Annotated in this window: 62 protein-coding genes and 2 pseudogenes (2 of these 64 only partly in view); 30 read left to right on the top strand and 34 right to left on the bottom strand. The window is 67.5% G+C overall.

All coding sequences use genetic code 11. The features are described 5' to 3' along the window. The 4 genes in view from C8D87_RS24755 to C8D87_RS24770 are tightly spaced (at most 48 nt apart) and all read right to left on the bottom strand, a layout consistent with a single transcriptional unit that may run on beyond the window. Nucleotides 1–252 carry the 5' end (the start) of a VOC family protein gene (locus C8D87_RS24755; RefSeq protein ID WP_112228543.1) on the bottom strand. The gene continues 360 nt to the left of window position 1, outside the view, so the window shows 252 of its 612 coding nt (coding positions 1–252); its start codon is at nt 250–252; its stop codon lies off the left edge, out of view. Between the two features lie 48 nt (nt 253–300). Further along, nucleotides 301–600: a hypothetical protein gene (locus C8D87_RS24760; protein ID WP_146771855.1), complete on the bottom strand. Its 300-nt coding sequence runs from the start codon at nt 598–600 to the stop codon at nt 301–303. Beyond that, nucleotides 597–902, bottom strand: coding sequence for a helix-turn-helix transcriptional regulator (locus C8D87_RS24765; protein ID WP_112228545.1), 306 nt, complete (start codon nt 900–902; stop codon nt 597–599). The genes C8D87_RS24760 and C8D87_RS24765 overlap by 4 nt, the downstream gene beginning before the upstream one ends. 23 nt (nt 903–925) lie before the next feature. Next, nucleotides 926–1288, bottom strand: coding sequence for a winged helix-turn-helix transcriptional regulator (locus C8D87_RS24770; RefSeq protein WP_112228546.1), 363 nt, complete (start codon nt 1286–1288; stop codon nt 926–928). A gap of 121 nt (nt 1289–1409) precedes the next feature. Between C8D87_RS24770 and C8D87_RS24775 the strand changes: the two genes are divergently transcribed. Further along, nucleotides 1410–2285 carry an NAD(P)-dependent oxidoreductase gene (locus C8D87_RS24775; RefSeq protein WP_112228547.1) on the top strand — a complete coding sequence of 292 codons (876 nt, stop codon included), beginning with the start codon at nt 1410–1412 and terminating at the stop codon, nt 2283–2285. Here the strand turns inward: C8D87_RS24775 and C8D87_RS24780 are convergent. The 5 genes from C8D87_RS24780 to ctaD all read right to left on the bottom strand — a co-directional run bounded on the left by C8D87_RS24780 (nt 2282) and on the right by ctaD (nt 8048). Next, entirely contained in the window at nt 2282–2854 is a 573-nt protein-coding gene (locus tag C8D87_RS24780) for a VOC family protein (RefSeq protein ID WP_112228548.1), read from the bottom strand. The genes C8D87_RS24775 and C8D87_RS24780 overlap by 4 nt on opposite strands. Nucleotides 2855–2876: 22 nt before the next feature. Further along, a complete protein-coding gene (locus C8D87_RS24785; protein ID WP_112228549.1) occupies nt 2877–4256 on the bottom strand; it encodes a phospholipase D-like domain-containing protein in 1380 nt (459 codons plus the stop codon). A gap of 30 nt (nt 4257–4286) precedes the next feature. After that, the gene (locus C8D87_RS24790) at nt 4287–4964 is read right to left on the bottom strand and encodes a peptidyl-tRNA hydrolase (protein ID WP_112228705.1); all 678 of its coding nucleotides are present in this window, start codon (nt 4962–4964) and stop codon (nt 4287–4289) included. Further along, complete coding sequence (gene serB, locus C8D87_RS24795) at nt 4964–6178, bottom strand: phosphoserine phosphatase SerB (protein ID WP_109640018.1); 1215 nt, start codon at nt 6176–6178, stop codon at nt 4964–4966. The genes C8D87_RS24790 and serB overlap by 1 nt, the downstream gene beginning before the upstream one ends. An 82-nt stretch (nt 6179–6260) precedes the next feature. Further along, entirely contained in the window at nt 6261–8048 is a 1788-nt protein-coding gene (gene ctaD, locus C8D87_RS24800) for an aa3-type cytochrome oxidase subunit I (RefSeq protein ID WP_109640017.1), read from the bottom strand. 142 nt (nt 8049–8190) lie between these two features. Here ctaD and C8D87_RS24805 point away from each other — a divergent pair, with 142 nt between their 5' ends. After that, a complete protein-coding gene (locus C8D87_RS24805; protein WP_112228550.1) occupies nt 8191–8694 on the top strand; it encodes a DUF305 domain-containing protein in 504 nt (167 codons plus the stop codon). Between the two features lie 15 nt (nt 8695–8709). Next, nucleotides 8710–9504 (top strand): aminoglycoside phosphotransferase family protein, encoded by a 795-nt coding sequence (locus tag C8D87_RS24810; RefSeq protein ID WP_112228551.1) that lies wholly within the window; start codon nt 8710–8712, stop codon nt 9502–9504. On the opposite strand, the gene C8D87_RS24815 is transcribed toward C8D87_RS24810, so the two are convergent. From C8D87_RS24815 to C8D87_RS46135, 5 genes are all read right to left on the bottom strand, one after another. Continuing rightward, nucleotides 9501–10196 (bottom strand): LPXTG cell wall anchor domain-containing protein, encoded by a 696-nt coding sequence (locus tag C8D87_RS24815; protein WP_146771856.1) that lies wholly within the window; start codon nt 10194–10196, stop codon nt 9501–9503. The two genes, C8D87_RS24810 and C8D87_RS24815, sit on opposite strands and share 4 nt — an antisense overlap. Nucleotides 10197–10388: 192 nt before the next feature. After that, nucleotides 10389–10577 carry a hypothetical protein gene (locus C8D87_RS45285; protein WP_146771857.1) on the bottom strand — a complete coding sequence of 63 codons (189 nt, stop codon included), beginning with the start codon at nt 10575–10577 and terminating at the stop codon, nt 10389–10391. Nucleotides 10578–11091: 514 nt separating this feature from the next. After that, nucleotides 11092–11331, bottom strand: a complete 240-nt coding sequence (locus tag C8D87_RS24820) for a hypothetical protein (RefSeq protein ID WP_146771858.1) — start codon at nt 11329–11331, stop codon at nt 11092–11094. A 665-nt stretch (nt 11332–11996) separates the two neighbouring features. Further along, nucleotides 11997–13307 (bottom strand): aKG-HExxH-type peptide beta-hydroxylase, encoded by a 1311-nt coding sequence (locus C8D87_RS24830; RefSeq protein WP_146771859.1) that lies wholly within the window; start codon nt 13305–13307, stop codon nt 11997–11999. A 75-nt stretch (nt 13308–13382) separates the two neighbouring features. Then, nucleotides 13383–13535 (bottom strand): hypothetical protein, encoded by a 153-nt coding sequence (locus C8D87_RS46135; RefSeq protein WP_170166570.1) that lies wholly within the window; start codon nt 13533–13535, stop codon nt 13383–13385. A gap of 157 nt (nt 13536–13692) precedes the next feature. Here C8D87_RS46135 and C8D87_RS24835 point away from each other — a divergent pair, with 157 nt between their 5' ends. Both C8D87_RS24835 and C8D87_RS24840 read left to right on the top strand, forming a co-directional pair. After that, nucleotides 13693–14490, top strand: a complete 798-nt coding sequence (locus C8D87_RS24835; protein WP_112228556.1) for a FadR/GntR family transcriptional regulator — start codon at nt 13693–13695, stop codon at nt 14488–14490. A gap of 89 nt (nt 14491–14579) precedes the next feature. Further along, nucleotides 14580–15716 carry a hypothetical protein gene (locus C8D87_RS24840; protein ID WP_233442271.1) on the top strand — a complete coding sequence of 379 codons (1137 nt, stop codon included), beginning with the start codon at nt 14580–14582 and terminating at the stop codon, nt 15714–15716. A 1-nt stretch (nt 15717) separates the two neighbouring features. Here C8D87_RS24840 and C8D87_RS24845 read toward each other — a convergent pair whose 3' ends face one another. Beyond that, nucleotides 15718–16761, bottom strand: a complete 1044-nt coding sequence (locus C8D87_RS24845) for a hypothetical protein (protein WP_112228557.1) — start codon at nt 16759–16761, stop codon at nt 15718–15720. Between the two features lie 121 nt (nt 16762–16882). Here C8D87_RS24845 and C8D87_RS24850 point away from each other — a divergent pair, with 121 nt between their 5' ends. The 14 genes from C8D87_RS24850 to C8D87_RS24915 all read left to right on the top strand — a co-directional run bounded on the left by C8D87_RS24850 (nt 16883) and on the right by C8D87_RS24915 (nt 31028). Beyond that, entirely contained in the window at nt 16883–17866 is a 984-nt protein-coding gene (locus tag C8D87_RS24850) for a LacI family DNA-binding transcriptional regulator (RefSeq protein ID WP_109640011.1), read from the top strand. A gap of 109 nt (nt 17867–17975) precedes the next feature. Further along, a complete protein-coding gene (locus tag C8D87_RS24855) occupies nt 17976–19304 on the top strand; it encodes an ABC transporter substrate-binding protein (protein ID WP_112228558.1) in 1329 nt (442 codons plus the stop codon). Continuing rightward, entirely contained in the window at nt 19305–20162 is an 858-nt protein-coding gene (locus C8D87_RS24860) for a carbohydrate ABC transporter permease (RefSeq protein ID WP_112228559.1), read from the top strand. It abuts the gene before it with no gap. Then, on the top strand, nt 20159–20992 hold the full coding sequence (locus tag C8D87_RS24865) for a carbohydrate ABC transporter permease (RefSeq protein ID WP_112228560.1): 834 nt from the start codon (nt 20159–20161) through the stop codon (nt 20990–20992). Before C8D87_RS24860 ends, C8D87_RS24865 begins: the two co-directional genes overlap by 4 nt. A gap of 11 nt (nt 20993–21003) precedes the next feature. Then, nucleotides 21004–22485, top strand: a complete 1482-nt coding sequence (locus C8D87_RS24870; RefSeq protein ID WP_112228561.1) for a glycoside hydrolase family 13 protein — start codon at nt 21004–21006, stop codon at nt 22483–22485. 193 nt (nt 22486–22678) lie between these two features. Continuing rightward, a complete protein-coding gene (locus tag C8D87_RS24875; RefSeq protein WP_109640008.1) occupies nt 22679–23440 on the top strand; it encodes a DeoR/GlpR family DNA-binding transcription regulator in 762 nt (253 codons plus the stop codon). 74 nt (nt 23441–23514) lie between these two features. After that, entirely contained in the window at nt 23515–24864 is a 1350-nt protein-coding gene (locus C8D87_RS24880; protein ID WP_112228562.1) for an ABC transporter substrate-binding protein, read from the top strand. 1 nt (nt 24865) lies between these two features. Further along, the gene (locus C8D87_RS24885; protein WP_112228563.1) at nt 24866–25795 is read left to right on the top strand and encodes a carbohydrate ABC transporter permease; all 930 of its coding nucleotides are present in this window, start codon (nt 24866–24868) and stop codon (nt 25793–25795) included. Further along, nucleotides 25792–26592, top strand: coding sequence for a carbohydrate ABC transporter permease (locus tag C8D87_RS24890; RefSeq protein ID WP_112228564.1), 801 nt, complete (start codon nt 25792–25794; stop codon nt 26590–26592). Before C8D87_RS24885 ends, C8D87_RS24890 begins: the two co-directional genes overlap by 4 nt. Then, entirely contained in the window at nt 26589–27578 is a 990-nt protein-coding gene (locus C8D87_RS24895; protein WP_109640004.1) for a zinc-dependent alcohol dehydrogenase family protein, read from the top strand. The genes C8D87_RS24890 and C8D87_RS24895 overlap by 4 nt, the downstream gene beginning before the upstream one ends. 107 nt (nt 27579–27685) lie before the next feature. Next, complete coding sequence (locus tag C8D87_RS24900) at nt 27686–27910, top strand: hypothetical protein (RefSeq protein WP_109640003.1); 225 nt, start codon at nt 27686–27688, stop codon at nt 27908–27910. A 53-nt stretch (nt 27911–27963) separates the two neighbouring features. Beyond that, a complete protein-coding gene (locus C8D87_RS47915) occupies nt 27964–29763 on the top strand; it encodes a sensor histidine kinase (RefSeq protein ID WP_146771860.1) in 1800 nt (599 codons plus the stop codon). After that, complete coding sequence (locus C8D87_RS24910) at nt 29760–30404, top strand: response regulator transcription factor (RefSeq protein WP_109640001.1); 645 nt, start codon at nt 29760–29762, stop codon at nt 30402–30404. The genes C8D87_RS47915 and C8D87_RS24910 overlap by 4 nt, the downstream gene beginning before the upstream one ends. A gap of 78 nt (nt 30405–30482) precedes the next feature. After that, nucleotides 30483–31028 carry a radical SAM protein gene (locus C8D87_RS24915; protein ID WP_112228567.1) on the top strand — a complete coding sequence of 182 codons (546 nt, stop codon included), beginning with the start codon at nt 30483–30485 and terminating at the stop codon, nt 31026–31028. Here C8D87_RS24915 and C8D87_RS24920 read toward each other — a convergent pair. Both C8D87_RS24920 and C8D87_RS47920 read right to left on the bottom strand, forming a co-directional pair. Next, complete coding sequence (locus tag C8D87_RS24920; protein WP_112228568.1) at nt 31015–31188, bottom strand: DUF397 domain-containing protein; 174 nt, start codon at nt 31186–31188, stop codon at nt 31015–31017. The two genes, C8D87_RS24915 and C8D87_RS24920, sit on opposite strands and share 14 nt — an antisense overlap. Then, nucleotides 31163–32008 (bottom strand): annotated as a pseudogene (locus C8D87_RS47920) (helix-turn-helix domain-containing protein). The gene C8D87_RS24920 and the pseudogene C8D87_RS47920 overlap by 26 nt, the downstream one beginning before the upstream one ends. Before the next feature lie 351 nt (nt 32009–32359). Here C8D87_RS47920 and C8D87_RS24935 point away from each other — a divergent pair. Together C8D87_RS24935 and C8D87_RS24940 are read left to right on the top strand one after the other, a co-directional pair. After that, the gene (locus C8D87_RS24935; RefSeq protein WP_112228571.1) at nt 32360–33604 is read left to right on the top strand and encodes an HNH endonuclease signature motif containing protein; all 1245 of its coding nucleotides are present in this window, start codon (nt 32360–32362) and stop codon (nt 33602–33604) included. Nucleotides 33605–33775: 171 nt separating this feature from the next. After that, nucleotides 33776–34168 carry a nuclear transport factor 2 family protein gene (locus tag C8D87_RS24940; RefSeq protein WP_112228707.1) on the top strand — a complete coding sequence of 131 codons (393 nt, stop codon included), beginning with the start codon at nt 33776–33778 and terminating at the stop codon, nt 34166–34168. 87 nt (nt 34169–34255) lie between these two features. Here the strand turns inward: C8D87_RS24940 and C8D87_RS24945 are convergent. The 8 genes and pseudogenes from C8D87_RS24945 to C8D87_RS24980 form a co-directional block, all read right to left on the bottom strand. Next, a pseudogene (locus tag C8D87_RS24945) lies at nt 34256–35098 on the bottom strand (MFS transporter); the annotation flags it as partial. A gap of 111 nt (nt 35099–35209) precedes the next feature. Then, nucleotides 35210–36160, bottom strand: coding sequence for an asparaginase (locus C8D87_RS24950; RefSeq protein ID WP_112228572.1), 951 nt, complete (start codon nt 36158–36160; stop codon nt 35210–35212). Between the two features lie 30 nt (nt 36161–36190). Then, nucleotides 36191–36862, bottom strand: a complete 672-nt coding sequence (locus C8D87_RS24955; protein WP_215732470.1) for a polysaccharide lyase family 7 protein — start codon at nt 36860–36862, stop codon at nt 36191–36193. Nucleotides 36863–36991: 129 nt separating this feature from the next. Then, nucleotides 36992–37555: a 1,2-dihydroxy-3-keto-5-methylthiopentene dioxygenase gene (locus C8D87_RS24960; protein WP_112228574.1), complete on the bottom strand. Its 564-nt coding sequence runs from the start codon at nt 37553–37555 to the stop codon at nt 36992–36994. Beyond that, the gene (gene mtnB / locus C8D87_RS24965; RefSeq protein ID WP_267899885.1) at nt 37552–38148 is read right to left on the bottom strand and encodes a methylthioribulose 1-phosphate dehydratase; all 597 of its coding nucleotides are present in this window, start codon (nt 38146–38148) and stop codon (nt 37552–37554) included. The genes C8D87_RS24960 and mtnB overlap by 4 nt, the downstream gene beginning before the upstream one ends. Beyond that, nucleotides 38145–38801, bottom strand: coding sequence for an acireductone synthase (mtnC, locus tag C8D87_RS24970; protein ID WP_112228576.1), 657 nt, complete (start codon nt 38799–38801; stop codon nt 38145–38147). Before mtnC ends, mtnB begins: the two co-directional genes overlap by 4 nt. Further along, nucleotides 38798–39799, bottom strand: a complete 1002-nt coding sequence (locus C8D87_RS24975) for a s-methyl-5-thioribose-1-phosphate isomerase (protein WP_112228577.1) — start codon at nt 39797–39799, stop codon at nt 38798–38800. The genes mtnC and C8D87_RS24975 overlap by 4 nt, the downstream gene beginning before the upstream one ends. Continuing rightward, nucleotides 39799–40899, bottom strand: coding sequence for an acyl-CoA dehydrogenase family protein (locus tag C8D87_RS24980; RefSeq protein WP_112228578.1), 1101 nt, complete (start codon nt 40897–40899; stop codon nt 39799–39801). The genes C8D87_RS24975 and C8D87_RS24980 overlap by 1 nt, the downstream gene beginning before the upstream one ends. A 139-nt stretch (nt 40900–41038) precedes the next feature. Between C8D87_RS24980 and C8D87_RS24985 the strand changes: the two genes are divergently transcribed. Next, the gene (locus tag C8D87_RS24985) at nt 41039–41242 is read left to right on the top strand and encodes a cold-shock protein (protein WP_109639991.1); all 204 of its coding nucleotides are present in this window, start codon (nt 41039–41041) and stop codon (nt 41240–41242) included. 1 nt (nt 41243) lies between these two features. Here C8D87_RS24985 and C8D87_RS24990 read toward each other — a convergent pair whose 3' ends face one another. Beyond that, the gene (locus tag C8D87_RS24990) at nt 41244–41726 is read right to left on the bottom strand and encodes a hypothetical protein (RefSeq protein ID WP_112228579.1); all 483 of its coding nucleotides are present in this window, start codon (nt 41724–41726) and stop codon (nt 41244–41246) included. A gap of 361 nt (nt 41727–42087) precedes the next feature. Here C8D87_RS24990 and C8D87_RS24995 point away from each other — a divergent pair, with 361 nt between their 5' ends. The 3 genes from C8D87_RS24995 to C8D87_RS25005 all read left to right on the top strand — a co-directional run bounded on the left by C8D87_RS24995 (nt 42088) and on the right by C8D87_RS25005 (nt 44986). After that, entirely contained in the window at nt 42088–42375 is a 288-nt protein-coding gene (locus C8D87_RS24995; RefSeq protein WP_112228580.1) for a hypothetical protein, read from the top strand. Nucleotides 42376–42679: 304 nt separating this feature from the next. Then, nucleotides 42680–43876: a PI-PLC domain-containing protein gene (locus C8D87_RS25000; RefSeq protein WP_233442272.1), complete on the top strand. Its 1197-nt coding sequence runs from the start codon at nt 42680–42682 to the stop codon at nt 43874–43876. 30 nt (nt 43877–43906) lie between these two features. Further along, on the top strand, nt 43907–44986 hold the full coding sequence (locus C8D87_RS25005) for an aminotransferase-like domain-containing protein (RefSeq protein ID WP_215732471.1): 1080 nt from the start codon (nt 43907–43909) through the stop codon (nt 44984–44986). Here C8D87_RS25005 and C8D87_RS25010 read toward each other — a convergent pair. Further along, a complete protein-coding gene (locus tag C8D87_RS25010) occupies nt 44949–45776 on the bottom strand; it encodes a glycosyltransferase family 2 protein (RefSeq protein WP_112228583.1) in 828 nt (275 codons plus the stop codon). The two genes, C8D87_RS25005 and C8D87_RS25010, sit on opposite strands and share 38 nt — an antisense overlap. A gap of 109 nt (nt 45777–45885) precedes the next feature. On the opposite strand from C8D87_RS25010, the gene C8D87_RS47925 reads away from it, so the two are divergent. The 5 genes from C8D87_RS47925 to C8D87_RS25030 are packed head-to-tail and all read left to right on the top strand — an operon-like array spanning nt 45886 to nt 47398. Further along, a complete protein-coding gene (locus C8D87_RS47925; RefSeq protein ID WP_233442285.1) occupies nt 45886–46092 on the top strand; it encodes a hypothetical protein in 207 nt (68 codons plus the stop codon). Next, nucleotides 46047–46202, top strand: coding sequence for an FAD-linked oxidase C-terminal domain-containing protein (locus C8D87_RS47930; RefSeq protein WP_233442273.1), 156 nt, complete (start codon nt 46047–46049; stop codon nt 46200–46202). The genes C8D87_RS47925 and C8D87_RS47930 overlap by 46 nt, the downstream gene beginning before the upstream one ends. A gap of 16 nt (nt 46203–46218) precedes the next feature. Beyond that, nucleotides 46219–46668 carry a MarR family winged helix-turn-helix transcriptional regulator gene (locus C8D87_RS25020; RefSeq protein ID WP_109640095.1) on the top strand — a complete coding sequence of 150 codons (450 nt, stop codon included), beginning with the start codon at nt 46219–46221 and terminating at the stop codon, nt 46666–46668. Continuing rightward, complete coding sequence (locus C8D87_RS25025; RefSeq protein WP_112228585.1) at nt 46665–47060, top strand: DUF5313 family protein; 396 nt, start codon at nt 46665–46667, stop codon at nt 47058–47060. The genes C8D87_RS25020 and C8D87_RS25025 overlap by 4 nt, the downstream gene beginning before the upstream one ends. Before the next feature lie 8 nt (nt 47061–47068). Continuing rightward, nucleotides 47069–47398 carry a hypothetical protein gene (locus C8D87_RS25030; RefSeq protein ID WP_112228586.1) on the top strand — a complete coding sequence of 110 codons (330 nt, stop codon included), beginning with the start codon at nt 47069–47071 and terminating at the stop codon, nt 47396–47398. Here the strand turns inward: C8D87_RS25030 and surE are convergent. From surE to C8D87_RS25065, 7 genes are all read right to left on the bottom strand, one after another. Further along, nucleotides 47361–48116 (bottom strand): 5'/3'-nucleotidase SurE, encoded by a 756-nt coding sequence (gene surE, locus C8D87_RS25035; RefSeq protein ID WP_112228587.1) that lies wholly within the window; start codon nt 48114–48116, stop codon nt 47361–47363. The genes C8D87_RS25030 and surE overlap by 38 nt on opposite strands. 4 nt (nt 48117–48120) lie before the next feature. Continuing rightward, nucleotides 48121–49026, bottom strand: a complete 906-nt coding sequence (locus C8D87_RS25040; protein WP_112228588.1) for a 1-phosphofructokinase family hexose kinase — start codon at nt 49024–49026, stop codon at nt 48121–48123. A 47-nt stretch (nt 49027–49073) separates the two neighbouring features. Then, nucleotides 49074–49259 (bottom strand): hypothetical protein, encoded by a 186-nt coding sequence (locus tag C8D87_RS25045; protein WP_109639980.1) that lies wholly within the window; start codon nt 49257–49259, stop codon nt 49074–49076. Between the two features lie 24 nt (nt 49260–49283). After that, nucleotides 49284–51011, bottom strand: a complete 1728-nt coding sequence (locus C8D87_RS25050) for a family 20 glycosylhydrolase (RefSeq protein ID WP_112228589.1) — start codon at nt 51009–51011, stop codon at nt 49284–49286. A gap of 92 nt (nt 51012–51103) precedes the next feature. Continuing rightward, nucleotides 51104–52192, bottom strand: coding sequence for an FAD-dependent monooxygenase (locus C8D87_RS25055; RefSeq protein WP_112228590.1), 1089 nt, complete (start codon nt 52190–52192; stop codon nt 51104–51106). A 73-nt stretch (nt 52193–52265) separates the two neighbouring features. Then, nucleotides 52266–54443: a terpene synthase family protein gene (locus C8D87_RS25060; RefSeq protein ID WP_112228708.1), complete on the bottom strand. Its 2178-nt coding sequence runs from the start codon at nt 54441–54443 to the stop codon at nt 52266–52268. Between the two features lie 141 nt (nt 54444–54584). Beyond that, nucleotides 54585–54598 carry the 3' portion of a Uma2 family endonuclease gene (locus C8D87_RS25065; RefSeq protein ID WP_112228591.1) on the bottom strand. It continues 535 nt past the right edge of the window, so the window shows 14 of its 549 coding nt (coding positions 536–549); its start codon lies beyond the right edge, outside the window; the stop codon is at nt 54585–54587.

Genomic DNA, 54598 nt, shown 5'->3' on the forward strand with positions numbered 1-54598 from the left:
CATTCCCGCCGCGAACGCCTCAAACAGCTCGCTCGTGTCCGGCACGATGATCAGGCACGTGCTGTACGACTGCGCCGGGTCGTAGCCGTCCATGCCGAAGAAGTGCAGATTGATATCTTCACGCCGCACCGCGACGTACGGGTTCGGCCGCGTCTGCCGATAGGTGATCTCGAAGCCGAGCATCTCGTAGAACGACGCGATCTCGTCGATGTCGGGACAGGGCAGGGCCGGAATCGTCAGTTCGTTCGCCACCGCCCGAAGCTAAGCCCGCCTCCGCCGAAACGACACCGAGCTATTTGCTCATGCGAACAGCATCGCGACTCCGCCGAGCAACAACAACGCCGACACCACGGCGATCGCGAGCACTCGCCCACGCGGCGTCTGCGCGTGCTTCAACGCGATGCCCAACGGCCCAATTCCAGCCACAGCAACCCCTTTCGACGGTATGGCGACAACAGCGCGCAGAGCTCCGAACGCCACCCTCAACGGCGACATGCCGAGTTCGTGCGCCCCAACAACATCCGCTTCCCACTGCTCGCGATAGCGGTCATCACCAACGACCGCCGCCGCGAACCGCACCAACGCCAGTGCCACCCTCATTGCGCCGCCCTCGGCACCAGACGCGGCGCCGGAGCGGCCCGCGCGACGACCCGCCGAGCCTCGGCAGCACCTTCCGGCGTCAGCCGGTACATCCGCCGCCGCGGCCCACGCCGTTCCGCGTCGTCATCCCACGACGACGTGACCCAGCCGGCCCGCTCCAGCCGATCCAGCAACGGGTAGACGCTGCCCGACGGCCGCCCGGTGAGCTTGATGATCTCCAGGCCCCAGCGCGGCTCGTCGGTGCCGAGCAGCACCTCGAGCACGTCGACGGTGGCCTTGCCGATGCGTTGCAGTGGCTCCACGCCGCCAATACTACCTATATAGATTAAGCCGTGGCAACGTCCACGAAAACCCTCTCCGCCCCGATCCGCCGGATGCGTTCGGAGCCCCACGCCCCCAGTGCGGCCAGAGCGGCGTTGAGCGAGACCCCGTGCTCCGTCAGGGAGTACTCGACCTTCGGCGGCACCTCGGCGTACACCTCGCGGTGCACGAGGCCGTCTTCCTCCATCTCCCGCAGGTGCTGGATCAGCATCTTCTCGCTGACGCCCGGCAGACCGCGCCGAAGCTCGGCGAACCGGCGGGTGCCGTGGTGGTGCAACTCCCACAGGATCAACGACTTCCACTTGCCGGAGACCACGTCCATCGCGGCGTCGATGCCGCAGATGTAGGGACCACGTCGTGCTGCCATCCGAACCCCCAAGAGCCGCTTACTCGCGAGTGAGTACCCCACCAAATAGTCCGTACTGGTCAACGTCATCCGCACCGCAGAGGATTCCAACGAACGATCAACACGAGAGGGAATCCGGAAAATGGCAGTGGAACACAGCGTCCAGGTGAGCGTTCTCGGGCTGGGAGCGATGGGCAGCGTCCTCGCCGCCGCCCTGATCGAGGCGGGCTACCCGACGACGGTCTGGAACCGTTCACCGGGCAAGGCGGACGATCTCGTCGCGCTCGGCGGCAAGGCCGCGGCCACGGCCGGCGACGCGGTCCGGGACAGCCAGGTGGTGATCGCCTGCCTGCTGGACGACGCATCGGTGCACGAGGTGCTCGATCCGCTCACCGGCGACCTCGCCGGCCGAGCGCTGATCAACGTGACCACGACGACCCCGGCCCAGTCCCGCGAGTCGGCCGTCTGGGCGGCTGACGCCGGGATCGCCTATCTGGACGGCGGCATCATGGCCGTGCCGCACATGATCGGCCGGCCGGAGTCGTCGATCCTCTACAGCGGATCGGCCGAGGTCTTCCACGAGCACAGGGCGTTGCTCGACCTGTGGGGAACCAGCACCTACTTCGGCGAGGACGCCGGGCTGGCGTCGCTGTACGACCTCGCCCTGCTCTCCGGCATGTACGTCATGTTCGCCGGCTTCCTGCACGGCGCCGCCATGGTCGCCCCGGCCGGCATCACGGCGACCGAGTTCGCCAAGGCCGCCGCGCCGTGGCTGACCGCGATGACCGGTGGCTTCGAGGGGTACGCCGCGGTCATCGACGGCGGGGACTACACCGTCGAGGGGCAACAGAGCCTGGAGTTCTCCGATCTGACCCACATCGTTGCCGCCAGCGCCGACCAGGGCATCAGCACCGAGGTGATCAGCATGGTCCAGCAGCTCATCCAGCGACAGATCGACGCGGGCCACGGCAAGGAGGGCTTCGCCCGGATCATCGAAAGCATCAAGCAACCGGCCTAGGAACGCAGTCCGAGCCGTTCCATCAGTTCGGCGCGGAACTCCAGCGCCGACTCTCGTTCCTCCTCCGACGCGTGCACCTCACGCGCCAACGCCCCTTCGAGGATCTTCAACGCCCGCCGCTCCGCCCCGTGCGACCCGGCCAGCGTCACGGCGTTGCGCAACGCCCGCGTCAGCCCGTTGCGCGCCGGCTCCCGCTCCCGCACCACAGGCACGACCCGGACCCAGTTGCCACCGGGGTCGACCACGAGGAACCCGTCCCGGCGCGGGCGCGTCATCCGCGGGATGCCGGTGAGCAGCACCTTCCCGTACACCGCGCGCATGCCGTGCGCGAACGCCTCGTACAGCTCGCGCGGGTCCTCCGCCTGGATCAGGCACGAGCTGTACGAGCGTTCCGGTTCGTAGCCCGGAATGCCGAAGAAGTGGAGGTTGATCTCCTCACGCCGCACGGTGAGGTACGCGTTCGGCCGGTACTGCCGATACGTGACGGTGAACCCGAGCATGACGTAGAACTCGGCGACCTCGTCGATGGAGGCGCACGGCAGCAGCGGGATCGTCACCTCGTTGGCCACGTCGCCAAACTAGACCCAGAGATCAGCCGTCGACCAGCAATCCGCGTAACGGTCCTTGCAGCCTTCCTGCGCGCCGTGACACCCCTGGCAGCTCCATCACCCGCGAGGGCCCCTTCAAAGCGGGCCGCCAGACCTTGTCCACGACGTCGTCCACCGGACCTGACACGTCCGCGCCCAGGTGCTCCGCCCACAACCGCAGCCGCGTCGAACGCGCCACCTCTGCGTCATCGGTCACCACGTTGACCTCGGTGTCGTTGAACAAAGAGTGCTCGTTGAGGTTCGCCGACCCGATGGAGAGCCACTGGTCATCCACAATGGACAGCTTGGCGTGCACGTAGACCGGCGCGTCACCGTGCGAGACGAGCGTTGCCGCGACGAGCCGCTTCTCGGTGTCCACGTCGATCAACCGGCCGAGCTGCCCGCGGGTGGTGTCGGCGCCGTTGCTGGGTTTTTGCGGCAGCAACAGCACCATCCGGAACTCCGGCGTCGGCGGGTTCCGCAGCTTCTCGATCAGCACCTCGGTGATCTCCGGTGACCACAGGAACTGGTTCTCCACGTAGATCAGCGACTTGGCCGAGCGCAGCGCCCGCAGGTACGAGTCGAGCAGGGTGAAGTCGCCGTGCGGAGCGAAGCCGTAGGTCCGCTCGGGGATCGTCCGCACCAGTTGCACCGACGACGATCCGGCCTCCGGCGGCACCTCGGGAGCGGGCAGGGTCTCCCCCGCGATCTCGAGCCACCGCGCGGCGAAGTGAGCCGCCACCTCGGCCACCACCGGTCCCTCCATCCGGGCCACGTGGTCGTGCCAGCCGAGGTCACGCGGTGGGTGCTCCGGCGAGTCGTGCCGGTCGCCCTCCACCGCCGTCATGTCGAGGCCGCCGACGAACGCCACGTCGTCGACGATCACGATCTTCTCGTGGTGGCAGTGCAGGGTTCGTTCGCGGGCGTCGAGCTCACATCGGACGGCACCGCACTCCAGGAACGCCTTCTGCGCCGCCGCGGCCCTCTTGCGCGTCGGCTCGAAGAACGGGAACGGCGGGCCCGCCCACAGCAGCACGCGCACCGGCACCCGTTCCGCCGCAGCCGAGAGCAGCTCGCGCAACTGCGGCGCGCCCGGCTCGCGGGTCAGCTGGAAGTCCGGGGAGGCGTGCCAGTTCGCGATGTGGACGTACTTCTGGGCGTTCTCGATCGCTTCCGCCACAGCGGGAAACGCGGTGGCACCGTCGATCAGAACCTCGATCTTGTTGCCGTGCTGGACAGTCCGGCGAGGGGTGAACCACCCCGTGCCGTTGCCGTCCAGAACCTCTCCCCAGCCCAGCTTCCGAAGTCTTCGGGCGTGGTGGGAGCAAAGCACGTTCTCCAGCCCGTCACCGAGCCGCGCGTCGAGCACGTCGAGTAAGCCCACGAAGGGCGGATTTACCCGGAAAGACCGGTCTTAAACAGCGAGCACGGTCGTCGTGCCCGGCTCGACCTCGGTGAAACCGGCGTCCCGCACCGCGACGACGTCACCGGTGTGCACCAGCGCGTCCCACTCGGCCACGGACGGTGTCCGCACGGCGCACCGGTAGTCCAGCGATGCCCACGCCTTCAGCTCGTCCTCCGACAGCCGCGGCGCCAGCAGCATCGACGCGTGCCCCACTTGAGCCGCGAGCTTGCCGGCGGACATCTCGACGCGCGGGTTCACGTGCAGCAGCCGGGCACCCTCCGGCACCGGCCCCGGCTCGTCCTCGGGCAGGTCAGAGCCGGAGATCTGCAGTTTCGCAACCTCGCGCGGTGTCTCGGACACCAGCACGGGCAGCAGCGAGCGGACCGACGCGCCGTCCACGGTGATCGTCACGCCCGGCAGCTCCTGCACCGCGTCCCACTGCACGCCACGGGCCCGCCGAGACACCTTGCGAATGCGCCCGGACACCCACGCGCGCACGGCCTCGTGCCACTCACCGCCGACGTCGGCGCGTGGGTCGAGACACACCGCGACCGCCGAAGCGGCTGCGGCTTCGAGCAACGCCGTCCTGGAGGGTGGCGACGTCCGTTCGATGCGCAACACCATCGGCATCGCGCGGACCTCGGACTCCTCCGCGTAGTTCCGGGAGGCGATCAGGTCGAGGATCATCACGGCCGGGTCAGCTCCAGGCCGTCCGCGGCGTCCGCGGCCTCCACCTCGGCCCTCGTGACGCCGAGGATGAACAGCACCGCGTCCAGGAACGGGTGCGACAGCGCGGTGTCGGCCACCTCGCGCAGCGCCGGCTTGGCGTTGAACGCGATGCCGAGGCCCGCCGCGCTGAGCATGTCGATGTCGTTCGCGCCGTCGCCGACCGCCACGCACTGCGCCAGCGACACACCGACCTCCTCTGCGAAGCGGCGCAGCGCCACCGCCTTGCCCGGCCGGTCCACGATGTCGCCGACGACGCGGCCGGTGAGCTTGCCGTCCACGATCTCCAGCGTGTTCGCCGCGCAGAAGTCCAGCTGGAGCTCGTCGGCGAGGCCCGTGATCACCGACGTGAAGCCGCCGGACACGACACCGGTGTAGAAACCGAGGCGCTTCAGCGTCCGGACCGTCGTGCGCGCACCGGGCGTGAGCTCCAGCGACGCCCCGACCTCGTCCAGCACCTTCGCGTCCAGGCCTTCCAGCAGGGCGACCCGGCGCCGCAGCGACTCGGCGAAGTCGAGCTCGCCGCGCATCGCCGCGTCGGTGATCTCGCGCACCTGCTCCTCGCACCCGACGTGCGCGGCCAGCATCTCGATGACCTCGCCCTGGATGAGCGTGGAGTCGACGTCGAAAACGACCAGGCGCTTCGCCCGGCGGGTCAGGCCCGCCCGCTCGACCGCGATGTCGAGGCCCACCCGGACCGACACGTCCGCGAGCGCCGACCGCAGCTCCGCGTCGTTCTCCAGCGTGTCGTCGGCGACTGAAACGCGCAGCTCAAGGCCTGTGACGGGGTAGTCGGCCACGCCGCGGATCGCGTCGATGTTGACGCCGAGCGACGCGAGCCGGCGCGCGACCTCGGTGAACGCCTTGGCGGTCACCGGGCGGCCCAGCACGATCAGCACGTGCGACGACTCCAGGCGCGCCGTGCGCTTCGAGTCGGCGCCGATCTCGATCTCGACGTGCATCGAGACGGTGGCCATGGCCTGCTCGACGGACTCCTGCAGGCCCTCCGGGTCGTGGTCGGTCGAGACCAGCGCGCCGAGCACCAGCCGTCCCCGGATCACGACCTGCTCCACGTCGAGCACCTCGACGCCGTGCCTGGTCAGCACGGCGAAGAGCACGGAGGAGACGCCGGGCTTGTCCGGACCGGTCACGGTGATGAGCACGGGCGTTTTCACGTCGTCGTCTCCTCGTAGAACGCGGCGAGCCCCGACCGCGTCGCAGCAGCCGGGGCTCGTCGTTGAACCTGTGAAGTGCAGGTTACTTGTGGTCCGAGTCGTCCTTTTCGGAGGCCGTCCCCGACTTGATCGCGGACGCCGCGAGCTCCGACGGAGCGGGCTTCGCGTCCTTGTGCGGGATCGTCTTGCCGGTGAAGGTCACGTGACCCTCGTTCCGGATGCGCTCGATCATGTGCGGGTAGTGCAGCTCGAACGCCGGGCGCTCGGAACGGATCCGGGGCAGCTCGGTGAAGTTGTGCCGCGGCGGCGGGGACGAGGTGGCCCACTCGAGCGAGTTGCCGTAGCCCCACGGGTCGTCCGCCGTGACGACCTCACCGAAGCGGTAGGACCGGAAGACGTTCCAGATGAACGGCAGCGTCGACGCGCCCAGGATGTAGGCACCGATCGTCGAGATCACGTTGAGCGTCGTGAAGCCGTCGGAGGCGAGGTAGTCGGCGTACCGGCGCGGCATGCCCTCGTTGCCCAGCCAGTGCTGGACGAGGAACGTCGCGTGGAAGCCGATGAACGTCGTCCAGAAGTGCAGCTTGCCGAGCGGCTCGTCCATGAACCGGCCGGTGATCTTCGGGAACCAGAAGTAGATGCCGGCGAAGGTCGCGAACACGATCGTGCCGTAGAGCACGTAGTGGAAGTGCGCGACGACGAAGTACGTGTCCGACACGTGGAAGTCGATCGCGGGCGCGGCCAGCAGGATGCCGGACAGACCACCGAAGAGGAACGTGACGATGAAGCCGATGCTGAAGAGCATGGGCGTCTCGAACGTCAGCTGGCCCTTCCACATCGTGCCGATCCAGTTGAAGAACTTCACACCGGTCGGGACCGCGATGAGGAAGGTCATGAAGGCGAAGAACGGCAGCAGCACCGCGCCGGTCGCGTACATGTGGTGCGCCCACACGGCGACGGACAGGGCCGCGATGCCGAGCGTCGCGTAGACCAGGCCGTTGTAACCGAAGATCGGCTTGCGGCTGAACACCGGGAAGATCTCCGACACGATGCCGAAGAACGGCAGCGCGACGATGTAGACCTCGGGGTGGCCGAAGAACCAGAAGAGGTGCTGCCACAGGATCACGCCGCCGTTGGCGGGGTCGAACACGTGGGCACCGAGGTGGCGGTCGGCGAGCAGGCCGAGCAGCGCCGCGGTGAGGATCGGGAACGCGAGCAGCACCAGCACCGACGTCACCAGGATGTTCCAGGTGAAGATCGGCATCCGGAACATCGTCATGCCGGGCGCGCGCAGGCAGACCACGGTGGTGATCATGTTCACCGCGCCGAGGATGGTGCCGAGACCACCGACCACCAGGCCGGAGATCCACAGGTCGGCGCCGACACCCGGCGAGTGGATGGCGTTGCTCAGCGGCGTGTAGGCGAACCAGCCGAAGTCAGCCGCACCACCGGGGGTGATGAAGCCCGCCATCACGATCAGGCCGCCGAAGAGGTACAGCCAGTACGAGAACGCGTTGAGCCGGGGGAACGCCACGTCGGGCGAGCCGATCTGCAGCGGGAGCACGAAGTTCGCGAAACCGAAGACGATCGGGGTCGCGTACAGCAGCAGCATCACGGTGCCGTGCATCGTGAACAGCTGGTTGAACTGCTCCTGGCTCAGGAACTGCATGCCAGGCCGGGCCAGCTCGGTCCGCATCAGCATGGCCATCGCGCCGCCGACCATGAAGAAGGCGAACGAGGTGACCAGGTACATGATGCCGATTTGCTTGTGGTCCGTGGTGCGGAACATCCGCAGCAGGAAGGACCCCTTGACCGCAGTGCGCGTCGGATAAGGACGCGTTGCGATCGGCTGCGGGGCTACGGCCGTCACGGTGCCTCCAGGCCTTGGTGGGACCAGTCGTTCGGGAAACTCACCGGATATTAGACGGAGCCGATCAGCTCCATTCGGGTGGGCCATGGCCGGTGGCCAGCGGCGTAGCGCAGGTCACACGTATCCTGCCGCCGTGCTCCGAATGGTCGCTCTCGCCGCGGTCCTGCTGACCGCCTGTGGCTCCCCCGCCACGCACAACTCCGCGGACGTCGCGTTCGCCCAGGGCATGGTCCCGCACCACGAGCAGGCGCTGGAGATGTCCGAACTGGTCGCCTCCCGCACCGAGAACCCCCACGTGATCAACCTGGCGGCACGCATCTCGAAGGCGCAGCAGCCCGAGATCGAGCGCATGAACGGCTGGTTGCGCGAGTGGAGCGCGCCCGTCAAGGCGGAGAGCCATTCCTCACACGACCACCCGGAGAACCACGGCATGGTCGAGCTGGGCAACCTCTCCGACCTGGAGGGCACGGAGTTCGACCGCCAGTGGCTCTCGCTGATGATCCAGCACCACCGCGGCGCCGTGGAGATGGCCCGCAAGCACCTGTCCGCCGGCACGGACCCCGAGACCCGCAAGCTGGCGCAGGACGTGATCACCGCGCAGGAGAAGGAGATCGCGGAAATGGAGTCGCTGCTCCCCCAGGGTTGATGTGACCCTCGGGACATGAGCACCTCAGCGGCCGTGCGCGCCGCCGTGTCGTTGGCCGCCACTCACGGCGTGGCCTGCACGGACCCGACCGTGCTGAAAGACGGCAGCAACATCATCGTGCACCTCCGCCCGGCCCCGGTCGTGGCCAGGATCGCCGCGCGCACGGCCCTGGTGCGCCCGTCCGTTGCCGACCACTTCGCCCGCGACCTGTCCATGTCGGCGTTCCTGGCCTCACGCGGCGTCCCCGTTGTGACGCCGTCCGCCGAACTGCCTGCCGGGCCTCATGAGTGGGATGGCTTCGTGCTGGCGTTCAGCACCTACGTCCCGCACGACCCTTCGGCGGAGCTGACCCGCCTGGACGTCCTCAAGCTGCTGCCTGAGCTGCACGCCGAGCTACGGCTGTACGACGGCCCACTGCCTACGCGCGGCCCTCTGGACGACACGGAGCACGCACTCGCGTATCTGGAGAGCCGGGGCGTGCCCGGCCTGAAACCGTTCCGCGAACGCCACACCGAGCTGCTGACGCGCTGGGACGCGCACCACCGCGACGTCCAGCCGCTGCACGGCGACCCGCACCACGGCAACGTGCTGATGACGCCGTCCGGCCCGGTGTGGAACGACTTCGAGGACACCTGGCGCGGCCCCGTCGCATGGGACCTGGCCTGCCTGGCGGGCGCCAAAGGCCCGGAAGCCGCCCAGCGCGCCGTGGAGATCTACGGCGGCGGGGCGGCTCCGGAGGACGTGGAGTTCCACGTCGAAACCCGCGTCAACTTCGGCACGCTCTGGGGCGTGCTGATCGAGAACTCTTAGGCGCGGCGCCTGCGCAGCACCAGCAGCACGGCGGCACCGGCGGCCAGCAGCGCCGCACCGAGCCCGACCAGCCAGGCGGAACCGAAACCGGTCGACGCCAGGTCGTTGCCCGCGGGCGCGGCCGCAGCGACCGTGGTGGTCGTGGTGGCCGGGGCCTCCGACGAGGTCGTCGTCGTCTCGGCAGGGCTGGAGGACGTCGTCGAGCTCGAAGTCGTCGTCGTCGTGGTGGTCGTGGTGGTCGTCGTCGTGGTGGTCGTCGTGTCCTTCTTGACGCCGCAGCCGAACCAGTGGCTGATCGCCGGCTGCTGACCACCCTCGTTGAACGGCGCGCGCAGCTTGTTCCACGGCAGCGCGCCGAGCTTGTCGGCGAGGTAGACGTTGAAGTTGGGCCCGCCCTTGACGACCACACCCGTGACCGTGATGCCCTCAGGCACACCCGTGATGTTGAGGTGCAGCTCGTTGTCGCCACCGGTGTAGGTGAACTTGTTGGGGTGGATCGTCTCCCCGGTCAGCCCGCCAACGGTGCAGGCCTCGGGGTGGTTGATGTCGACGTTCTTGGTGAACGGAGTCGCGCGCTCGTCGTCCGTGGTGGGTCCTTGAGCGGAAGCGGTGCTCGTCAGGGCGAGCGTGGCCACAGCGGCCACAGCGGCGGCAGCGAGCAGGCCGGCTCTTCTCAGGGGCGTCAGGCGCATGGTGTTACTCCGTTGGGGTATCGGCGGGATGCCGCGATCTAAGACCATCGATGTCCCCCTAACGGGGGATCAAGGGGTGTTCGGTACGCCCTGTGGCCTAGTTGTTATACGCCTGTGAAGTTGCATGCCCGAACGACCAAACGCCGAAGGGGCCGGCGAACCGGCCCCTTCGGCAACACAGGAGAACGAGACTCAGTCGTTCTGCTCGACCTCGGCAGGTCGCAGGAACACCGTGCCGCCGTTCGGCATGCGCCGGAACCAGTCAACGGAGGTGACCGGCTGACCGATCACCGGACCCACACCGGTGGGGAGGTGGGGAACAACGACGCCGGCATCCTGAGGGGACAGCGGCCGGCGAATGGGCTGGTTCGGGGTGGTCATGGTTCCTTCTCGACGTGGGGAGCTCGAGGGAACGCACGGGCAACCGGAGCATTCTCGCGGTCTCGACTCCCCACAACACGGCGCCGACGACCTGCCATTCCCGGATGCCTGAAGGTGCGTGCTCGAACGATAGTGATCATTAATGGTGGCGCACTGCACCAGAGCAAGGCCCGCGTGTGCGTCGAGTCGAAGATATCGAGTCCCGCCCACCGGCCGTGCAACTGATGAGTCAGCACGTGTCCCGGCCATCCGGGATGCGGCAGTCTACATCGGACCGCAAGCTCTCTCAGCTGCACGTTCACCACATCGAGACCACGGAAGCGTGATGCTCGGCCGTCGACTCCATAAAGGACGGAGAACGCGCGAGGCCGCGACAGAGGCTCAATGAGGCGAACCGCTGTTCCCGACGGCCATCCTAGGCGCGACACGCTGCGCCTGGAATAGTAGAAACTGAACCGGTTTCCCATTCAGCCGAGAACTCCTACGGCCAGAACGGGCTTTGCCAACAAGATCGTCAAGACCTGCCGGGTCGACACTCGGACCATCTCCGGCACAGGTACAGCTTGACCCGCAGCGCTCCTTTGAAGCTGAGGACGACCTCGGCGCCCGCCAGCCAGCACAGAGCGTCCGCTCGGCGCTCGTCCGCCAGAACTTCGTCGACCCGGTCGCGGAGGCCGCGGTGCGGCGCCTCCGCGCGGATGCTGAAGCCCACGCCGGCGTCTTCATGATCGAGACCTCCTTGATGAGTGCTCATCGCGGACACCACCTGACACCAGGCTGATTCGGAGTGGTCATGATTCCTTCTCGACAAGCGGAGCTCGAAGGGACACATGGGCAACCGGAGCATTCGCAGACACGACTCCCCACAGCACGGTACCGAACCAGTGATGCCCGATTTCTTGAAACATGCCTCGAACGATATCGATCATGTCGGACTGGTATATGCACAAGCCGGTCGACCGGGATGCGGAAGTCTACATCGGGCCGCAACACACCCTCACCTGCATGTTTACTGCATCGAAACCGTCAACACGGGGCCACGCCACCAGGAATAGCCGGACCTGAGCAGATCTCTCAATTCAAGCGAGAGCTTCTCCGACCAGAGCTAGCTCGGTCCGTGAAATCATCCGGGCGCGGCTTGTCCCAGGCGGGCCCCTTCAGGGCATGGCAAACGAAGCGCCGAGGTCCGACGCCTGTTGGGGCTGTTCGACTCAGATCAACGCAGCACGCTTGAGGTAGATCGTTCCGCCGTTCGGCATACGCCTGAACCAGTCAACGGGAACCACCGGCCGGCCTGCCGTCGATCCCACGCCCGTCGGCAGCTGCGGGAGCGGCCCGCCCGCGGCCTGCGAGCGCCGCGGCTGACGGAACGGCTGGTGCGAGATCGTCATCAGTTGCCTCTTGACGTGGAATTTGCTCTCACGAATTGGATTGGATGATCGAGCTCATGAGGAGCGAATCGAGCGCGACCCCAAGTCGTTGCCCCGCCGTTGCAGGATCCACCGCCCATTCCTTGATCGCATCCGGCAGCATGAGCTCGAACGATATCGGCGTTCCATCGTGACGCAGTCGATCGACAACCCAGCTTGCGTCCGGGGCGAGCCAGAAGATGGTGGGCGGTTGCGTCGCTCGCCCCACCACAACGCGCCCACTCCGCGCCCGTTGGCAGGTCACGTCCGGCAGAACACTGAAACAGTCACCCTTGGAAATCTCGCGAGATACTGCCACATCCTTCAACGGCTGTTCTTCTACCTCAACAGCAGGTTCACCTGTTAGCGCGCGCAGAAGCCAGCGCGCGTCCGCACGCAGATCGCCCTCGTGAGCGAGCAGCCAGTCACCGATCTCCGCGGCTCGCTCCCGCGCCTTGGGCAGCAGGGAGTGCGGACCGAGCTGCTCGGTTCCGCGCAGGAGGTAGAACTGGGCGAGGCAGCTGTAGGCATGCCAGGCCGCGAACGTCTGCTCCAACGGCCACCGGGCGTGTGACCACGACGTCTCGAAGTACTCCGCGTCCTCGGCGCTCGCGTCGAGGAACTCACGCGTGATCGCCAGGTCGAAGAACTTCTCGTGTGCGCCCTCGTGCACGAGCGCCTCTGCCACCTCGATCGGGGCAGACGGCTCGTCGATCAGCACGACACCGGGGACGTAGCGCGACGACGCCGACACGACACCGCCGGACGTCTCCGCCTTGAGCACGGCCAGCATCGAGACGTGGGCGAGCAGGTCGTCGGCCATCGCGGGCGCGAGCCGCCTGAGCAGGCGGACACCGTCCGCCACCACGCCGACAGCCGTGTCGAAGCGCTCGCCATCGGCCTCCGTGAGCGGCCGGGGCGACGTGCCGGGCGGGGCGACGATCCGCAGCGGTGCCTCGAGCACGTCGGCGGCGCGCGGATCCGCCGCTATCGCCACGCCCACGTCGCGCACTCGCATCTCGGCGGCCTCGCGCAATCGCGCGGGATCCAGACCACCATGTCCTGCCAGCGCCCGGCCGATCTCGTAGCGGACGATCGGATGGTCGGCGAGGTTGTCGGACAACCTCGTGCCCGGTGCGAACAGACCGACCGCCAGCCGGTAGAGCGTGCGCCGTTCGTCGACCAGCGCTTCGGCCGGCGCGAGGCGTGCGTGCAAAACGTGCGTAGCTGAAGCCAACATCGAAGACCCCGTGTTCACGTAACCCGACGCGGTGGAGGCGCGGAACCATAGCGCTCGCCGGCCCGTACAGCCGAGAAACACCCCCAAAAAGACCGGTGCCCGGCCTGCGTCGGGCGGGACGCGGGCCGGGCACCGGGTTGTTGCTGGGTCTGTTCATCAGCCGAACATGATGCTGGTGACGTTCACGAAGCCGACGACGGCAAGCGCGACGACCGAGACCGCGATCATCGTGAGTACGGTGCGCCAGCCGATGGCGGTGACGGCAACTGCGACGGCGGCGGCGATTCCGAGTGCACTCCCTGCAGACATCTCGTTCCCTCCCGACTAGGCGAGTACGGACTCCCGGGTGTGGGCGGTCCCAGGCGTCTCGCCTGAGAAAAGAATCCCGCGTTGTAGGTTGTCTGTCAACGGTAGCCAGGTTGCCAGACAAGTTGCAACCAGACTGCGATAGGCCTAAACTGAACCAATGCCCGCCGACGACGCACATCTCGGAGAGAGCTGGTCGCTCTCGCCCGATTCGCGACGGCCCCTGCCGGAGCTGATCGAGCAGAAGCTCCGAGAGCAGATCATCGGCGGCACCCTCAAGGCGGGTGACCGCCTCCCCACCGAACCGGAGCTGGCCCGCAAACTGGATGTCGCCCGGTCCTCGCTGCGTACAGCTCTGCAGCGACTGCAGCTGCAGGGCATCGTCGAGGTGCGCCGCGGCCTCGGCTGGTACGTGCGCCGCACCGACCTGGCAGCCGTCGAGGAGCACCTCGAGGGCAGGCTCGCCGCCCGCCAGTTCTCCCAGACCGACCTGCTGGAAGTGCGGATCGCACTGGAGACCACGGCCGCGAGCCTGGCCGCGGTTCGCGCCGGCGACGGTGAGCTGGACGAGCTGGCCAAGCTGAACCGCCGCTACCAGCGCGCACCCGTCGACGACATGCAGGAAGTGATCGAGTCGGACGAGGAGTTCCACTCGGCTCTGGTTCGCGCGTCGCACAACGAGCTGCTGGAGAACATGTACCAGGTACTCGTGCCGGGTCTGCAGGACTGCAAGCGGCACTCGCATCCGTCCCGCGAGGTGCACAACCGTTCAGCGAACGAACACGAGCAGGTGATCTGGTTCCTGCGCAGGCACGACGAGGTGGGCGCGAAAAGCGCCATGACCACGCATTTGCTGGGCCTGTACAACGACCTCGCCACCGACGAGTCCCAGCAGAGAGCCACCCTCAGCACCTACGTGGGGGTGTCGGACAACCCGATCTGGAACAAGACCCGCTGATACGGCATGGACCGAAAGGGTCTGGCGCTGATCCGGCATCACTCCCACCATGTATGGACAGTCGGTGGAGTTGAGGGGGCGGCGACCAGGTGGCGGCGGCGCGCAGGCACAAACAAGCGCTGGTCGTCGCGATCCTGCTGCTGGTCGCCGCAGCTGTTGATCTGACCGTTGTACTGCTGTGGCAACCCACGTCGCGAAGCGTGTTGCACGACGTTCTGGTGGTGCTGTGGCCGTTGCCGGCGTTGGCGGGCTTCCTGCTCGGTTCGTACGAGTTGTTCCTGCACAAGCGCCTTGTCGCGGAGATCGGGCGGATCTCCGGGCCGGGAATCGTCGAACACCTGCTGCCTTCCGAAGTGCTGCGCACGTTCCTCTCGTCGGTCTACGGCCCGAACACCGCGAACGACGACGTGGTGGCAGGTGTCCTCGGCGGCGACGGCATGCGACCGCGCGGTGACGACCTGACGATCAGCACCAGCACCACGGTGAAGCTCGAACTGCAAGGCATCGACACGAAGACCTACCACTTCATGACGACACAGCGGTACCAGTTCCGGAACAGCGTTCCCGTCGACCGCTTCGTCATCTTCGCCACCTCGAACGCCCTGCTGCGCGACACCATCAGCGCCGCATGCCGCTATCCCCTCTTCGAGTCCTACTTCATCCCGGACTCGTCGCTGTTCCTCGACTCGGTCGACGACCTCCGCCACTCCACCCAGATCGCCATCGACTACATCGACCACGAGGGCCAGCGCCGCTCGGCAGAGCCGAGCCAGATCCCACCGGTCGAGGTGAAGTTCGACCAGTGGGCCAACTACCTGACGTTCTTCCGCGAGTCCACGGGCCCGATGCGCAAGCTCAGCCCGCTCGACCACATGAGCGATCTGCGGATCTTCGAATGCGACCTCAGCGGCATCGCCGACGACCACGTGGTCCGCGCGATCTGCGGCCTCACCGTGTGGTCGCGCACTTTGCAGCGCACCAACGACGGCTTCTGCTACTGGCAGTCGCCCTATCCATCCTTTGTGGACAAGATCAGCTTCGACGCCACCGGCCTGGCGGTCGATCACTCCCCCAGGCACGAGTTCCGGGTCATGCCCTTCACCTTCCGGTCCGCGACGACTTCCGCACAGTGGCTGGAAGCCGGGGAGCTCGGCGACCTGGACGTCCAGTCGTGGTTGCTTCCCGGACACGGGGTGGCGTTGTTGTGGCGGGAGGCCCAGAACTAGGTCACCAGATCGCGACCACGCCCTGTCCCCGCACGAGCCAACGGTCAAGTCGCAGCATGAGATGGCCGTCCTTGGCGTCGAGCACGAGGGAGTCGACGGTGTCGAGAAAGGGCTGGACGAACACCTCCCGCTGGTTTCCCTGCACCAGCTCCCTGAGGTCCATCGTGATGGTCCGCACGAACATCGGTCTGCCGGCAGACCAGAAGAGGAAGTGCTCACCAATGGTTTGCGTCCATCGGTAGTAGTGGCGGACATGAACCATCTCCGTGCTCTCCTGACTGAGGTCCGCGATGAAGAGAGACACGTCGGAGGGCACCATCCCGATCGGCAACGAGATGTGTTTGCGCAGCGCACTGGACGGCACCTTGCGGAAGTGCGCTCTCCTGACAGCGCCCTGCGTCGGCTCCACGTAGCACTCGAGCCGTTCCCCGAAGATCCTCACGGCTTCCTCGAAGGGCGTCGACCTCGGCAACGTGACGACCTCGAACAGCTCTGGACTCGAAGAGGCGAGCGCCGCCGCGTGCACCGGCGATGAGGTCGCGGCGACCATGACCGGGCCGCGCGGCATCATCAGCTCGTACCGGGAGCTGACGTGCAGCACGCCCTCCTCCACACGATCGACCCGCAGGGTCACGGAAACGTCGTGGTGGGGTCGGCTCGCGGAGAGAAGCATCGACACGAACGAGGACTTGTCGGCCGAGTGCGGGATGTGGCGGTCGAGCGCGGTCCGCACGAGCTCCTCCGGCGGCGTCGTGTCCAGCACGAGCTTGCGGATGGCCGGTGCGCTCGCGGTTCGCGCGTCTTCCTGCATCAGCTCCAGCTTGCGGTCGATGCCCCGCAGCAGTTCGCCCTGCTCTCTCGTGCGGACCCACTCGAAGTAGAGCGAGATGAGCAGAACCAGGACGAGGTCCTTGGTGATGGAGGTGAGGCTGCGGGCCACCGCCTCACCCGCCTCGGGGGTGAGGACCGCGGACACGACGATGCGGGGTACCGGGGTGTTGATCAGGGCGATGGTGGCGAGGAGGGTGACGAAGTAGATCAGCACGCGGGAACGCAAGGGCCTCCCCTCCCCTTCGGCGGCTGTCCATTGTCGCGGGGCGAACTGGTCAAGTCGTTCCGGCGATCCGGTACGCAAACGAACGCAAGAACTTGCGTACACTTGCGTCATGACGCAACGGAGGCTGGCCGAAGTCGCGGCCAAGGTCGGGGTCAGCGAGGCCACCGTCAGCCGGGTGCTGAACGGCAAGCCCGGCGTCTCGGACGCCACGCGCAGTGCCGTGCTCACCGCGCTTGACGTGCTGGGATACGAGCGGCCGACGCAGCTGCGGGGTGAGCGGGCGCGGCTTGTCGGGCTGGTGTTGCCCGAGCTGCAAAACCCGATCTTTCCCGCGTTTGCGGATGTCGTGGGCAACGCGCTGGCCCAGCGGGGGTTCACGCCCGTGCTTTGCACGCGGACCGCAGGTGGGGTGACCGAGGCGGAGTACCTGGAGCTGCTGCTTGAGCAGCACGTTTCAGGGATCGTGTTCGCGGGCGGGCTGTACGCGCAGAAGGACGCGAGTCATGGGCACTACCAGCAGATGATGGCGCGGAAGCTGCCTGCGGTGCTGGTCAACGCGGCCATCGACGACCTGGCGTTTCCGCGGGTTTCGTGCGATGACGCGGTGGCTGTGGAGCAGGCGTACGGGCACCTGGTCTCGCTGGGGCACAAGCGGATCGGGGCCGTGCTCGGGCCGCCGGACCACGTGCCGAGCCAGCGGAAGCTGCAGGCGATCGAGAAGTGTGGCGGGGCTGATGTCGAGCACGCCATGTTCAGCCTTGAAGGTGGGCAGGCGGCGGCGACCAAGCTCGTGCAGCGCGGGGTTACGGCGATCATCTGCGCGAGTGATCCGCTGGCGTTGGGGGCGATCCGGGCGGTCCGGCGGGCCGGGCTGGACGTGCCCAAGGACGTGTCGATCATCGGGTACGACGATTCGGCCTTCATGACCTGCACTGATCCGCCGCTTACGACTGTGCGGCAACCCATTGAGGCGATGGGGCGGGCCGCGGTGGAGTTGCTGGCCAACCAGATCTCCGGCAACGCCGTGGCGCCGGACGAGTTGTTGTTCGAGCCCGAGTTGGTGGTGAGGGCGTCCAGCGCGCCGGCGCGGTAGCGAGGATAGTCGGCTTCTTGCGAGTTTTCGTCTAGATATTGCGTTCAGATGTAACGACGACTTATGGTCGCCGTCACATCGACGCGCTCGCGAGAAGGGCGGCCCCACCATGAAGAAGTCCGCTGCCGTGCTGCTGGGCTGTGTCCTGGTCGCTGGCTGTGGGAGCGGTTCCACGACCGAGCCGGGCGGCAAGGTCGTCGTCAACGTGAACGGCCAGCCACCGCAGACCCAGGCGTTCGACCGCAAGGTCTTCGACGAGGACGTGGCGGAGTTCGAGAAGCAGAACCCGGACATCGACCTCGTGCCGCACGAGGGGTTCATGGACCCGAAGACGTTCTCCGCCAAGCTCGCCGGTGGGCAATTGGAGGACGTGTTCTACGTCTACTTCACCGATCCCGCGGCGCTCATCGCCAGGAAGCAGGCCGCCGATCTCACCGGCTACGTCAAGGACGTGCCGCACTACGGCGACCTCAAGCAGGAGCTCAAGGACGTCTTCACGGCCGACGGCAAGGTCTACGGGCTGCCCACCGCCAACTACACGATGGGCCTGCTCTACAGCCGGACCAACTTCACCAAGGCCGGCCTGGACCCCAACTCACCGCCGAAGACCTGGGACGAGGTCCGCGCGGCCGCCAAGAAGCTCAAGGACGCCGGGGTCACCGGGTTCGCCGAGTACAGCAAGAGCAACCAGGGCGGCTGGCACTTCACCACGTGGATGAAGTCCGTCGGCGGTGACATCGCGCGCAAGGACGGCGACACCTACAAGGCCGACTTCAACAACGACAAGGGCAGGGAGGTCCTGCGCCGCCTCAAGGAGATGCGCTGGGACGACAACTCCATGGGCGAGAAGCAGCTCCTGGAGATCGGCGACGTGCAGAACATGATGGGCGCGGGACAGCTCGGCATGTACCTCGCCGCGCCGGACAACGTCGCCGCGATCGTCAACCAGTTCAAGGGGAAGTACGAGGACTACGGGCTGGCGGCGATCCCCGAGCAGAAGGGCACGCTGCTCGGCGGCGAGGGGTACATGATCAACCCCAAGGCCTCGCCCGAGAAGATCAAGGCCGGGCTGAAGTGGATCCAGTGGAAGTACCTGAACCCCGACCGGCTCGAGCAGAACCTGCAGCGCTACAAGGACCGCGGGCAGCCCGTGGGCCTGCCGATCCCGCCGATCGCCGACATCTGGACCGGTGAGCCGCGGAAGAAGCAGGAAGAGCTCAAGGGCAAGTACGCCACGATGCCGGTGCAGAACTTCCAGGCCTATGTGGATGGTTCGGAGAAGACCAAGGGCACGCTCGAACCGCCGCAGGCGCAACAGGTTTACGCGATTCTCGACACCGTCGTGCAGGCGACGCTGACGAACAAGGACGCTGACCACGCGGCGTTGCTCAAGGACGCCGAGACCAAGGTCAACGCTGTGCTGGCGCAGGTGAAGTGAGTGCGGCGCCACGTCACCGCGTACGGCTTTCTGAGTGCCGCGCTGGTCGTCTTCGCGGTGTTCTCCTGGTGGCCGATCGTGCGCGGGGTGGTCCTGAGCTTCCAGCAGGTCAACTTCGTCACGAGCCCCGACTGGGTCGGCTGGGAGAACTTCGAGAGGCTCTTCGCGGACCCGCTGTTCGCGGTGGCGTGGCGCAACACCTTCTACTTCACGGCTCTGGCGCTGGTGATCGGTTTCGGTGTCCCGTTCTTCACCGCCGTGGTGCTCAACGAGCTGCGGCACGCCAAGGGCTACTTCCGGCTGCTGGTCTACCTGCCGGTGATGCTGCCGCCGGTCGTGACCGCCCTGCTGTGGAAGTGGTTCTACGACCCCGGGCCCGGCCTGTTCAACTCGGTCCTCAGAGGACTCGGCCTGCCGACGTCACAATGGCTGGACTCCAGCAGCACCAGCATGATCAGCCTCGTCCTGGTGATCACGTGGGCGAACATGGGCTCTGCCACGCTGATCTACCTGGCCGCGCTGCAGACCATCCCCGGTGAGCTGTACGAGGCCGCGGACCTCGACGGCGCGGGCATCCTCAAGAAGATCCGGCACGTCACGATCCCGCAGACCAAGTTCGTGATCCTGATGCTCCTGCTGCTGCAGGTCGTCGCGACGATGCAGATCTTCACCGAGCCGTTCGTCATGACCGGCGGCGGACCGGAGGAGTCGACGGTCACCGTGCTGCTTCTGCTCTACCGGTACGCCTTCTACTACAACGACTTCGGCACCGCGAGCGCGATGAGCCTGATCCTCTTCGCCGTGCTGGGCGTCTTCTCCTTCCTCTACCTCAAGCTCACCAGGAAGGCCGACGCATGAGGACTCTCACGAAGGGAAGCGGCCCCGCCTACTGGGTCGTCCTCGCCGGCACGCTGGTCCTGTTCACCGCGGCGTTCCTGCTCCCGCTCTTCTGGGTGCTGCTCGGCGCGTTCAAGCCACCGGCGGAACTGGCGCGGCAACCTCCGACGATCCTGCCGGAGACGTGGGAACCCGGCGCGTACGCCGACGCCTGGAACTACATGGACCTCGGCCGTTTCTTCCTCAACACGTTCGTCGTCGCGATCGGCGCGTGGGCCGTGCAGATGGCCGTGATCGTGCCCGCGGCGTACGCGCTCAGCAAGCTGAAGCCCTGGGGCGGCAGGCTGATCGTCGGCCTGATGCTCGCCACGCTGATGCTCCCCGCGACGGCTTTGCTGGTCCCCGTCTACCTCACGCTCGTCGACCTCGGCCTGCTCAACAACCCGGCCGGCATCTGGCTTCCGTTCGCGGCGAACGCGCTCAACGTCTACCTGCTCAAGCGGTTCTTCGACCAGATCCCTGAAGAACTGCTGGAAGCGGCCAGGATCGACGGTGCGAGCACGTGGACCACCCTCACCCGCGTCATCCTGCCGATCTCGCGGCCCATCCTCGCCGTCGTCTCGATCTTCGCGGTCGTCGCGGCCTGGAAGGACTTCATCTGGCCGCTGCTCGTGTTCCCCGACCCGGCGAAGCAGACGCTCAGCGTGGCACTGCAGCGCTTCGCCCCCGACACCCCGATCAACCTCCTGCTCGCCGGCCTCGTGCTGGCGAGCCTGCCGATGGTCGCGCTGTTCCTCGCGTTCCAGCGGCACATCCTCGCGGGGCTCACCGCGGGCGGCGTAAAAGGCTGAAAGGACACCAGATGAGTTGGTGGCGCAACGCATCCATCTACCAGGTCTACCTGCGCAGCTTCGCGGACGGCAACGGCGACGGCATCGGTGACCTGGCCGGCCTCCGCGCCAGGCTCCAGCACATCGCGAGTCTCGGTTTCGACGCGATCTGGCTCAACCCGTGGTACCCGAGCCCGCTCGCCGACGGCGGCTACGACGTGGCGGACTACCGCGACATCGAGCCGGTGTTCGGCTCGCTCGCCGACGCGGAGAAGCTCATCGCCGACGCGCACGGGCTGGGCCTGCGGGTGATCATCGACATCGTCCCGAACCACTGCAGCGACCAGCACCCGTGGTTCAAGGAGGGACTGTGGGATCGCTTCCACATCCGTGACACCGAGGGCCTCCCGAACGACTGGAAGTCGCGCTTCGGCGGCCCGGCGTGGAGCAGGCTCCCGGACGGCCGCTGGTACCTGCACCTCTACGCCGCCGAACAGCCGGACCTCAACTGGGAGAACCCGGCCGTCGAGGACGAGTTCGAGGACATCCTGCGGTTCTGGCTCGACCGCGGCGTCGACGGCTTCCGCATCGACGTGGCCGACGGCCTGGTCAAGGACTTCAGCAGGCCCGACGCCGACCAGCCCTACTCCGACCAGGACGCCGTGCACGAGATCTACCGGAGCTGGCGCAAGATCGTCGACGAGTACGACGGCGACCGCATCCTGGTCGGCGAGATGTGGCTGCCCGACCCCGTCCGGTTCGCCAGGTACCTGCGGCCAGACGAGATGCACAGCGCGTTCAACTTCGACTTCCTCTGCTGTCCCTGGAACGCCCAGGAGCTGCGCCGGGTGGTCGACGACACGCTGGCCGCGCACGAGCCCGTCGGCGCGCCACCGACCTGGGTTCTGTCCAATCACGACGTCACCCGGCACGTGACCCGCTACGGCCGCGAGAAGACCGGGTTCTCGTTCGCGGACCGGCAGCACGGCGCCCCGACCGACTTCGAGCTCGGCACGCGCAGGGCCCGCGCCGCGATCATGCTCACCGCCGCGCTGCCCGGCGGCGTGTACGTCTACCAGGGCGAGGAGCTGGGGCTCTGGGAGGTGGAGGACCTGCCGGACGAGCTGCGCGAGGACCCGGTGTGGCACCGCTCCGGCTTCACCGACCGCGGCCGCGACGGTTGCCGCGTGCCGCTCCCCTGGTCCGCCGACGACGGCCCGAGCTGGTTGCCGCAGCCGGAGAACTGGCAGCAGTTCTCGGTCGCGGCCCAGACGGACGACCCCGAGTCGATGCTCAGCCTGTACCGCCAGGTGTTCGCGCGGCGCCGCGCGATCGACGGCGACCTGGAGTGGCTCGACCTGGGCGAGGACGTGCTCGCGTTCAGGCGCGGCGCCCACACCTGCGTCGTCAACCTGTCGGACCGGGCCGTCGACCTGCCCGGCACGGCGACGTTGTCGAGCATCCCGCTGGTCAACGGCCAGCTGCCGCCCGACGCCGCTGCCTGGTTGGGCTAGAAACGGGCCGTTCTGGTCGCCCATCCGGGCATGCCCGAAAGCCGCGCCCCAGGTGGGCGCGGCTTTCGTCGTGTGAAACGGGCAGAAATCGGGCAGGATCTCGGTCAGTTGTGGCGGCGGCCACAACGTGACGTGGGTGTTTCATCTAGACACAGCCCGAACGGGCAGCCCCAGAGCCGAATGGGCAGGTGAAATGCGAGCCGAGGAACGCAAGCGTCGCATTCTGGCCAGGGCCCGCGCCGACGGCCGTGTCGACGTGGTCGAGATGGCGCAGGAACTGCGCGTCGCGCCCGAAACGGTCAGGCGCGACCTGCGCGTGCTCGACGAGCACGGCCTGGTGCGGCGAACGCACGGCGGTGGAGTCCCGGTCGAGAGCGCCGGCTTCGAGACCGGGCTGCGGTTCCGTTCGGGGTCGCACGTGCCGGAGAAGCGGCGCATCGCGAAGGCCGCCGCCGAACGGCTGGACGACGCCGAGACCGTGTTCATCGACGAGGGCTTCACCCCGCAGCTCGTCGCCGAGGCGTTGCCCACGACCAACCCGCTCACGATCATCACCGCGTCGTTGCCCACCGCCGCGGCGATGTCCGAGCACCCGTCCTGCACCGTCCTGTTGCTGGGCGGGCGGGTCAGGGGACACACACTGGCCACAGTGGACCACTGGACGACGAGGATGCTGGGCGAGATGGTCATCGACCTCGCCTACATCGGTGCCAACGGCATCTCCCGCGAGCACGGCCTGACGACGCCCGATCCGGCAGTCGGAGCGGTGAAGGCCAAGGCGCTCGGCGCGTCCCGGCGGAAGATCTTCGTCGGGGTGCACACGAAGTTCGGCGTGTCGAGCTTCCACCGGTTCGCCGAGGTCTCCGACCTGGAGGCGATCGTCACCGACAACGGCCTCTCCGCCCACGAGGCACACCGCTACACGTCGCTCGGCCCCAAGGTCATCAGGGCCTGAGGCTCCCAGTTTCGCCGGCGCGGTACCTCCCCTCTCTTCAGCGCGCCCGGAAACCCCCCGGAAAGGAAACGACGATGTCGTCGATCCGCACACCTCTACGCACACTTGGGGCCGCCACCGCTGTGTTGCTGCTGGCTTCCGCCTGCGCGGGCGCCGGAGGCGGTGGGGGCAGCGGCTCCGACTCGGTGAACGTGCTGATGGTGAACAACCCGCAGATGCTCGACCTGCAGAAGCTGACCGCGGACAACTTCACCAAGGACACCGGCATCAAGGTGAACTTCACCGTGCTGCCCGAGAACGACGTCCGCGACAAGATCAGCCAGGACTTCTCCAGCCAGGCCGGGCAGTACGACGTGGCGACGATCTCCAACTACGAGACGCCGATGTACGCCAAGAACGGCTGGCTCGCGCCGATGGACGACTTCGTGTCCAAGGACAGCGCGTTCGACCAGGCCGACATCCTGGAGCCGATCCGTCAGTCGCTCACCGCCGCGGACGGCAAGGTGTACGCGCAGCCGTTCTACGGCGAGTCGTCGTTCCTCATGTACCGCAAGGACATCTTCGAGGCCAAGGGCGTCACGCTGCCCGAGAGGCCGACGTGGCAGCAGGTCGCGGAGGCCGCCGCGAAGGTCTCCACGCCGGAGGTCCGCGGCATCTGCCTGCGCGGCCAGCCCGGCTGGGGCCAGGTGATGGCACCGCTGACGACGGTGGTGAACACCTTCGGCGGCACTTGGTTCACCAAGGACTGGCAGGCCCAGCTGAACGCGCCGGAGTTCAAGGAGGCCACCAAGTTCTACGTCGACCTCGTGCGCAACCACGGCGAGGCGGGCGCCCCGCAGGCCGGGTTCGCGGAGTGCCTGAACAACATGACGCAGGGCAAGGTCGCGATGTGGTACGACGCCACGGTCGCCGCCGGTCTGCTGGAGGCCGACGACTCCCCGGTCAAGGGCAAGCTCGGCTTCACCCAGGCCCCCGTCGTGAAGACCGACAGCTCCGGCTGGCTCTACACCTGGGCGTTCGGCATCCAGAAGGCGTCGAAGAAGCAGGACGCGGCCTGGAAGTTCATCTCGTGGGCGTCCGGCAAGGGCTACGAGGAACTGGTCGGCAAGAACCTCGGCTGGTCGAAGGTCCCGGACGGCAAGCGCTCGTCGACCTACCAGCGCGCCGAGTACAAGCAGTCCTCCGGCACGTTCTCCGCCCAGGCGGAGGCCGCGATCAAGGGTGCGAAGCCGCTCGACCCCGGTGTGCAGCCGCGGCCGGCGCCGGGCATCCAGTTCGTCGGCATCCCCGAGTTCACCGACCTGGGCACCCAGGTGTCGCAGCAGATCAGCTCGGCCATCGCGGGCGCGGTGTCGGTGGACGACGCGCTGAACAACGCCCAGGGACTCGCGGAGAAGGTCGCGCAGAAGTACAAGGGGCAGTGAGATGGCGGTCCTGACGCGGGAGCGGTCGGTCGTCGACCGGCCGCCTCCCGCCCCCCGCAAGAGCTATCCGAAGTGGGCGCGGCGGGCCCCGTTGCTGCCAGCCCTGATCTTCCTGATCGTCGTGACGCAGCTGCCGTTCGTGGCGACGCTGGTCATCTCGTTCATGAAGTGGAACTCGCTCGACCCCACCAGCCGCGGGTTCGCCGGGTTCGACAACTACGTCAACGTGTTCACCGACCCCGACCTGCGGTCGTCCATCGTGAACACGATCGTCCTCACCGCTTCGGTCGTCCTGATCAGCCTGGTCCTCGGCCTCGGGCTGGCGCTGTTGCTGGACAAGAAGTTCGCCGGCCGCGGCCTGGTCAGGACGATGCTGATCGCGCCGTTTCTCGTCGTCCCGGTCGCGGCGGCGCTGATCTGGAAGCACGTGCTCTACAACCCGGAGTACGGGTTGTTCAACGGAATCCTGAACTGGCTGGGCTTCTCCGCCCAGCCGGACTGGATCAGCTCCATGCCGATGTCCGCCGTCGTGCTGTCGCTGGTGTGGCAGTGGACGCCGTTCATGATGCTGATCCTGCTGGCGGGCCTGCAGAGCAAGCCGGTGGAACCCGTCGAGGCGGCCAGGATCGACGGCGCGTCGCCGTTCCAGGTCTTCCGCTACCTGACGTTCCCGCACCTGCGGCAGTACCTGGAGCTGGGCGCACTGCTCGGGTCGATCTACATCGTGCAGAACTTCGACGCGGTCTTCACCATCACGTCCGGTGGTCTGGGCACGGCGAACCTGCCGTACATGATCTACCAGACCTTCTACCAGGCCCACGAGTACGGCGAGGCGTCCGCGGCCGGTGTGATCGTGGTCGCCGGGTCGATCCTCATCGCGACGTTCGCGCTGCGCGTGGTGTCCTCGCTGTTCAAGGAGGAGGCGCGATGAGCAGGATCTGGGGTGTGCTCGCCTGGTTCGCCGGCATCGTGTTCTTCGCGCCGGTCGCGTGGATGTTCCTGACTTCGCTGCACAGCGAGTCGGACGCGGCCACGAACCCGCCGTCGATCGCGGCGCCGCTGACGCTGGACGGCTATTCGGAGTTCTTCGACGGTGGCGCGTGGCCTCCGCTGCTCAACTCGTTCAGCGCCTCGATCGGATCGACGATCATCGTGCTGCTGCTGGCGATCCCCGCCGCGTACGCGTTGTCGATCAAGCCGGTCGAGAAGTGGACCGACGTCCTGTTCTTCTTCCTGTCCACCAAGATGATGCCGGTCGTCGCGGCGCTGCTGCCGATCTACCTGATCGCGCAGTTCGCCGGGATGCTCGACAACATCTCGTTCCTCACGCTGCTGTACTGCTCGATGAACCTGCCGATCGCGGTCTGGCTCATGCGGTCGTTCCTGTCCGAGGTACCGCGCGAGATTCTCGAGGCGGCGTCGATCGACGGCGCCGGGCTGATCACGATCGTGCGCCGGGTGGTGGCACCCATCGCGATGCCCGGCATCGCGGCGACGGCCTTGATCTGCTTCATCTTCAGCTGGAACGAGCTGTTGTTCGCACGGGTGCTGACCGGTGTCGTCGCCGGTACCGCGCCGGTGTACCTGACCGGGTTCGTGACCTCGCAGGGTCTGTTCCTGGCCAAGGTGTGCGCTGCGGCCGTCGTCGTTTCTCTGCCGGTGCTGATCGCCGGGTTCGCCGCCCAGGACAAGCTGGTCCAGGGCCTGTCGTTGGGAGCAGTCAAGTGAAAGCAGCAGTGATCACCGGCGTCGGGTCCGTCGAAGTGACCACTGTGGACGATCCGTCCTGCGGGCCCCGTGAGGTCGTCGTCGACGTGGCGGCCTGCGGGTTGTGCGGCACGGACCTGCACATCCTGCAGGGCGAGTTCGCTCCCACGCTGCCGGTCGTGCCCGGTCACGAGTTCGCGGGCACGATCGTGGAGATCGGCTCGCGGGTCAGCGAGCTGAAGGTCGGCGACCGCGTGGCCGTCGACCCCTCGCTCTACTGCTACGAGTGCCGGATGTGCCGCGCGGGCAAGAACAACCTCTGCGAGCGGTGGGCCGCGATCGGTGTCACGACCTCCGGTGGCGCTGCCGAGTTCGCGGTGGCGCCGGTGGCGAACTGCGTGAAGCTGCCCGACCACGTGCGGACCGAGGACGCCGCGCTGATCGAGCCGCTGTCGTGCGCCGTGCGCGGCTACGACGTGCTGCGGTCGCAGATGGCGTCACGGGTGCTGATCTACGGCTCCGGGACCATGGGCCTGATGATGCTGCAGCTCGGCAAGCTGACCGGGGCGTCGTCGATCGAGGTCGTGGACCTCAACGCGGAACGCCTGGAGACGGCCGTGCGGCTCGGCGTCACCGCGGTGGCGGGTACGGCGGACGAGCTGGACCGGCCGGAGGGCTGGGACGTCGTCATCGACGCCACCGGCAACGAGAAGGCGATCCAGGACGGACTCGGCCGGGTCGCGAAGGGCGGCACGTTCCTGCAGTTCGGCGTGTCCGACTACTCCGCTCGGGTCACCATCGAGCCGTACAAGATCTACAACCAGGAGATCACGATCACCGGCTCGATGGCGGTGCTGCACTCGTTCGAACGGGCGGCGGACCTCTTCGCGACCGGAGTGCTCGACCCCGCCGTCTTCATCAGTGACAGGGTGCCGCTGGACGACTACGCGGGGGCATTGGACCAGTTCAGGGCCGGTAAGGGACGCAAGATCCAGGTCCTGCCGTGAACTGAACGGAACGAACGTGAGCACTCGTGTATCCAGAGGAGTGCTCACGACTCCTTCCAGGCATGTCGAAGTCCGGGCAGAAGGTAGTACCGCCGTACTTTTCGCACATGTCCGACGAAGAGCTCCTGTCTTGGTACGCGGAGCTTCAGGCGCGGGCGATGAACCCGCAGTCTGAGGACGTCGATTTCGACCATGTCCACAAGGCCGCCAAGCCGATGTCCGTCGAGGAGCTGCGTCACCGGATCATGACGTTCCAGGGCTGGCCAGGTGGCATCAGCACCCTCGACGACGGTTCGCCGTTCCACAACCTGTGGCACTGGCTCAACGACTGACCCGGGCAGAGGTAGTCCTCGCCCGGGTCATTGGCGCGTTGGTGGCCGCGTGTGTGCTCTTCGCCGTCGTGCACACAGCGGTCACCGGCGCGATTTCGCATCCGCGGAACTGGCTGATCGCGATCGCCTTCACGCTGCTCGGTGTGCGGGTGATCGGGCACGTCAGCAGGTCGGCCGTCGGGTGGTTGCTGCTGGCCATGGGCGTGTTCGGCGGCATCGCCGTCGCGGTCGCGGGCCAGCCGGCCGATCATCCGGCTCGCTGGGTCGAGGCGTGGGTCTGGTGGCCGACCTACGCGCTGCTGCCTGCCGTCGCACTGGTCTTCCCGAACGGGAAACCGTTGAGCGGCCGGTGGTGGATCGCCATCGGGGCGTCGCTGCTGAGCGCTGTTCTCGGCACGGCGGGGCTCGCCTGGGGATCGTGGGGTGATCCGGCCGGATTCTGGCGCGGTGGTGGTCCCGCGGCTGCCAAGACGATCACCGCGATCGCCGTGATCGCGGCCGGGATCGCGGTCGTCGCCGCCGTCGTGTCGCTGGTGCTGAGGTGGCGCAAGGCCGAAGGGGACGAACGGCGGCTGCTGGTGTGGGCGGTCGCGTTGATGGCCCTGGCCGTCGTCGCGACCGTGGTGGAGACGACGGACGGGCACGTCGCGTGGCTCGTCGGTGTGCTGGCGTTCCCGGCAGCCGCGGTGATCGCGATCGTGCGTTATGGCTTGTACGACATCAGTCTGCTGATTCACCGGTCGTTGCTCTACGGCACGTTGACCGTGGTGCTGCTGCTCGTCTACATGGGCGTGATGCTCGCGGGCGGGCAGTTGTTCGCGGACGACGCCGAAGTCATCGGCGTGGTGGCCGCCGGGTTGGTGTTCGCGCCGATTCGCAGCTGGGTCCAGCGCAAGCTCGACCGGTGGCTGTTCGGGGTGCGCGCTGATCCCTATGCCGCTTTGTCGACCTTGAGCGAGAAGCTCGAACGGTCGCAGGACGTGCTGCCGACCGTGGCCGCCACGGTCGCCGAGTCGTTGAAGCTGCCGTACGTGGCGATTCGCGGTGGATCCGTGCTCGCCGAGCACGGCCGCAGCCGCGGATGGCCGCAGCTGCGTTTTCCCATGACCTATCGGGGTTCTCTGGTCGGCGATCTCGTCGTCGAGCCACGTGCCCCTGACGAACGGCTGAGCGATCGCGAGCTGAGCCTGCTCGTCGACCTGGCTCGCTCCACCGCGCCGGCCGCTCAGTCGATCAAGCTGACCGTTGATCTGCAGCTCGCCCGTGAGCGGCTCGTGCGCGCACGCGAAGAAGAGCGACTGCGGCTCAGGCGCGACCTGCACGACGGCGTCGGACCGGCGCTGGTCGGGATCCGGTTGCAGCTCAAGGCGTTGCGACGGACCTTGGGCACCGTGCTGGACCCGGTGCTCGGTGACGTCGACTCGACCGCCGGCGAGGTGCGCCGGCTCGTGGACGGGCTGCGGCCGCCGATCCTGGACCAGGGACTCGCGCTGGCCGTGCGGGACGAGGCCGCGCGGTTCAACGGCGAGCTGACCGTCCGGGTGGAGGCGGAGGAGATCGACGGGCTGTCCGCGGCCGTGGAAGTCGCGGCGTACCGGATCGTCGCGGAGGCGCTGACCAACACCGCGCGCCACTCCGGTGCGTCGACGTGCACGATCACCGTGCGGCAGGACGGTGATCTGGTCGTGGAGATCGTGGACGACGGAAGCGGGGTCGCCGCGGACGCGCGTCCCGGTGTCGGGCTCGACTCGATGCGGGAACGCTGCGCGGAACTTGGTGGATCATGCACAGTGGGACCAGCGGAACCACACGGCACTAAGGTGGTGGCGCGGATCCCCTTGGAGGCCCAGTGACGCGGGTTGTGATCGCGGACGACCACCCCGTGTTCCGGCGTGGGCTCAAGGCGTTGCTGGACGGTGAGGACGGGCTCGAGGTCGTCGGCGAGGCGGCGGACGGGGCCGAGGCCGTCTCCGTGGTGCTGACGCTGCAACCGGACGTCGTCGTGATGGACCTGCACATGCCCGTCCTGGGTGGAGTCGACGCGGCCAAGCGGATCCTCGAAGCGCAGCCGTCCCTGGGTGTCCTCGTCCTGACGATGCACGAGGACGACGAGCTGGTGTTCGCGGCGATGAGGGCCGGTGCGCGCGGATATCTCGTGAAAACCACCGACGACGACGAGATCGTGCGTGCGGTGCAGGCCATCGGGGCCGGTGAGGCGATCTTCAGCGCCACCATCGCGCAGCGGATGATGGGCTACTTCACCGCGATCTCGTCGTCGAAGGCGGTGGCGTTCCCGCAGCTCACCGACCGGGAACGGGACGTGCTGGAGCTGGTGGCGTCCGGGCTGGACAACACCTCGATCGCGCACCGGCTCTCGTTGTCGCAGAAGACCGTGCGCAACCGCGTGTCGTCGATCTTCACGAAGCTGCAGGTCGCGGACCGCGCGCAGGCCATCGTGCGGGCGCGTGAGGCGGGACTCGGAAGTCCCTCGTAAGTGGGGACAACGGTCACCTGACGGCGGGACACGTCCCCCGCTTCGATCGGCGTCATCCGCCGAAGGGGGCCAGACCGCATGGACATCACCTGGGACGTCGCACACGCGCGGCTCAGCCACGAGAGAATGCTGCACATCACTCGGGCGCTCGTCTCGATGCGACCGGAGACCGTCACGCTGGGCGGAGGGGAGCCCCTCGGCGTGCCGGGCCTGTTCGAGATCGTCGAGATGTTCCGCGCCGCCGGGATCGACGTCGTGCTGCGCACTTCCGGCAAGTCGCTGCATCCGTCGATGGTCAGGACTTTGCTGGTGTCGTGTGCGCGCATCGAGGTGTGCGCGATGGCGTTCACCCACGCCATGCACGCGTTGCACCTGCTCGACATCGGTGCCGCGAAGCTCGACCGGCACGCCGTGTTCGGGCTGGACGCCACGGGCATCCGGCGCGGGTTCGACCGGCTGGAGGACTTCTGCGCCACCACCGCGTTCGAGCTGCCGCACCTGACGTTCATCGCGTTCAGCGACACGATCGGGCCGGACCACGCGCAGTACCTGCAGTCGCTGGCTCCGCAGTCGGTCCGGGTGACCGTGGAGACCGCGAACACGTCGGTCGTCAGAGCCAGTTGATCAGGGCGCGCCAGGCGGGGGTCGAGAACGCGAGAACGTCACCGCTCGCGTTCTTGGTGTCCCGCACGAGCGCGTCCTGAGCGAGCGAGACCTCGACGCAGCTGTCTCCGGTACCACCGCTGCTGTAGCTGCTCTTACGCCAGGTCCGTTCCGCCGCCATGGGTGTCCTCTCGAAGTCCGCTGACGTACTCAGCCAGCTTGCGCTTCGATTGTTCCTCATCCAAGGCGACGGCATCCAGCCGCTGAAAGAGCCTCCTGGTCCGTGCGATGGCCACGCTGTCCTGCGCGTACACCCTCGCTGTGTCGGTTTCGCTGTACACCACCGGAGCAGCCTTGCCGAACTCGTACAGCGTGGCCGCGGAGCGGAACGCGCTGACGTTCGCGGGCACGATCCGGAGGATGTGGGTGTTGAAGAGCAGACGCAGGTACTGGCCTTCCCAGAGCTGAGCGTCGCCGAACTGCATCCGCAGTGCGAGTTCGTGCACGTAGAACAGACACTCCGGGCGGTTGGGCCGCCTCAGGACGGCCTGTCACTCCATGCGTCCCTGGACGTACTCCTCGATGTCCTCAGGTGCCTCGATGTGGGAGTCGACGAACAGTTCACGCGCATAGCGCTCTGTCTGCAAAAGGCCATGAACGGTCATGACCTTGTAGGAGAAGATCTTCGTGGCCATCGCCTCCGTCATCGCGAGTGTGCGCAGGTTGTCCGGCACCTGAGCGAAGTACAGGTCGAAGGCGTTGTGATAGCGGCGCCGGAACTCCTCGAAGAAGTCGATGTCCTTGCCGCACGTCGTCAGGAACTGCACGAGGTCGATCTCGCTCGCGCGCACCTTGCCGAGCTCGATGTCGGAGACCTTGCTCGGATCCCAGCCGAGCTGGACGGCCATCGCGCGGCCGTTGAACGAGGTGCAGGACTCCCTCAGGCGGCGCAGCTCATCGCCTAGATCCCGGCTGTACGGCGTGGAAATGATCGCGGTCATGCGTCCGAAGCTAGGGCTTGGATTCAAACCACGAAACGGGCTCGTTCGGGTGAAAGCGTTGTTGGCGTTGGGCGGCGGTTGCGTTGGGGCAGCACGGCTTCGCCTTCGGCGACCTGGCACATGCCCTCCTTCGTCGGGCGTGTGCCGGACCGAATTTCTGTGGTCGCCGTGCGTAGGTGGTTGCGGGGCGTGGTCCTACTGCGTGCGGTGAGGGCCGGTTGCGCAGGTGGTTGCTGGGCGCGTGTTGCGTACTAGAGAGAGTGTGCGTGCACGGTGCCATAGGGCGCTGACCTGCACGTTCACCCGATTGTGGAATAGAATTCGAACACGTGTTCCTGCCACAATGGACACATGCCCGCCCTCGGACTCGCCTCCCCGCTTGAGCTCCTCGACGAGCTCAAGCGGAAAGTCCGTGCACTGCAACAACTTCAATTCCAGGTGTTGGAGATCATCGGCGCGCTGCAGCAGCAAGGTGCGGCGGAGACGTTGGGATACAAGGATCTCGTCGAGGTCTTCAAGCACACCCTGCGATGGGATCCCAAGGTCACTCGCCGCAAGCTCAAGCAGGCAGCGGCCTTGTGCCCCACGATGACCCCGACCGGTTCCCTGGTCGAGCCGGTACTGCCCGGGATCGCGGCCGCGATGGCCGAGGGCGCGCTGTCCGAAGACCACGTCGACGTACTGGCCGAGGCGATGGCCGAACTGCCCGCCGTAGCCGAGGAACACCTCGTGCGGTACGCACTCGAACACGAACCCCGCTCAGCCAAAGCCTTCGGCAAGCAGCTCGCCTACCACCTCGACCAAGACGGGCCCGAACCCAAAGACCCCGAACCCGTCCAACCGCGCAACATCCTGCGCCGCCGCCGGCAAGGCGGCCGCTATCAGCTGTTCGCCGACCTCGACCTGGAGACCGGCGCCAAGCTCGACGCACTGCTCGACCCACTGGCCAAGCCCGCACCCGAGGACCTCCGGTACGCACCGGAACGGGAAGGCGACGCGTTCTGCGAGATCGTCGACCTCGCGCTGCGCGCCGACCAGCACCGCATCCACGGCGGCGAACGCGTCCAGCTCACCGTCACCGTCGACTACGACAAGCTCCGCGCCGCCATCGGCACCGCCCGGCTGGACAACGGCGACCACCTCCCGATGAACCAGGTCCGCAAAATCGCCTGCGACAGCGGGGTGATCCCGATGCTGCTCGGCAGCCGCTCCCAGATCCACGACGTCGGCCGCAAAACCAGAGCGCTCAACTCCGGGCTACGCCGCATGCTCGTCGCCAGGGATCAAGGTTGCGCCTTCCCCGGCTGCACCAGACCACCCAGCCACTGCGAAGCCCACCACATCCACCACTGGGCAAACGGCGGCCCGACCAATCTGAACAACCTGGTGCTGCTCTGCCGCCGCCACCACGACCTCGTCCACCACTCCGACTGGCAAATCCAGATGATCGGCGGCCTACCGGTGTTCCGGCCGCCCGCGTTCATCGACCCTCAGCGAAGACCACGCAACAACCAGCTGCACAGACCCCACGACGTGCGGGAGCCCGAACCGATCACACCACTTGGGCGGGTGAACCGTGTCCCGCTCCACGCCTAGTGCCACAAGGTTTGCCGGCAACGGGTCCAGGTGTGGACGGGTGCGCAGGATCGTCGCGTCAGCGGCGCGGACGCGATGGCGAATTTCCGCCAGCACAGCATGATGTGATGACCCACAGTGGTCGGTATGACCACGTCATCGACAACACCCGCCCTGTCAGTGCTGAAAGGCATGTACGCGGCGGAGGCCGAGTACCTCGCCGCGGGTGGCCCGGGAAGTGCGTCGTTCGCCCCGCTCGCGCCGTTCTTCGCCCCAGACGTCGTGCTGTACCAGGCTGATTCCCTGCCCTACGGTGGAGTCTGGCGTGGCCACGAAGGTCTGGAGCAGTTCTTCCGCGCCATGAGCCGGACGTGGGACACGTTCGACATGGAGGACCAGAAAGTCCTGGCAACCACCAGCCCGCTCGTCGTCCTGACTCAGGTACGCGCACGTGCCCGGACCACTGGCCGTGAACTCCACTTCCCGATCTTGCAGGCGATCACCGTCGAAGACGGGCACATCACAGAGGTTCGCCCCTTCTACTTCGACACCGCGGCGATTGTGGACGCCTGCTCGCCCGCCTGACGGTCTGCACCGCGGCGGCCCCGATGGCCGCCGCGGTGATCGCCGCGGTGGCAGGCAGACGATGGTGGCGGCGGTGCTCGCGAGCGTGCAGGCCATGACGGCAGCAGCCACGCCCGCCACGGCCAGGCCGACCAGGATCACGCGGCGGGCGCCGGCACGGTCCGTCCAGGCGCCGGCGACCCTGGTCGCCAGCACGCCCGAGACACCGGCCAGCGCGTACAGTCCGATCCGCTCAGCGGAGTACGAGTACGGTGGCTGCGAGAGAACCACCGCCAACCCCGACCACAGGGCGCAGAAGGCGAAGAACCACAGGGCGCCTCCGGTGGCCGCGCCCCTGAGCACGGCGTGCCGGGCGAACAGACCGGGCAGGGAACGCAGGGTGGCGCCGTACCGGAGAGCGGTGCCACTGCGCGCAGGCGGCACCAGCAGCAGGCAACCCGCTGCGACGAGTGCGCAGGCAGTGGCGAACACGAGAAGCGTTGCGCGCCAGCCGATCTCGTCTGTCAACCAGCCGCCGGCGATCCGGCCGGTCAGGATCCCGGCCGAGATCCCGGCGGTCACGATGCCGAGAACTGTCGCGCGCCGGTTCTCCGGAGCGAGCCTGCCCGCCACCGAGCTGAGACCGGCGCCCACGGCTGAGCACGCTCCCACCAAACCGGTCAGCGCTCCCAGCACCACCACGCCGCCGGCCACGGCACTCGCCGCCAGCACCGCTGCCAGAACCCCGAACTGTGCCGAAAGAACGCGCGACGGCGCGAACCGGTCGACCAGCGGGACCAGCAGGCCCAGCCCGGCCATGTATCCGGCCGGTCCACACGCGAGCGCGACTCCGACAGCGGTGATCTGCGCACCCATCGAGTGCGCCACGTCCGCTATCGCGGGCTGCAACGGGTACAGCGTGGACGTTCCCAATGCGGCCGCGAGAGACATGAAGAGGACGACGTGGCCACGTAGCCGGACGGGAGCCTTCACGGATTGATCGATGGTCACGTCGACCAGTGTTGGGAACCGACGTCCCTCAGCGCTGGCGAGAATCCGACCTCACCGGCAGTGCGACAGGAAGACGCTGCCCCGGTTCGCGAAGACGGCTTCGACCGGCTGCTCCGCGCCAAGGGTGAGCCGTAGCAGCACACGAGCCTTGCGCGGGCACAACCATCCGGCCATCACCGCGCCGCGCGCGATCAGGTCCGATTCGGAGCCGCTGAAGCCGTAGGTGGCGCGGAACGTGGTCCCTGCGCCGGTCCGCGTCGCCACCACGACCGGGAACCGGGCGCGCGAGATCGCTTCGGCCATGCCCTCCGAGACGTGTCCGACGCCCGTTGCCGCCACGACGACTCCGCCCACGTTGAGCCAGTCGAGCAACGAGCCGTCGTCGTCCAGCGTCGCTTCGACCAGCGGCACCGCGGGCACCTCCTGAGGGCGTGGCAGCGCGGGCAGGCGGTGCGCCGGGTGGAAGTAGTGCGGCCGGCCTTCCACGACCAGACCCAGCGGTCCTGGGAACGACTCGAAGGCACTCGGCAGGCTGCTGTGGGACTTGCGGACCCAGCGGGCGGCGTGGATCTCGTCGTTGAGGACGAGCAGGGCGCCGCGGCCACCGGAGCCGGGGGCGCTTGCCACTGCTACCGCGGCGGCGAGGTTCGCCGGGCCGTCCGCGCCGGGCAGGCCGGGGTGTCGCATGGCGCCGGTGACGACGAGAGGTTCCTCGTGCGGCCACAGGCAGTCGAAGAAGTACGCGGTCTCCTCGATGGTGTCGGTGCCCTGGATGATCACCACGCCCTGCGCGCCCCTGGAGACCTGCTCGTTGGCCCAGTCGAAGGCCTCCAGCAGCGTGGTGAAGGTGAGCGAGGCGCCGGGAGTCGTCGCCAGGGTGGCGATCTCGCCCACTTCGAGGCCCTGGACCAGGTCTTTCGCGCCGAGTGTCGGTGACACCGCGCCGGAGCCCGTCATCGTGATCGTGCCGCCGAGCGATGCCACCGCCACCTGTGAGCTCATACGCTCACCTTAGGGTCCCGCAAGAAATGATCACTGGCGCCAGTAGGTGATGTTGCGGAAACGGGCCTCCGCGCGGCCGCTGCCGTGGTGGTAGACGCCGTTCTTGAAGTACCGGTTGGCGGGACCTTCGTCGGCGTGGGTCAGTTTCAGCGAGCCGTTGTAGTAGGTCCGCGTCGTGCCGCGGCCACCGGCGACCGCGGTGTGCTCGATGCGGATGGTGAACCACTTGTTGTAGATGCCGGTCGCGATGACCTGGTTGCTGTCCTTGCGCAGCGTGCCGCCGTTGATGTTGGCGACGTTGAGCATGATGTCGGTGGCGCGGGTGCCGGCCGGGCGGTTCTCGCGCAGGATCTGCACGACCGTCGGGCCGCTGACGCCGCTCGGGATGAAGATCTCGCCCTGCCAGGCGCGCTGGCCGCTCGTGTACTCCTGGTGGAACCGGAGCTCGGTGCGCGGATCCGTTGGGCTGCCTGGGGTGTGCGGCGCGTCGTAGTCGTAGACCCACATGGTGTGGACGCCGCCTTCGAACTTGTAGCGCGCGCTCGTCGGCAGGTTGTGCGGCTTCTGCACGTCGTAGCTGTACGGCGTCGACGTCCACTGGACCGACGGCGGCTGGGCGAAGGCTTGGCCCGCCGGCGCGACGAGCAGGGGTGCGGTCAGTGCGAGGGCGAGCATGGAGCGGCGCAGTGCAGGGGTTTCCACGTTGAATCCCTCCGGCCTCGGATTAGCGGTCTAGACCACTACTGTGGGGCGCGGAGACCGGAGGGATCAATGATTCGGCCAGTTTCCGGAACGGAATTCAGCAGGCTGAACCTTTCCCGTACATGAACGTCACAGCCCTGAACGGATCTCGTCGAAGGTCGGGAACTTCGTCGCGATGTCGCTGCCGGTGAAGTTGCCGACCCAGCCGTCGTCGTCGTGGAAGAACCGGATCGACACGTAGTCCGGCGTGGTGCCCATGTCGAACCAGTGCGTGGTGTTCGCCGGAACGCTCAGCAGGTCGCCCGCCTCGCAGAACACCGCGTACACCTTGTCACCGATGTGCAGGTAGAAAACGCCTGCGCCACGGGCGAAGTAGCGGTCCTCGTCGTCATCGTGCGTGTGCTCGGCGAGGAACTTGTTGCGGAACTCGACGGCCTTCGCGCGGTACTCGTCCGTGTCCGCAGGGGTCATCTCCATCGCGTCGACGTAGGTGTACCCCTCCGTCTCGCTGACGCGGGCGACTTCGGACTCGTAGATCTGCAAGGCGTTTTCGGCCGTCACACCGTCCACAACGGACCAGCGGTGGAAGCGCACGCCGTGCTCCTTGAGCGCGGTGGCGATCTCCTCCGGGTCGGTCGTGCGGACGAGGGTCTCCTCGGGGCCGGAGTCCGGCCACACCGTCAGCAGCGTCATGCGTGCCTCCCCGTAAAGATGTCTCGCGTCTCCACCTTGAAGCGCAGCAGCCACTCCAGGCATTCCAGGCGGTGCCGGGCCTGGATCAGGTCGTCACCCCAGACGTACACCCCGTGCCGCGCGACGAGCAAGGCCGGCGTCCGCGGGTCGAAGCCCTTCTCGAAGGCGTCACCCAGCTCGACCATGTCCTGCGAGTTCCGGACGACCGGGACGACGACCTCTTCGTGGTCGTGGCGGCCGAAACCCTTGAGCATTTCGAGGTCCTTGAGGACGACGCCGTCCGGCCAGTGCTCGGCCGCGACGACCGGTGCCAGCGCGTGGACGTGCACGACGGCGCACGCTCCGGCGACCCTGGCGATCCTGGCGTGCAGGCCGGCCTCGGCGGACGGGGCCTTGTCGCTGCCGACCGCTTCACCGTTCTCGTCGATCACCACGCTGTCGTTCTCGGTGATCTCACCCTTGTCGACGCCGCTGACCGTGACCGCGAGCCGCAACGGATCCCGTTGCAGCACCACGGAGAGGTTGCCCGACGTGCCACGCATCCAGCCCATCGCGGCATAGCGCGCGCACTCCCTGGCGAGCTCCGCTGTCACGAGAGCTCCCACACGGTCGGGTGCGGCGTGAAGTCGGCGTTGCCGTACGGCTCACCGGCGCGCGCGACGCCGACCGTCTTCCAGCCCGCCTCCTGCGCGGCGTGCAGCTCGGCAGGCACGTCGCTGTAGAACGTGATGTCGTCGGACTGCAGGACTTCCGCGATCTTGTGGTACGACGCGGCCTCGCGCTTCGGGCCCGCGTTGACCGTGTCGAAGTGGTGCTCCAGCAACGGCGTCAGGTCGCCGTCGGTGGTGTGCTTGAAGAACGCGATCTGACCGGCGACCGAGCCGGAGCTGAAGATCGCGAGCTTCACGCCGTCGTCGTGCCACTTGCGCAGCGCCGGGACCACGTCCGGGAAGAACTCCGCGACGAGGTCGCCCTGCGCGTAGCCCTGCTGCCAGATGAGGCCCTGCAACGTCTTGAGGGGCGTGACCTTCTGGTCCGCGTCCATCCAGTCATGCAGCGCCTTGACGACGTCGTCGTGGCCGCTCAGTTCCTTGATCTGCTTGACGGCGTCGGCGACAACCGGGTCGTCACCGTGCTCGGAGATCCACGGCCCGAGCCTCGGCCGGGCGTAGTCGTACAGGACGACCAGCACCTGGTCCGTCGCGCTCAGCGTGCCCTCGATGTCGAGCACGACCCACTTGCTCACCGCTGTTCTCCCTCGTAGTACTTGTCCAGCTCCCCGGCGTCGAACACCCCTCGGTCCGTCACCACGTCCGTGACGAACCTCGGCGGCGTGACGTCGAACGCCGGGTACAGCCCTTTCACCCGCGGCGTGGCGCTCGGCCTGCCGAGCACCTGCAGCACCTCCGCGCCGTCACGGTGTTCGATCGGCACGTCCGCCGCGGTCGGCGCCTGCCGGTCCGGTGCCTGCACCAGGGCGTGAAACGGTACGCCGAACGCGTGCGCCGCCACGGCCAGCCCCAGTGTGCCGACCTTGTTGACGACGTGCCCGTCCATCGTGACGCGATCGGCGGCCGTCACCAACGCGTCCACTTCGCCCGACTGCAGCACGGCCGCGCCCATGCCGTCCGTGATGAGCGTCGTGTCCACGCCCATCTCGATCAACGTCTCGGCGGTGAGCCGTGCTCCCTGCAGGTAGGGCCTGGTCTCGGTGCAGAAGAACCTGAGCTGCTTGCCCTGCTGCCGGGCGGCCCTGACCGTCTCGGTGAGGTAGAGGTCGGCCCAGCAGTGCGTGAGGACGGTGGCCTGCTGGGGCAGCAGGTTCGCCGTGTGCTCGCCGAGGGCCTGGCTCTTCGCCCGGTAGGCCGCATCGCCGTTGTGCGCGCCCTGCAGTGCTTGCCTGATGTCCTGGGCCTGGTCGACGGCTTCCAGGACGATCTTCGTGGCCTTGCGCAGTGCGTTGTTCGTGTGTCTGGTGTCCTCGAGCAGCCGCGCGGTTTTCGCGAGCTCTTCGCGGGCTACGGCGAACGGTTTGCCCTCAAGGGTTCTGGCCTTGAGGACCATGCCGTAGAGGACCGCGAAGTACGGGCCGGAGGACTGGGTGACCATGTCCACGATGGCCTGCGCGACGTCCTCGGCCGTCCGGCAGAGCACCCAGTTGCGTTCGAACGGGAACTCGCGGCGGTCGAGGATCAGCACGCCGTCGTCGGTGAGCCTGACCGAGTCGGCGAGCACCGGCTGCATCAGCTGTACCCGGTGTGGGCGGGGCGGGCACCGGTGAGGAAGTGCTCGCCGACCTCGCGGGCCTTGTAGACCACCGGGTCGTGCAGCGTGAGCGTGCGGGCGTTGCGCCAGAAGCGGTCGACGCCGTACTTGGCGGCCGTTCCGCGCGCACCGATCTGCTCGAAGATCCGGCTGGTGACGTCGTTGACGAGCTTGGTGCTGACGACCTTGGCCCCGGAGATCGTGACGGCGACCTCTCCCCGCTTCGCCGGGGTGAGGTTCCGGCCGAGCTCGCTCGCTTCCCACAGCTGCTTCGAGGCCTCGTCCGCGAGCAGGCCCGCCGCCCTCGTCTGGGAGACCATCTCGCCGTACGCGGCGACGATGTACGGGTCCTCGGTGGCCTGTTCGACCCCGCTCACGAACCACGGGCGGGTCTTGGTGCGGGTGTAGTCGGCGGCTTCGAGCAGGGCGCCCTCCGCGATGGCGACGTAGAGCTGGGCGAGGACGAGCTGGAAGCCGATCGCGGCGAGGCTGATCCGCGGGTCCTCGTTCGCCGGCTGCACGCCGAGGATCTCGGTCACCTCGACGTTGGAGAAGCTGACGCCACCGGACGCGGTGAGCCGCTGCCCGATGTTGTCCCAGTCGTCCAGGTAGGTGATTCCGTCTGCCTTGCCGTCGAGCAGGAACGTGAGCTTCTCGCCGTTGTCCGTGCGGGTCGCGCTGACCACGATCCGGTCGGCCAGTGCCGCGCCGGTCGCGAAGGTCTTGCGGCCGTTGAGGAGGAAGCCGGTGTCGGTGGGCGTCAGCTCGAGGGCCGCGTCGAGGGGGTTGCTGACGCCGGCCCAGAACTGGTCGGGGGCCTTGCTGAACGGGACGTCGAACAGCCCGCTGCGCCAGATCTGCAGGTAGTGGTACCCGAGGAGGTGTCCGGCGTTCGCGTCGGCGGCCCCGACGATCCGGTTGATCTTCTGCTGCTGCGCCCAGTCCTGGACGTTCAGCAGGCCGCTCTGGCGGAGCAGTTCCACCTCTTTGGCGGGTGGCTGGTTGGCCCGGTCCCTGTCCGCCGCGTCGGACCTGAGCGTCGCCGCCACGTCGTGCGCGACGTCCAGCCAGTTCGTCATCCCTGCTCCTCTCGGTGGTACCCGGTTCAACTTACTTCGTCACACCACCGGGCTAACCACCATGTGAGAGAGACCGTCCGCTGGCAGACTGCCCGCGCGCCCCGCTCGGCGGGGGCACCAACTCTAGGGAGCAATTGGTATGGCGCAGGGCACCGTGAAGTGGTTCAACGGCGAGAAGGGCTTCGGATTCATCGCGCAGGACGGCGGTGGTCCGGATGTCTTCGTGCACTACTCGCAGATCGAGGGCAACGGCTTCAAGTCGCTGGAGGAGAAGCAGCGCGTGGAGTTCGAGATCGGTCAGGGTCAGAAGGGACCGCAGGCGCAGGCCGTCCGCGCCATCTGATTCACCTCTTCGCGGCCCGCTCGGTGTGTTTCCGGGCGGGCTTCTTTTGTGTCCGGACGGACCTCGTGGCGATCGCGGTGCCGGCCAGGGTGACGACGAGGACCAGCGCGCCGCCGTCGGTGATCAGCGACGGCAGCCTGCCCGGGATCCCGTACGCCTCCCGCACTGCCGTCCACATCTCCGGCGGGACCATGAGCACGCCTGCGGCTTGGGTGGCGTTGACCGTGATGACGACCCAGAAGAGCCACGTTCTCGGTTTGCCCTGAAGGGCGAGGACGCCCAGTGCGTTGCCCGCGACGTAGAGGCAGCCGACCGCGCGGAACACCGTCAGGAAGCCCGGCACGGGCTCCGCTCCCGCCAGTTCGAACATCCGTTGCAGCGTTTGGTCGTTGATGATCACGAACGCGTGCACTGCGGTGCCGATCGTGAAGACCACCGATGCGATGCCGGTGATCCGCAGCAGCCCCTCCCCCGGTTCGTTCACCGGTCGATCGTCCCGGCTGCGGGATGGCGGCGGATCCTGGATGCCCCTGAAACAGGCCCTGAGCTGGGCTTCCAGAAATGTCAGACCTGTCTGTCATCGTGTTGTCACACAGAGTTCCATCGGAGACCGATGATGATCGAGAGGCTGGTACTGCCGTGCACCCTGTCGCTTCGTTCCGCGGTGAACGCCGACGTCGCCCTGCTCGCCCGCTGGACCCGGCGCGAACCGCGGGAGGTCGATCTCGAGGTGAACCGACGGATCGGGGTGCGGACCCGCCGCAGGGCCACCGAGGAGCAGCTCCTGGCGGCGCTGCGGTACCTGCGGGAACGGCTGAGCGAGGCCGTGGCCGGCGGGCGGCGCGGTGAGCGCCCGGCAGGCCGCGTCCCGGACGGCCAAGCAGTCGCTGCGAAGCTCGCTCGACAAGGCGGCCTTCGTGCTCGCCAGGGAGACCAGCCGCCATCCCGGCTCGGTCAACCGGGAACTGAATGACCTGATGGGCGTTGACCGCCGCGCCGAGGCGTCCACGGACCAGCTGCGCGAGGCCCTCGAGTACGTCGGCGACCGCCTGCGCGCCCTGGGTAAACGCCGAGGCGACCCACCGGGCCAGGAAGCGGCCGACTTCGCATCAGGTGGCGATCCACCGTTCTGACCACGGCCCGCGAGGGACCGCCGTCCTTCCGAACGAGAAAGGCGCCGCGGTCCGTCGACCACGACGCCTGTACTTCTCGCCGCGGGTGGGCGACGAAGTTCGCGGCAACCGAGGGAGTCGAACCCTGCGCGGCTTGTGAAGGCGGCGCTCAGTACCGGCCCTAACCCTTCGGCTGGGCGACGGCTGCCTTGGAGTTGTACTACCTGTGAAGAGGCGCTGGCGGTGCGTGGAATACCCACAGTGTTAAACGTCCAAACGCTTGAGGACGTTTCATGTCTCACTCATGTGGGTGACTCTGGTCACCATGCGATACCTCCCTGCTGTCGCAGCCCTGCTGCTACTTCCCCTGGTGCCGGCGACCGCGAACGCGGCTCCGTCGGGCACGTACTACATCACCAGTGTCAGGACCGGCCTCAACGTCGCCCAGAGCGGCACTGGAGTGGCCCTGCACCGCCCGAAGGGCAACGAAGACCACCAGCAATGGCGACTGAGTGACGGGAGGTTCGAGAACACCGACTCGCCTGGCCAGTGCATCACCCGTCAGCTCACCATGGGTTCGTGCTCACAGGGGGATACGGTTCACGAGCCGCGGCAGTTCGGTGATCAATGGGAATTCTTCGGTCTCGGCAGTGAGACGCGCTGGTACCTGACACCGGTCGTGAACCGGACCGAGCCGATGCCGCAGGATCCGCGACTGGACCAGATGACATTCCTGACCGCGCACAACGCCTATGCGAACGGGGTCGACGGCGGGTTCGCGCCGCCGTTCATCAACCTCGCCAAGAACCAGACGCGTGGCATCGTTCAGCAGCTGAACGACGGCGTGCGGGGCTTCATGCTGGACATCCACCAGACTCCGGACGGCGCGATCCTGTGTCACAACAGCTGCACGCTCGTGAGCAAGCCGGTGGCGCTCAACGTCGACGTCCAGCGAATCGTTGATTTCCTCCGGAACAATCGGAGCGAGATCGTCACGGTGTTCCTGGAGGACTACGTGTCCGCCGACGTGCTGCGCGGCGAACTGCGCCGGGTGCAGGGGCTGAACGACGTCCTCTACCGCGCGGAAGGCGTGCGGGAGAACGGGTGGCCGACCCGGAGTCAGCTCGTGAGCGCGAACAAGCGTCTGATCATCTTCACCGACCACGGCAAGGACGGTCGTGAGGACTCCGGCGTGCTGTACCAGAAGGACTGGACGGTCGAGAACCACTGGTCGATGGGATCGGGACTGGGCACCTCCGACTGGTCCTGTTACAGCCGATGGGATGAAAAACCTCTCACCGCGACGGGCACGTTCCAGCCGTTGTTCGTCATGAACCACTTCCGCGACGTTCCGTTCGGCAGCACGGCGACTGCGGACAACAGCAAGCTCGCGAACCGGGCCCAGCAGTTCTGCCAGCCCGCCGCCAGGAAGAAGCCGAACTACCTGTCGGTCGATCTTTATCACCTGGGCAACGCGGCCCAGGCCGTGCAGCAGCTCAACTCATACGTATATAGGCCGTAGCCCAAATCGTGGGAGTTGTACGCTCCGCGCATGGCCTCGATTCTGTTCACGCGCGGAGCACCCTCTCTCGACATCATCGACCAGGAGGGCCTGCGCGAAGCAGCGCAGAAAGCCTTCACCGACGACCCCGGCGGCACGTTCGCGTACGGCACGAGCGTTGGTTATGTGCCGCTGCGCCAGTGGCTCGCGGAGCAGCACGGCGTCGAGCCGGAGCAGGTGCTCGTCACCAACGGCTCGATGCAGGCCGACGCGTTCCTCTTCGAGCTGCTCGTCCAGCCGGGCGACGACGTGGTGGTCGAGGCTCCGACCTACGACCGCACGCTGCTGAACCTGCGTCAGCGCGGCGCCAAGATCCACGCCATCGAGCTGGAGACCGACGGCATCAACGTCGACGCGCTGGAGCAGCTGCTCGAGAGCGGTGTGCGGCCCTCGCTCGCGCACATCATCCCGAACTTCCACAACCCGGCCGGCTACACGCTGTCCGAGGCGAAGCGCGCGCGTCTGCTCGACCTCGCGGCCAAGTACGACTTCGTGCTGTTCGAGGACGACCCGTACATCAAGGTCCGCTTCGAGGGCGAGCCCCTGCCGACCATGCTGTCGCAGGACGAGAACGAGAAGGTCGTCTACGCCTCGTCCTTCTCGAAGACCATGGCGCCCGGCATCCGCTGCGGCTACCTGGTCGGCCCGACGACGGTCATCAAGAAGATCCAGGACATCGCCACCACCACGTACATCTCACCGAACATGGTGGCGCAGTCGATCGTGAACTCGTACTGCCGCTCCGGCCGCATCGAGGAGTCGATCGTCAACGTCCGCACCGCGCTGCGGGCCCGCCGCGACGCTCTCGTCACCGCACTGAAGCGCGAACTGCCGGAGGCGGTCTTCACCGCGCCGCAGGGCGGCTACTTCATGTGGGTCGAGCTGCCGGGTGTCTCGATCGAGAAGCTGTTCGGGGTCGCCAAGGAGCACGGCGTCGAGTTCGTGAAGGGCTCGGACTTCCTGCTGGAGGGCGGCGACAACGCCATGCGCCTCGCCTTCTCCGGCGTCACGCCGGAGCAGATCGACGAGGGCATCACGCGTCTCGCCGCGGCGGTCCGCTCGCTGTCCTGATCTGCCGCTCCAGGTGCTTCGGCAGCGCACGCCGCTGCCGGAGCGCCTGGCGCAGCCGGGGCACCGCGGCCCGGAACGCCCGCGGGTCCTTCAGCGACGCCGCCACCGCGCGGTGCACCGGCCGTCTCATCCACGTCACCAGCACGGCGTTGCGCCGCTCGAGGAGATCGCCGCCAGGCTCCCGTTCCACCACCGGATGGTGGTGCGCCACCACGTCCTCGACGTAGCAGAGCGCCCACCCCGCCGCCGCGAGATCCCACGACAGCAACGTCTCCTCGCCGCGGAAGAACAGCACCGGGCTGAAGCCGCCCACCTCCAGGAACGCCTGCCGCCGCACGATCGCCGAGCAGGCCATGAACCCGAGCACCGCGGGTCCCGCGACGCCCTGGCCGAGCGGGCTGTGGCGCAGCAGCGGCGTGATCGGGTCAGGCTTTTCCGCAGGTCCGACGAGCGTGCGTGCGGCGATCACCGCCAGGTCCGGGTGGTCGTCGAAGATCGGCTCGGCTCGTTCGAACGCGTCGGGTGCCCACCACGAGTCGTCGTCCGCGAAGGCCACGAACGGTGTCCGCGCCGCCCGCACGCCGAGGTTGCGCCCGACCGCGCCGAGGTTCACCGGCGACTCCAGCACCTCGACGTGCGGAAACCGCTGCCGCACAAGGGCGACGCTGTCGTCGGTGGACGCGTTGTCCACCAGGATCACCGGAACCGCCAGCTCGCTGAGGTGCGTGAGCGTCCGCAGCAGGCTGGCGGAGCGGTTCCGCGAGGCGATGACGACGGTCGTGCGGGCCATGCCTGTCATCTACCCCGTAGCAGGCCTCCAACACCCTGTCGCCGGAAGAACGGGGCGCGGAACTGGAACGAGTCGTGCACAAAGCCGCCCACGGAGCGCTGGATCCGTCATGACGACATTGGACCTGCCCGGCCTGCTCACCGACCCCGTCACCCTGGAAAACCTGAGCCACGACGAAGCCGAGTGGGCGCCCGCCGGCGCCCCGGCCGCAGCCTTCCATCCACAGTCCACAGAGGACGTGCAGCGTTCGCGGAGATCATCGACCAGGACGTGGACCTCGGCGGCACCGTCGCCGGCGAGCACGGCGTCGACCTGATCAAACGCGACAGCATGATCCGCGAGCTCGGTCCCGACGTCTGTGCCGTACAGCACGCGGTCAAAGACACGCTCGACCCGTTACACCTCTTCAACCCTGGCAGGACGTAGGTTACTATGTACACAAATGATTAGTACACCAAGTATTCCCGAGAACCCGCTCGAGCTGGAGCGCCAGGTCTGCTTCGCCCTCGCCGTGGCCTCGCGCACGGTGATCGCGGTGTACCGCCCGATCCTGGAGCCGCTCAACCTCACGCATCCCCAGTACCTGGTGATGCTGGCCCTCTGGGAACGGTCACCGCGCACCGTCAAGGACCTCAGCACCGTGCTGCAGCTGGACCCCGGCACGCTCAGCCCGCTCCTCAAGCGGCTGGAGGCGATCGGTTACATCGAGCGCCAAAGGGACAAGAGCGACGAGCGCGCGCTGGCCCTGACGCTCACAGAGCAGGGCCGGGAACTGCGCACCGAGGCGCTGAAGATCCCCTTCAAGGTCGTGGAGCAGCTGGACATGACGTTCGAGGAGCTCGCGCAGCTGAACGAGGTGCTGCACAAAGTGATCGCGAAGGCCACGAGATGAACCCGGCGCTGAAGCTCTGGTACTACGCGGGCGGTAGGGTTCCCCAGAAGTACCGCGAGTTCGTCTACGCGGACGTGACCGGTCCGAAGTGGTTGGTGCGCTTCGCCGTCCGAAGTCTGGTGCAGGTCACGCCGCTGACGACGGCCATCACGCTGGCGCTGGTGTTCGGCCTCGGGTCGCCGTGGCCGCTGGCCATCGCGTGCGGCGCGCTCGGTTTCGTTGTAGGACTGTACTTCGCGTTGTCCTACGCGCCGGAAAGCGTGGATTACCGCCTCACCAAGTACGGGTACCCGCGAGGATCGGCGACCTCGGGACGCCGGGAGCGAAACGCCGGCCGGGATCGCGAACGACAAGCGAAGTACGACGCGGTCTGGCGGCGATTCGAAGGGTAGGACGGACCATGGCCTTGCTGAGCAACGAACTGGAGTTCACGAGGCCACAGATCCTGACGCTGACGGCTGGGGTACTGCAGCTCGCGCTCGGCTGGTTCGACGTGTTCGGCCTGGACCCCGACTACCACGTGATCCAGATCGGGGTCGGGGCGCTGGGCGTCGTGATGGCGTGGCGGCACGACCTCGCGCGGATGTACGGAATCCTCTTACTGCTGTCGTTCGGAATGCTGGCCTTCTCGCTCGAAGACGTGACGACCGAGGGTTTCCTGGAGGTTCGCACCGCGTTGATCGGGCTCGTGATCACACTGGCCAGGCCGGGGAAGGACGCGGCGCGCTGACGTCCTCGGAGACCGAGTTCAGCGGCGTCAGCGTCGCGTAGCCGGAAGCCAGCAGGGCCGAGTCCGTGCCCGGCACCAGCGACTCCTCCGAGTACACGGTGACGAGCTCGATCTCGTTCTCGTCCACCTCGTCCACCCGGCTCTGCACGGAGCCGAACCGCGCCAGCTTCGCCCAGCGAATTCCTTGCACGTCAACGATGTTCGGCACGTTCAACGACAGCACCGTGGCGGCCGGCATCTCGAGCAGCACCGGCAGCACGGCGCGCACGACCTCATCCGCCTTGTCCCACAACGGTTCGGGCCCGTCCAATCCGATGTCGAGCGACACCGCGAGCGACGAGACGTCGTTGAGTTGGCCGGTCAGCGCGGCGCCGACGGTGCCTGAGTGCAGGACCGCGCGGCCGACGTTCGCGCCCAGGTTCACGCCGGACAGCACCAGGTCGGGTTTGCCGCCGAACCCGCCGCGGCACGCGATCAGCGTGATCAGGGCCGGGTGCGCGACGACCGCGTGGGCCTCCGCGTCGAGGCCGGGCAGCGTACGGCGTTCGCTGACCACCCTGCCGGTGTCGCTGGCGGCCGCGACCGAGGCGCTCGTGCCGCTGGACTGGGTCGCGGGAGCCGCGACGACGACGTCGAGCCCGCACGAGACAGCGGCAGAGGCCAGGGTCAGCAGACCGGGAGAGTCGATTCCGTCGTCGTTGGTGATCAGCGCGCGCATCCGCTCATTCCTCGATCGGCTCCAGTTCCACGCGTTTGCTCAGCTCGCGCACCGCTTCTCCCCCGCCACTGCCGAGGCCGTGCCGCGTCACGTTCACCGCGCCCGCCGCCGCGCCGAGCTTCACCGCGTCGTCCAACGACATACCCAGCGCGAGGCCCGCTGAAATCCCCGCGGTCATGGAGTCACCGGCGCCGCGCGTGTCGACGGGCTCCAGCCGAGGCATCCGCACCAGGTACAGCTGCTCGTCGAGCAGGGCCAACGCCGGCTCGTCGGCACGCGACACCACCACGCCGTGCACGCCGGAAGAAGCGATCTTCCGGCACGCCCGCACCAGCTCGGGCAGCTCTTCCTCACCCAGCTCCTCGTGGCTCACCTTGACGACGTGCGGGCCACCCCGCACCGCTTCGGCCAGCCGTTCGCCGGCCAGGTCGACGATGACGCGGCAGTCGTTCCTCGTCAGGTCGGAGGTGAGGCGGAAGTACGTCTCGTGGGGCAGCACGCGGTCGTCGGACGGCCCGCTCAGCACGGCTGTGCCCGCGCGGATGCCCTCCACCAGCATCGACTCGTACAGGTCGTCCAGCTCGTGCCGGGACAACGCGTCCGGCAGCATCTCGACCATCTCGGAGCGCTCACCGTCACGGCGATCGTGCACGTACGAGCCGTTGCGCGCGGCGACTTCACGCGCGCGCAGGTCGATGTGCTCGCCTTCCAGCAACGTGCGCAGCACGCGGCCGGTCTCACCGCCGAACGCCGCGCACACCACGGCCTCGACGCCGAGCGAGGCGATCATCCTGGACTGCCAGAAACCCTGGCCGCCCGCGTGCAGGTGCACGTCGGGCTCGCCGTCGAGATCCTCGACGGTGACGGTCAGCTGAGGGGACGGGGCAAAAACGGCAACTCGGGCATCCACGACAGCCGGTTACCCGGTGCGAGCGAACAGTATTCGCCCGCACCGGATCATGCACCGGAGCCGCCGGTCGGGTCGTCTCCGTCCTGCGGTGCGGGCGCGCCGTCCGGCCCCATCTTCTCGTCGGCGCGCCACTCACCTGGTTCCGTCATGTCGCGGTATTCGTCGACCTCCTGGGGCGTGGGGTCGACACCGACCTCTTCCGCGAACTCTTCGGCTTCTTCTGGATCCGTCATGGTCGACGGAGTACCCAGAAGAACTCAGCAAACGCCGCCGTCGCGCCAGACGCCCCACTGACCGGTGGTGCCGGGCTCCTCGCCCTGCGTCCACCACTGCGCGGTCCACTTGTGGCCGTTGTGCGAGACCACGTTGCCGCCGGTGTAGACCTTCGACCGCTCCCACCCAGGCTGCGGGCACGGACCGGGCGCCGGGCCGCCGGTGTCCCACGGGACCTGCGCGGACCGGTAGAACTTGATGCCCATCGTGGTCCAGCGGGGCGCCTGGTTGCCCAGCCGCACCTTGAACTGGTCCCAGTTGTGCGTCGACCACGGCGACCAGCCCAGCTCCGCGAGCACCGGGAGCCTCGGGAACGCCATGAACTCGATGTCGCGCGACGTCACGATCGTCTCGGTCCACAGTGGAGCTTCGACGCCGCGGACGGCCGACTCGGGAACGCCGCTCAGGTGCGTGCCGGGGTTCCAGTTGTAGGCGTCCTGGACCTCGATGAACCCGGCCCACGACAGACCGAGAGGCGTGCTGGAGTTGTACTTCATGTCCAGGTACGCCTTGTTCGCGGGTGACATGACGACCTTGTTCCCGCGTGCCGCCGCTGCCTGCACCGTCGCGTTGGACGTCGTGGTGCCCCAGTACTGCGGGATGGCGGTGGTGTCGGTCGTGGTCTTCACGAACTCGTGCCAGCCGAGCACGGTCTTGCCGTACTTCTTCACGATCGGCAGCGCGCGGTTCATGAACGCCTGGTAGTCGGCGTCGGAGGTCGCGTGGGCCTCGTCGCCGCCGATGTGGAAGTACGGGCCGGGCGTGAGCGCCGCGATCTCACGCACCACGTCGTCGATGAACTGGTAGGTGATGTCCTTGTTGACGCACAGCGAGGAGTAGCCGACCTCGATGTCCGTGCGCAGCGGCGGGGCCTGGCCGTTGCAGTTCAGCTCCGCGTACGAGGCCAGCGCGGCGTTCGTGTGGCCCGGCATGTCGATCTCGGGGATCACCGTGATCCTGCGCGAGGCCGCGTACTGCACGATCTCGCTGTACTGCGCCTTGGTGAAGTAGCCGCCCGCACCGCCGCCGACCTGCGTGCTGCCGCCGTACGTGGCGAGGCGCGGCCAGCTGTCGATCATGATCCGCCAGCCCTGGTCGTCACTCAGGTGCAGGTGGAAGTAGTTGATCTTGTAGAGCGCCAGCTGGTCGAGGTAGCGCTTGACCGACGCCACCGGGTGGAAGTGGCGGGCCACGTCGAGCATCGCGCCGCGATACGCGAACCGAGGGTGGTCGACGATCAGCGCGCCCGGCACGGTCCACGGACCGGGCTGCACGGTCGCACTCTCAACAGCCGCGGGCAGCATCTGCCGGAGCGTCTGCACGCCCGCGAACAGGCCCTCCGGCGTGTTGGCGCGCAGCACGACGGCTCCGGCCGCGACATCGAGCTGGTAGCCCTGCTGGCCGACCGTGCCCGGCGCGCCCGAGAGCAGCAACGAGATGCCGTCCGCCGGAGTGCCGGTCGTGTCCGACACCGGCAACGCGTAGCCGGTCGACGGCCGCAGGACGCCCGCCAGGAAGTTGCCGACGTCCCTCGCGGCAGGGGCGGTGTAGATCTTCGTGGCGGCCGTCAGCGTGTGCGTGACACCGGCTCTGGCCTGCACCGACACTGGAACTGGTACCAGGCTCTGCAGTGGTTCCGCGGCTTGCGACTGCGCGCTCACGGACAGCGCGGCGGTGACAGCGATGACCGCGGCGAGAACGCGAGTTCTCACGGCTCCTCCTCACGAGGCGGGGGCGGCGACCCGTGTCCAGCCTGGTCAAACATCCCATTTGCCGTCAATGGTCTGAGCCAATTTGAAAGGGTTCAGTACGCGGGGAGCTGGAGGCTGTTCACGACGTCGGCGAACTCCTCGGAGGGCGCCCCGCCGCTCTCCCGGTTCTTCAGCGCCATGTCCTGGTTGGCCGTCACGTACGGCCGCAGGATCTCCTCGTAGCGCTGGAACACCGTGGCGGGGTTGTCCCGGAGCTCACCGGCGAGCACGTAGGCACCCACCAGCGCCATGCTGGTGCCCTGACCGGACAACGGCGAGCCGCAGTAGCCGGCGTCACCGAGCAGCACGACGTTGCCGCGCGACCAGGTCTCCATGCGGATCTGGCTCATCGAGTCGAAGTGGAAGTCCAGCGCCTCCCACATGTGCTTCAGCGCGTTCTGCCACTCCCAGCCCGCGTCGGCGAACTTCTCGGCGATCAGCCGCCGTTGCGCCTCGATGTCGCGGTAGTCGACGTCTGCCTCGCCGTTGAATCCCATGTAGACACGGCACTCCGCGTTGGCGCGGGCGCTCATGACGCCGCCACCGACCTCGCCGTCCTGCTGGAAGATCTGCCAGTGGTCGAGGTTCAGGAAGTTCGGCGCGGTGAACACTGCCAGGTTCATGCCGAGGTGGCTGACGAACTCCGACTCCGGCCCGAAGACGAGGCGGCGGACGTTGGAGTGCAGGCCGTCCGCTCCGACGATCACGTCGAAGTCGCGCGGCGCGGCCTTCTCGAACGTGACGCGGGTGCCGTCGATCGCGGTGATCGTGTCGTCGAACAGGTACTCCACGCCTTCCACGGCGTCGAACAGCATCGTGGCGAGGTCGTCGCGCAGGAGCTCGACGTCGGGGCCCGCGAGCTCGCCGCCGCTGAGCGTGTGCGTGGTGGAGCTGAACAGCTCGTTGCCTTCCGCGTCGAGCATGGTCATGCCGCGCATGTTGGTGCTGAGCGACCGCAGCCGGTCGCCCAGGCCCATGCGCTCGATCACCTCCAGCGCCGGGCCGCGCACGTCGATGGCCTGGCCGCCCGGCCGCAGACCGCGGGCCCGCTCGACGACCGTGACGGCGAAACCGTGGCGCCGCAGCCAGTACGCGAGCGCCGGGCCGCCGATGCTGGCGCCGGAGATGAGGACGTTCTTCATGGTGTTGCCCCCTGTGGGTCGGTGTTGCCCACAAGGTGCCGACCGGTACCGACCGCCGGCTGACCACGAGCTGTCAGCGCTTGACAGCGACGAGCCTGGCGGCCGACGTGCCGAGCCCGGACGGGCCCCGGTTGAACGCTCCCGCCAGCAGGTGGGCGTTCACCGGGGTGCGGATCTCCTCCTCGTGGTAGCGCGAAGTTTCCACGTGCCAGTGGGTGACGCCGACGATCCAGTCCTTCAGCTCGTCGGCGTACCGGGTGAGTGACGCCCGCGTCGCGGAGTCCAGTGACAGGTCCTCGAAGAGCTTCGGCAGGTCGACGTCGACGGCCTGGACGAACTGTCCGAGCCGGGCGTCCATCAGCTTGAAGGTGATCTCGAACGCCCGCGGCTGGGAGACCCCGAGGAAGTTCTCGACGACCCGCACCATGTTGTGCACTTCGCCCTCGTACTGAATTTCCTTGAGGTACGAGATGGTGTCGTTGACCATGAAGGTGTAATCCATGGCCGACCGCTCCATGGTCTGAACGACCCGCGTTCCCCAGATCTCCGGCGGCACCGTCGTCGAATGCGAAAAGCGCGACAGCGAGGTCGTCAGCTCGGAACCGAACGTCGACCGGCGCATCTCCAGGTAGTCGACCGGGTCCGGAATGCGGTTCTGCTGGATGTTGATCACTTCCCACGCCCAGGCGTCCAGCATCGCGTCGACGGCTTTCCGGAAGGTGGACCGGAACTCCGGCGACATCGGCGCGGCGGTCTTCTGCCACAGGTCGGCGAGAGACCGCTCGACGGCGTTGACCGGCACGATCGTCGGCACCAGGTCGAGCGGCATGCACAGCTTCAGCCGCGCGGTCTGGCTCTTGAGCCCGGCGAGGTCCTTCAGCCTCCCGAACACCCACGGGTAGAAGTCGTCGCCGTAGGTTCCCCAGGTCAGCCAGGCGGCCGAGAGGAACAGCTCGGACGGCGTGCCGTCGGGGTCCATGCACACCGATGCCAGTGCCAGGTCGAAGCGGCGGTTCTTGGCCTCGTCCCAGATGCCCTCGCCGTGGAAGCCGACCTCCTCGCTCCACGCGATGACCTCCTCCCGGCACTGGTCCAGGTGCGGGGCCATCCCGAGCACGAACGGGATGTCGTAGGTCGGCCGCGGGTACGGCTCGACGATCTTGGGCGTGGCCGTGAACTGCTTGAGCCGCTGCGGCATCGTCCTCGCGTACGAGCCGAGGACGTCGGCCGCGGACGTGCCGGGCTGGGTCCTGAGGCCCTTGTTCATGTACCGGGACGACCGCAGGTGCCACTCGTGGCCACCCGCCTGCCAGTCCTGCAGGCCCTTCACGTAGCCCAGCACGGCCGCGCGCCCGATGGGGTCGATCGCGTGCTCGTCGAGCAGCAGCGGGACCTCGGTGAGGGCCGTGTGCTCGAACTGGTGCAGGCGGGACGTGAGGAGGTCGTTGACGGCCTCCGCGGCGTCCTGGGTGGGGAGGTCGAGGAACTTCTCGAACACCAGCACGCTGTTGGACAGCTCGCCCTCGTCGAGGACCTCGCGCTCGTAGGAGAACAGGTCGTTGCGCAGGTGCACGGCGTCGCTGAACGTGTCCCTGAGGACACCGATCGGGCGGCTCAGGGCGATCTGGGCCGGCACTTCGAGGCCGACCGCGTGCTCGACCAGGTTCGCGCTCCACGGCGCGCCACCGACCTTGCGGCGCATCTCGATGTACTCGATCGGGTTGGAGAGCCGGTGGGCGCTGATGTTGTGCAGCTCCCACATCGACTCGTCGAGCAGGTGCTTGGTGTTGGAGGCGAACCGCTCGCGCCAGTCGAGCGAGTGGCTGGGGACCGTGCGGCGCCAGAGGTCCGCCAGGCCCTTCTCCACCGGGTTCGCCGGCGTCGCGGTGATGACACCGTTGACCGGCATGAACAGCGGCAGCCGGTCGAGGTAGGCCTGCGCGCCCTTGATGTCCGGGTTGCGCTTGTAGAGCTCGACGAAGTGGTCGTCGAAGTAGAACACCCACACGTACCAGTCGGTGATGAGGTCGAGCGTCTCACCGTCGCAGTCGGGGTGCGTGTAGGCGCAGAGCAACGCGTAGTCGTGCGACTCGAGGTCGTCGTCCGTCCAGACGACCGTTCCGTGCTGCGGCACGTCGATCATGTCCATCTCGTGCGCCCATGCCCGCGTGTGGACGCGGGCGCGCTCGAGGTTCGGGTTCAGCCGGGCGGGGTGGGGCGTGTAGAACTCCGGCAGCTGGAACGGCTGCATGTGCTGGACCTCCGCGCGTTGGACGTAACGCGATGCACGCAACCAGCCCACACACGGGCACGCCAGATGGTGAAACGTTGATCCACACGTTTGTATCGCGGTGTCGCCCGTTCAGCCCAGCCCTTCTTGACCGGTGCCCACTCAGCGCACCAGTG

The organism is Lentzea atacamensis, from assembly GCF_003269295.1.
Taxonomy (GTDB): Bacteria; Actinomycetota; Actinomycetes; order Mycobacteriales; family Pseudonocardiaceae; genus Lentzea; species Lentzea atacamensis.

What these genes read in the sequence shown, in the direction of transcription:
- C8D87_RS24760 (WP_146771855.1), bottom strand. Translation starts at nt 600, where the DNA reads ATGAGGGTGGCACTGGCGTTGGTGCGGTTCGCGGCGGCGGTCGTTGGT.
- C8D87_RS24770 (WP_112228546.1), bottom strand. Translation starts at nt 1,288, where the DNA reads ATGGCAGCACGACGTGGTCCCTACATCTGCGGCATCGACGCCGCGATG.
- C8D87_RS24775 (WP_112228547.1), top strand. Translation starts at nt 1,410, where the DNA reads ATGGCAGTGGAACACAGCGTCCAGGTGAGCGTTCTCGGGCTGGGAGCG.
- C8D87_RS24790 (WP_112228705.1), bottom strand. Translation starts at nt 4,964, where the DNA reads ATGATCCTCGACCTGATCGCCTCCCGGAACTACGCGGAGGAGTCCGAG.
- C8D87_RS24805 (WP_112228550.1), top strand. Translation starts at nt 8,191, where the DNA reads ATGGTCGCTCTCGCCGCGGTCCTGCTGACCGCCTGTGGCTCCCCCGCC.
- C8D87_RS24810 (WP_112228551.1), top strand. Translation starts at nt 8,710, where the DNA reads ATGAGCACCTCAGCGGCCGTGCGCGCCGCCGTGTCGTTGGCCGCCACT.
- C8D87_RS24815 (WP_146771856.1), bottom strand. Translation starts at nt 10,196, where the DNA reads ATGCGCCTGACGCCCCTGAGAAGAGCCGGCCTGCTCGCTGCCGCCGCT.
- C8D87_RS45285 (WP_146771857.1), bottom strand. Translation starts at nt 10,577, where the DNA reads ATGACCACCCCGAACCAGCCCATTCGCCGGCCGCTGTCCCCTCAGGAT.
- C8D87_RS24820 (WP_146771858.1), bottom strand. Translation starts at nt 11,331, where the DNA reads ATGAGCACTCATCAAGGAGGTCTCGATCATGAAGACGCCGGCGTGGGC.
- C8D87_RS46135 (WP_170166570.1), bottom strand. Translation starts at nt 13,535, where the DNA reads ATGTCTGCAGGGAGTGCACTCGGAATCGCCGCCGCCGTCGCAGTTGCC.
- C8D87_RS24835 (WP_112228556.1), top strand. Translation starts at nt 13,693, where the DNA reads ATGCCCGCCGACGACGCACATCTCGGAGAGAGCTGGTCGCTCTCGCCC.
- C8D87_RS24850 (WP_109640011.1), top strand. Translation starts at nt 16,883, where the DNA reads ATGACGCAACGGAGGCTGGCCGAAGTCGCGGCCAAGGTCGGGGTCAGC.
- C8D87_RS24855 (WP_112228558.1), top strand. Translation starts at nt 17,976, where the DNA reads ATGAAGAAGTCCGCTGCCGTGCTGCTGGGCTGTGTCCTGGTCGCTGGC.
- C8D87_RS24865 (WP_112228560.1), top strand. Translation starts at nt 20,159, where the DNA reads ATGAGGACTCTCACGAAGGGAAGCGGCCCCGCCTACTGGGTCGTCCTC.
- C8D87_RS24870 (WP_112228561.1), top strand. Translation starts at nt 21,004, where the DNA reads ATGAGTTGGTGGCGCAACGCATCCATCTACCAGGTCTACCTGCGCAGC.
- C8D87_RS24875 (WP_109640008.1), top strand. Translation starts at nt 22,679, where the DNA reads ATGCGAGCCGAGGAACGCAAGCGTCGCATTCTGGCCAGGGCCCGCGCC.
- C8D87_RS24880 (WP_112228562.1), top strand. Translation starts at nt 23,515, where the DNA reads ATGTCGTCGATCCGCACACCTCTACGCACACTTGGGGCCGCCACCGCT.
- C8D87_RS24885 (WP_112228563.1), top strand. Translation starts at nt 24,866, where the DNA reads ATGGCGGTCCTGACGCGGGAGCGGTCGGTCGTCGACCGGCCGCCTCCC.
- C8D87_RS24890 (WP_112228564.1), top strand. Translation starts at nt 25,792, where the DNA reads ATGAGCAGGATCTGGGGTGTGCTCGCCTGGTTCGCCGGCATCGTGTTC.
- C8D87_RS24900 (WP_109640003.1), top strand. Translation starts at nt 27,686, where the DNA reads ATGTCCGACGAAGAGCTCCTGTCTTGGTACGCGGAGCTTCAGGCGCGG.
- C8D87_RS24915 (WP_112228567.1), top strand. Translation starts at nt 30,483, where the DNA reads ATGGACATCACCTGGGACGTCGCACACGCGCGGCTCAGCCACGAGAGA.
- C8D87_RS24920 (WP_112228568.1), bottom strand. Translation starts at nt 31,188, where the DNA reads ATGGCGGCGGAACGGACCTGGCGTAAGAGCAGCTACAGCAGCGGTGGT.
- C8D87_RS24935 (WP_112228571.1), top strand. Translation starts at nt 32,360, where the DNA reads ATGCCCGCCCTCGGACTCGCCTCCCCGCTTGAGCTCCTCGACGAGCTC.
- C8D87_RS24940 (WP_112228707.1), top strand. Translation starts at nt 33,776, where the DNA reads ATGTACGCGGCGGAGGCCGAGTACCTCGCCGCGGGTGGCCCGGGAAGT.
- C8D87_RS24950 (WP_112228572.1), bottom strand. Translation starts at nt 36,160, where the DNA reads ATGAGCTCACAGGTGGCGGTGGCATCGCTCGGCGGCACGATCACGATG.
- C8D87_RS24960 (WP_112228574.1), bottom strand. Translation starts at nt 37,555, where the DNA reads ATGACGCTGCTGACGGTGTGGCCGGACTCCGGCCCCGAGGAGACCCTC.
- C8D87_RS24975 (WP_112228577.1), bottom strand. Translation starts at nt 39,799, where the DNA reads ATGCAGCCGGTGCTCGCCGACTCGGTCAGGCTCACCGACGACGGCGTG.
- C8D87_RS24980 (WP_112228578.1), bottom strand. Translation starts at nt 40,899, where the DNA reads ATGACGAACTGGCTGGACGTCGCGCACGACGTGGCGGCGACGCTCAGG.
- C8D87_RS24985 (WP_109639991.1), top strand. Translation starts at nt 41,039, where the DNA reads ATGGCGCAGGGCACCGTGAAGTGGTTCAACGGCGAGAAGGGCTTCGGA.
- C8D87_RS25000 (WP_233442272.1), top strand. Translation starts at nt 42,680, where the DNA reads ATGCGATACCTCCCTGCTGTCGCAGCCCTGCTGCTACTTCCCCTGGTG.
- C8D87_RS25005 (WP_215732471.1), top strand. Translation starts at nt 43,907, where the DNA reads ATGGCCTCGATTCTGTTCACGCGCGGAGCACCCTCTCTCGACATCATC.
- C8D87_RS25010 (WP_112228583.1), bottom strand. Translation starts at nt 45,776, where the DNA reads ATGGCCCGCACGACCGTCGTCATCGCCTCGCGGAACCGCTCCGCCAGC.
- C8D87_RS47925 (WP_233442285.1), top strand. Translation starts at nt 45,886, where the DNA reads ATGACGACATTGGACCTGCCCGGCCTGCTCACCGACCCCGTCACCCTG.
- C8D87_RS25020 (WP_109640095.1), top strand. Translation starts at nt 46,219, where the DNA reads ATGATTAGTACACCAAGTATTCCCGAGAACCCGCTCGAGCTGGAGCGC.
- C8D87_RS25025 (WP_112228585.1), top strand. Translation starts at nt 46,665, where the DNA reads ATGAACCCGGCGCTGAAGCTCTGGTACTACGCGGGCGGTAGGGTTCCC.
- C8D87_RS25030 (WP_112228586.1), top strand. Translation starts at nt 47,069, where the DNA reads ATGGCCTTGCTGAGCAACGAACTGGAGTTCACGAGGCCACAGATCCTG.
- surE (WP_112228587.1), bottom strand. Translation starts at nt 48,116, where the DNA reads ATGCGCGCGCTGATCACCAACGACGACGGAATCGACTCTCCCGGTCTG.
- C8D87_RS25045 (WP_109639980.1), bottom strand. Translation starts at nt 49,259, where the DNA reads ATGACGGATCCAGAAGAAGCCGAAGAGTTCGCGGAAGAGGTCGGTGTC.
- C8D87_RS25055 (WP_112228590.1), bottom strand. Translation starts at nt 52,192, where the DNA reads ATGAAGAACGTCCTCATCTCCGGCGCCAGCATCGGCGGCCCGGCGCTC.
- C8D87_RS25060 (WP_112228708.1), bottom strand. Translation starts at nt 54,443, where the DNA reads ATGCAGCCGTTCCAGCTGCCGGAGTTCTACACGCCCCACCCCGCCCGG.